At 64.7% G+C, this 54,481-nt stretch carries 57 protein-coding genes (2 of these 57 cut by a window edge); 32 read left to right on the forward strand and 25 right to left on the reverse strand.

Features of this window, described 5'->3' with window-relative positions; genetic code table 11:
* The 10 genes from I6F20_RS07010 to aat form a co-directional block, all read left to right on the forward strand.
* Positions 1-1,061, forward strand: partial view of a M48 family metalloprotease gene (locus I6F20_RS07010; RefSeq protein WP_036022887.1) — the 3' portion only. It extends 340 nt beyond the left edge of the window; 1,061 of the gene's 1,401 nt are visible here — the last part of the coding sequence; its start codon lies beyond the left edge, outside the window; its stop codon occupies positions 1,059-1,061.
* 97 nt (positions 1,062-1,158) lie between these two features.
* Positions 1,159-1,926, forward strand: a complete 768-nt coding sequence (locus tag I6F20_RS07015; protein ID WP_036022886.1) for a DsbA family protein — start codon at positions 1,159-1,161, stop codon at positions 1,924-1,926.
* Positions 1,927-2,135: 209 nt separating this feature from the next.
* On the forward strand, positions 2,136-3,011 hold the full coding sequence (locus tag I6F20_RS07020) for a DUF1236 domain-containing protein (protein WP_225125570.1): 876 nt from the start codon (positions 2,136-2,138) through the stop codon (positions 3,009-3,011).
* Positions 3,012-3,237: 226 nt separating this feature from the next.
* Entirely contained in the window at positions 3,238-3,705 is a 468-nt protein-coding gene (aroQ, locus tag I6F20_RS07025) for a type II 3-dehydroquinate dehydratase (protein ID WP_036022884.1), read from the forward strand.
* A 35-nt stretch (positions 3,706-3,740) separates the two neighbouring features.
* Positions 3,741-4,229 carry an acetyl-CoA carboxylase biotin carboxyl carrier protein gene (gene accB / locus I6F20_RS07030; RefSeq protein ID WP_225125571.1) on the forward strand — a complete coding sequence of 163 codons (489 nt, stop codon included), beginning with the start codon at positions 3,741-3,743 and terminating at the stop codon, positions 4,227-4,229.
* An 82-nt stretch (positions 4,230-4,311) separates the two neighbouring features.
* Positions 4,312-5,670: an acetyl-CoA carboxylase biotin carboxylase subunit gene (accC, locus tag I6F20_RS07035; protein ID WP_225125572.1), complete on the forward strand. Its 1,359-nt coding sequence runs from the start codon at positions 4,312-4,314 to the stop codon at positions 5,668-5,670.
* Positions 5,671-5,776: 106 nt separating this feature from the next.
* The gene (locus tag I6F20_RS07040) at positions 5,777-7,303 is read left to right on the forward strand and encodes a sensor histidine kinase (RefSeq protein WP_225125573.1); all 1,527 of its coding nucleotides are present in this window, start codon (positions 5,777-5,779) and stop codon (positions 7,301-7,303) included.
* Positions 7,300-7,740, forward strand: coding sequence for a response regulator (locus I6F20_RS07045; RefSeq protein ID WP_036000093.1), 441 nt, complete (start codon positions 7,300-7,302; stop codon positions 7,738-7,740). Before I6F20_RS07040 ends, I6F20_RS07045 begins: the two co-directional genes overlap by 4 nt.
* Positions 7,737-8,852 carry a sensor histidine kinase gene (locus I6F20_RS07050; RefSeq protein WP_225125574.1) on the forward strand — a complete coding sequence of 372 codons (1,116 nt, stop codon included), beginning with the start codon at positions 7,737-7,739 and terminating at the stop codon, positions 8,850-8,852. The genes I6F20_RS07045 and I6F20_RS07050 overlap by 4 nt, the downstream gene beginning before the upstream one ends.
* A 55-nt stretch (positions 8,853-8,907) precedes the next feature.
* Positions 8,908-9,588 (forward strand): leucyl/phenylalanyl-tRNA--protein transferase, encoded by a 681-nt coding sequence (aat, locus tag I6F20_RS07055; protein WP_225125575.1) that lies wholly within the window; start codon positions 8,908-8,910, stop codon positions 9,586-9,588.
* A 12-nt stretch (positions 9,589-9,600) separates the two neighbouring features.
* On the opposite strand, the gene I6F20_RS07060 is transcribed toward aat, so the two are convergent.
* Positions 9,601-10,629: a DUF2155 domain-containing protein gene (locus tag I6F20_RS07060; protein WP_192893224.1), complete on the reverse strand. Its 1,029-nt coding sequence runs from the start codon at positions 10,627-10,629 to the stop codon at positions 9,601-9,603.
* Between the two features lie 204 nt (positions 10,630-10,833).
* Here I6F20_RS07060 and I6F20_RS07065 point away from each other — a divergent pair, with 204 nt between their 5' ends.
* Complete coding sequence (locus I6F20_RS07065; RefSeq protein WP_225125576.1) at positions 10,834-11,880, forward strand: bile acid:sodium symporter family protein; 1,047 nt, start codon at positions 10,834-10,836, stop codon at positions 11,878-11,880.
* A 38-nt stretch (positions 11,881-11,918) separates the two neighbouring features.
* Positions 11,919-12,173, forward strand: coding sequence for a PepSY domain-containing protein (locus I6F20_RS07070; RefSeq protein ID WP_036000102.1), 255 nt, complete (start codon positions 11,919-11,921; stop codon positions 12,171-12,173).
* A 42-nt stretch (positions 12,174-12,215) separates the two neighbouring features.
* Here I6F20_RS07070 and I6F20_RS07075 read toward each other — a convergent pair whose 3' ends face one another.
* A complete protein-coding gene (locus I6F20_RS07075) occupies positions 12,216-13,112 on the reverse strand; it encodes a LysR family transcriptional regulator (RefSeq protein WP_346275590.1) in 897 nt (298 codons plus the stop codon).
* A 98-nt stretch (positions 13,113-13,210) separates the two neighbouring features.
* On the opposite strand from I6F20_RS07075, the gene bla reads away from it, so the two are divergent.
* On the forward strand, positions 13,211-14,095 hold the full coding sequence (gene bla, locus I6F20_RS07080; RefSeq protein WP_225125577.1) for a class A beta-lactamase: 885 nt from the start codon (positions 13,211-13,213) through the stop codon (positions 14,093-14,095).
* Between the two features lie 67 nt (positions 14,096-14,162).
* Here bla and I6F20_RS07085 read toward each other — a convergent pair whose 3' ends face one another.
* Positions 14,163-15,101 (reverse strand): GlxA family transcriptional regulator, encoded by a 939-nt coding sequence (locus tag I6F20_RS07085; protein ID WP_225125578.1) that lies wholly within the window; start codon positions 15,099-15,101, stop codon positions 14,163-14,165.
* Positions 15,102-15,205: 104 nt separating this feature from the next.
* Here I6F20_RS07085 and I6F20_RS07090 point away from each other — a divergent pair, with 104 nt between their 5' ends.
* Positions 15,206-15,892 (forward strand): DJ-1/PfpI family protein, encoded by a 687-nt coding sequence (locus I6F20_RS07090; protein ID WP_225125580.1) that lies wholly within the window; start codon positions 15,206-15,208, stop codon positions 15,890-15,892.
* A 422-nt stretch (positions 15,893-16,314) separates the two neighbouring features.
* Here the strand turns inward: I6F20_RS07090 and I6F20_RS07095 are convergent, their stop codons facing one another.
* On the reverse strand, positions 16,315-16,722 hold the full coding sequence (locus tag I6F20_RS07095; RefSeq protein WP_036022873.1) for an NADH:ubiquinone oxidoreductase subunit NDUFA12: 408 nt from the start codon (positions 16,720-16,722) through the stop codon (positions 16,315-16,317).
* Between the two features lie 240 nt (positions 16,723-16,962).
* Here I6F20_RS07095 and I6F20_RS07100 point away from each other — a divergent pair, with 240 nt between their 5' ends.
* The 3 genes from I6F20_RS07100 to I6F20_RS07110 all read left to right on the forward strand — a co-directional run bounded on the left by I6F20_RS07100 (position 16,963) and on the right by I6F20_RS07110 (position 20,592).
* Entirely contained in the window at positions 16,963-17,676 is a 714-nt protein-coding gene (locus I6F20_RS07100; protein WP_225113967.1) for a BA14K family protein, read from the forward strand.
* A 238-nt stretch (positions 17,677-17,914) separates the two neighbouring features.
* Positions 17,915-18,337: a response regulator gene (locus I6F20_RS07105; RefSeq protein ID WP_036022871.1), complete on the forward strand. Its 423-nt coding sequence runs from the start codon at positions 17,915-17,917 to the stop codon at positions 18,335-18,337.
* Positions 18,334-20,592 carry a CHASE3 domain-containing protein gene (locus tag I6F20_RS07110; protein ID WP_225125582.1) on the forward strand — a complete coding sequence of 753 codons (2,259 nt, stop codon included), beginning with the start codon at positions 18,334-18,336 and terminating at the stop codon, positions 20,590-20,592. The genes I6F20_RS07105 and I6F20_RS07110 overlap by 4 nt, the downstream gene beginning before the upstream one ends.
* Before the next feature lie 21 nt (positions 20,593-20,613).
* On the opposite strand, the gene I6F20_RS07115 is transcribed toward I6F20_RS07110, so the two are convergent.
* Both I6F20_RS07115 and mdcA read right to left on the reverse strand, forming a co-directional pair.
* Positions 20,614-21,894 carry a malonyl-CoA decarboxylase domain-containing protein gene (locus I6F20_RS07115; protein WP_225125584.1) on the reverse strand — a complete coding sequence of 427 codons (1,281 nt, stop codon included), beginning with the start codon at positions 21,892-21,894 and terminating at the stop codon, positions 20,614-20,616.
* 12 nt (positions 21,895-21,906) lie between these two features.
* On the reverse strand, positions 21,907-23,553 hold the full coding sequence (gene mdcA, locus I6F20_RS07120; RefSeq protein ID WP_225125586.1) for a malonate decarboxylase subunit alpha: 1,647 nt from the start codon (positions 23,551-23,553) through the stop codon (positions 21,907-21,909).
* 81 nt (positions 23,554-23,634) lie between these two features.
* Between mdcA and I6F20_RS07125 the strand changes: the two genes are divergently transcribed.
* From I6F20_RS07125 to I6F20_RS07135, 3 genes are all read left to right on the forward strand, one after another.
* Positions 23,635-24,525: a LysR substrate-binding domain-containing protein gene (locus I6F20_RS07125; protein ID WP_225125588.1), complete on the forward strand. Its 891-nt coding sequence runs from the start codon at positions 23,635-23,637 to the stop codon at positions 24,523-24,525.
* Between the two features lie 582 nt (positions 24,526-25,107).
* Positions 25,108-26,079, forward strand: a complete 972-nt coding sequence (locus I6F20_RS07130) for an ABC transporter substrate-binding protein (RefSeq protein ID WP_036022868.1) — start codon at positions 25,108-25,110, stop codon at positions 26,077-26,079.
* An 8-nt stretch (positions 26,080-26,087) separates the two neighbouring features.
* The gene (locus tag I6F20_RS07135; protein ID WP_225125590.1) at positions 26,088-27,887 is read left to right on the forward strand and encodes a cache domain-containing protein; all 1,800 of its coding nucleotides are present in this window, start codon (positions 26,088-26,090) and stop codon (positions 27,885-27,887) included.
* A 19-nt stretch (positions 27,888-27,906) separates the two neighbouring features.
* Here the strand turns inward: I6F20_RS07135 and I6F20_RS07140 are convergent, their stop codons facing one another.
* Entirely contained in the window at positions 27,907-28,806 is a 900-nt protein-coding gene (locus I6F20_RS07140) for a DMT family transporter (RefSeq protein WP_225125592.1), read from the reverse strand.
* 767 nt (positions 28,807-29,573) lie between these two features.
* Here I6F20_RS07140 and I6F20_RS07145 point away from each other — a divergent pair.
* The 3 genes from I6F20_RS07145 to I6F20_RS07155 all read left to right on the forward strand — a co-directional run bounded on the left by I6F20_RS07145 (position 29,574) and on the right by I6F20_RS07155 (position 34,772).
* The gene (locus I6F20_RS07145; RefSeq protein WP_225125594.1) at positions 29,574-33,344 is read left to right on the forward strand and encodes a vitamin B12-dependent ribonucleotide reductase; all 3,771 of its coding nucleotides are present in this window, start codon (positions 29,574-29,576) and stop codon (positions 33,342-33,344) included.
* Between the two features lie 259 nt (positions 33,345-33,603).
* The gene (locus tag I6F20_RS38355) at positions 33,604-33,861 is read left to right on the forward strand and encodes a nucleotidyltransferase domain-containing protein (RefSeq protein ID WP_225125595.1); all 258 of its coding nucleotides are present in this window, start codon (positions 33,604-33,606) and stop codon (positions 33,859-33,861) included.
* 395 nt (positions 33,862-34,256) lie between these two features.
* Entirely contained in the window at positions 34,257-34,772 is a 516-nt protein-coding gene (locus tag I6F20_RS07155; RefSeq protein ID WP_225125596.1) for a ParB N-terminal domain-containing protein, read from the forward strand.
* Between the two features lie 207 nt (positions 34,773-34,979).
* Here the strand turns inward: I6F20_RS07155 and I6F20_RS07160 are convergent, their stop codons facing one another.
* Complete coding sequence (locus I6F20_RS07160) at positions 34,980-35,246, reverse strand: DUF2312 domain-containing protein (RefSeq protein ID WP_225125597.1); 267 nt, start codon at positions 35,244-35,246, stop codon at positions 34,980-34,982.
* Positions 35,247-35,290: 44 nt separating this feature from the next.
* Between I6F20_RS07160 and I6F20_RS07165 the strand changes: the two genes are divergently transcribed.
* Positions 35,291-36,076: a phasin family protein gene (locus I6F20_RS07165; protein WP_225125598.1), complete on the forward strand. Its 786-nt coding sequence runs from the start codon at positions 35,291-35,293 to the stop codon at positions 36,074-36,076.
* A 184-nt stretch (positions 36,077-36,260) separates the two neighbouring features.
* Here the strand turns inward: I6F20_RS07165 and I6F20_RS07170 are convergent, their stop codons facing one another.
* Positions 36,261-36,560: a hypothetical protein gene (locus tag I6F20_RS07170; protein ID WP_225125599.1), complete on the reverse strand. Its 300-nt coding sequence runs from the start codon at positions 36,558-36,560 to the stop codon at positions 36,261-36,263.
* Positions 36,561-36,874: 314 nt separating this feature from the next.
* On the opposite strand from I6F20_RS07170, the gene I6F20_RS07175 reads away from it, so the two are divergent.
* Positions 36,875-37,888 carry a hypothetical protein gene (locus I6F20_RS07175; RefSeq protein ID WP_225125600.1) on the forward strand — a complete coding sequence of 338 codons (1,014 nt, stop codon included), beginning with the start codon at positions 36,875-36,877 and terminating at the stop codon, positions 37,886-37,888.
* A 187-nt stretch (positions 37,889-38,075) separates the two neighbouring features.
* On the opposite strand, the gene I6F20_RS07180 is transcribed toward I6F20_RS07175, so the two are convergent.
* From I6F20_RS07180 to I6F20_RS07210, 7 genes are all read right to left on the reverse strand, one after another.
* Positions 38,076-38,579: a hypothetical protein gene (locus tag I6F20_RS07180; protein ID WP_036033716.1), complete on the reverse strand. Its 504-nt coding sequence runs from the start codon at positions 38,577-38,579 to the stop codon at positions 38,076-38,078.
* 225 nt (positions 38,580-38,804) lie between these two features.
* The gene (locus tag I6F20_RS07185; RefSeq protein WP_225125601.1) at positions 38,805-39,845 is read right to left on the reverse strand and encodes an acyl-CoA desaturase; all 1,041 of its coding nucleotides are present in this window, start codon (positions 39,843-39,845) and stop codon (positions 38,805-38,807) included.
* Positions 39,846-40,067: 222 nt separating this feature from the next.
* Positions 40,068-40,349, reverse strand: a complete 282-nt coding sequence (locus I6F20_RS07190; RefSeq protein ID WP_109143935.1) for a hypothetical protein — start codon at positions 40,347-40,349, stop codon at positions 40,068-40,070.
* A 261-nt stretch (positions 40,350-40,610) separates the two neighbouring features.
* Positions 40,611-41,258, reverse strand: a complete 648-nt coding sequence (locus tag I6F20_RS07195; protein WP_225125603.1) for a cell envelope biogenesis protein TolA — start codon at positions 41,256-41,258, stop codon at positions 40,611-40,613.
* Positions 41,259-41,373: 115 nt separating this feature from the next.
* Positions 41,374-41,778, reverse strand: coding sequence for a VOC family protein (locus I6F20_RS07200; RefSeq protein ID WP_225125604.1), 405 nt, complete (start codon positions 41,776-41,778; stop codon positions 41,374-41,376).
* A 236-nt stretch (positions 41,779-42,014) separates the two neighbouring features.
* On the reverse strand, positions 42,015-42,374 hold the full coding sequence (locus I6F20_RS07205) for a c-type cytochrome (protein ID WP_225125606.1): 360 nt from the start codon (positions 42,372-42,374) through the stop codon (positions 42,015-42,017).
* Positions 42,375-42,467: 93 nt separating this feature from the next.
* Positions 42,468-42,920 (reverse strand): pyridoxamine 5'-phosphate oxidase family protein, encoded by a 453-nt coding sequence (locus I6F20_RS07210; protein ID WP_225125607.1) that lies wholly within the window; start codon positions 42,918-42,920, stop codon positions 42,468-42,470.
* Between the two features lie 232 nt (positions 42,921-43,152).
* Between I6F20_RS07210 and I6F20_RS07215 the strand changes: the two genes are divergently transcribed.
* Entirely contained in the window at positions 43,153-43,503 is a 351-nt protein-coding gene (locus I6F20_RS07215; protein WP_036000193.1) for a zinc ribbon domain-containing protein YjdM, read from the forward strand.
* Positions 43,504-43,509: 6 nt separating this feature from the next.
* On the opposite strand, the gene I6F20_RS07220 is transcribed toward I6F20_RS07215, so the two are convergent.
* Both I6F20_RS07220 and I6F20_RS07225 read right to left on the reverse strand, forming a co-directional pair.
* Positions 43,510-44,424: a DMT family transporter gene (locus I6F20_RS07220; RefSeq protein ID WP_225125608.1), complete on the reverse strand. Its 915-nt coding sequence runs from the start codon at positions 44,422-44,424 to the stop codon at positions 43,510-43,512.
* Positions 44,425-44,510: 86 nt separating this feature from the next.
* The gene (locus I6F20_RS07225; RefSeq protein ID WP_036022851.1) at positions 44,511-44,927 is read right to left on the reverse strand and encodes a nuclear transport factor 2 family protein; all 417 of its coding nucleotides are present in this window, start codon (positions 44,925-44,927) and stop codon (positions 44,511-44,513) included.
* A 129-nt stretch (positions 44,928-45,056) separates the two neighbouring features.
* Here I6F20_RS07225 and I6F20_RS07230 point away from each other — a divergent pair, with 129 nt between their 5' ends.
* Positions 45,057-45,617, forward strand: a complete 561-nt coding sequence (locus tag I6F20_RS07230; protein ID WP_074447944.1) for a bifunctional transcriptional activator/DNA repair enzyme AdaA — start codon at positions 45,057-45,059, stop codon at positions 45,615-45,617.
* Here the strand turns inward: I6F20_RS07230 and I6F20_RS07235 are convergent.
* Positions 45,614-45,865 carry a hypothetical protein gene (locus tag I6F20_RS07235; RefSeq protein ID WP_109143942.1) on the reverse strand — a complete coding sequence of 84 codons (252 nt, stop codon included), beginning with the start codon at positions 45,863-45,865 and terminating at the stop codon, positions 45,614-45,616. The genes I6F20_RS07230 and I6F20_RS07235 overlap by 4 nt on opposite strands.
* Before the next feature lie 171 nt (positions 45,866-46,036).
* A complete protein-coding gene (locus tag I6F20_RS07240; protein WP_025035973.1) occupies positions 46,037-46,240 on the reverse strand; it encodes a hypothetical protein in 204 nt (67 codons plus the stop codon).
* Positions 46,241-46,481: 241 nt separating this feature from the next.
* Between I6F20_RS07240 and I6F20_RS07245 the strand changes: the two genes are divergently transcribed.
* Positions 46,482-47,825, forward strand: a complete 1,344-nt coding sequence (locus tag I6F20_RS07245; protein ID WP_225125609.1) for a M15 family metallopeptidase domain-containing protein — start codon at positions 46,482-46,484, stop codon at positions 47,823-47,825.
* Positions 47,826-47,829: 4 nt separating this feature from the next.
* Here the strand turns inward: I6F20_RS07245 and pdxY are convergent, their stop codons facing one another.
* Entirely contained in the window at positions 47,830-48,645 is an 816-nt protein-coding gene (gene pdxY, locus I6F20_RS07250; RefSeq protein WP_225125610.1) for a pyridoxal kinase, read from the reverse strand.
* A 124-nt stretch (positions 48,646-48,769) separates the two neighbouring features.
* On the opposite strand from pdxY, the gene I6F20_RS07255 reads away from it, so the two are divergent.
* Positions 48,770-49,114 carry a DMT family transporter gene (locus tag I6F20_RS07255; RefSeq protein ID WP_036000232.1) on the forward strand — a complete coding sequence of 115 codons (345 nt, stop codon included), beginning with the start codon at positions 48,770-48,772 and terminating at the stop codon, positions 49,112-49,114.
* 42 nt (positions 49,115-49,156) lie between these two features.
* Here the strand turns inward: I6F20_RS07255 and I6F20_RS07260 are convergent, their stop codons facing one another.
* From I6F20_RS07260 to I6F20_RS07270, 3 genes are all read right to left on the reverse strand, one after another.
* Entirely contained in the window at positions 49,157-49,363 is a 207-nt protein-coding gene (locus tag I6F20_RS07260) for a hypothetical protein (RefSeq protein ID WP_036000235.1), read from the reverse strand.
* A gap of 129 nt (positions 49,364-49,492) precedes the next feature.
* Positions 49,493-49,774, reverse strand: coding sequence for a hypothetical protein (locus I6F20_RS07265; RefSeq protein WP_036000293.1), 282 nt, complete (start codon positions 49,772-49,774; stop codon positions 49,493-49,495).
* Positions 49,775-50,009: 235 nt separating this feature from the next.
* Positions 50,010-51,932: an FAD-binding monooxygenase gene (locus tag I6F20_RS07270; protein WP_225125611.1), complete on the reverse strand. Its 1,923-nt coding sequence runs from the start codon at positions 51,930-51,932 to the stop codon at positions 50,010-50,012.
* Positions 51,933-52,033: 101 nt separating this feature from the next.
* Between I6F20_RS07270 and I6F20_RS07275 the strand changes: the two genes are divergently transcribed.
* Together I6F20_RS07275 and I6F20_RS07280 are read left to right on the forward strand one after the other, a co-directional pair.
* Positions 52,034-52,498 (forward strand): MarR family winged helix-turn-helix transcriptional regulator, encoded by a 465-nt coding sequence (locus tag I6F20_RS07275; RefSeq protein ID WP_225125612.1) that lies wholly within the window; start codon positions 52,034-52,036, stop codon positions 52,496-52,498.
* A 118-nt stretch (positions 52,499-52,616) separates the two neighbouring features.
* The gene (locus tag I6F20_RS07280; RefSeq protein ID WP_036000243.1) at positions 52,617-53,048 is read left to right on the forward strand and encodes a COG4315 family predicted lipoprotein; all 432 of its coding nucleotides are present in this window, start codon (positions 52,617-52,619) and stop codon (positions 53,046-53,048) included.
* A gap of 42 nt (positions 53,049-53,090) precedes the next feature.
* Here I6F20_RS07280 and I6F20_RS07285 read toward each other — a convergent pair whose 3' ends face one another.
* Positions 53,091-53,687 (reverse strand): L,D-transpeptidase, encoded by a 597-nt coding sequence (locus I6F20_RS07285; RefSeq protein WP_167361659.1) that lies wholly within the window; start codon positions 53,685-53,687, stop codon positions 53,091-53,093.
* Between the two features lie 343 nt (positions 53,688-54,030).
* On the opposite strand from I6F20_RS07285, the gene I6F20_RS07290 reads away from it, so the two are divergent.
* Positions 54,031-54,481: the 5' portion of a hypothetical protein gene (locus I6F20_RS07290; protein WP_225125613.1), read on the forward strand. It continues 623 nt past the right edge of the window; 451 of the gene's 1,074 nt are visible here — the first part of the coding sequence; its start codon is at positions 54,031-54,033; the stop codon falls past the right edge of the window.

The raw sequence follows: 54,481 nt of genomic DNA on the forward strand, positions 1-54,481 counted from the left end.
ACCTGGCGGGCGGCCATCTGTCCAAGCTGCGCGAGCAGCTCGCCGCCGCCCAGACCCAGATGATCATCGCGATGCTGCTCGGCGCCGGCGCGATTGCGGCCGGCAGCACGCAGCGCAGCAGCGTAGGCAACAACGGGCTCGCCAATGCTGGCGCGGCCGCCATCGCCGCTCCGCAGGAGGTGATCCGCCGCACGCTGCTGTCCTACCAGCGCCAGCAGGAGGAGAATGCTGACCGCGCCGGCGTGAAATTCCTGGCTGCGACCCAGCAATCGCCCAAGGGCATGTACGAGACGTTCAAGCGCTTCACCAGCGAGAGCCTGTTCGCCGCGCGCGGTGCCGATCCCTACCTGCAGTCGCATCCGATGCCGGCCGAGCGCGTCGCCGCGCTACAGGAGTTCGCAAGCTCCAGCCCCTACTGGAACAAGAAGGACGATCCCGCGCTCCAGCTTCGGCACGACATGGTCCGCGCCAAGATCTCCGCCTTCATGGAACGGCCGGAGACGGTCTACCGCCGCTATCCCCAGACCAACGACAGCCTGCCGGCGCGCTATGCCCGCGCCATCAGCACCTATTTGCACGGTGATCTGCGCAGCGCGCTCGCCCAGATCGACGCGCTGATCCAGGTGCAGCCGAACAACCCGTATTTCTACGAGGTGCGCGGCCAGGCGCTCCTGGAAAGCGGCAAGGCGGCCGAAGCGATCGCTCCCTTGCGTAAGGCCGTCGCCCTCTCGAACAACGCCCCCCTCATCGAGATGTTACTTGGGCAGGCTCTGGTCGGAACCGATAATAAGGCCTACACCGACGATGCCGTTCGGATTCTCCGCGCCGCGGTGGCCCGGGAGCCCGAGGCGGCGCTCGGTTATACCCAGCTCGCGATGGCCTATGGCCGGAAGGGAGATTATGCGGAGGCAGATCTCGCCTCGGCCCAGGCCGCATATTTGCGCGGCGACAACAAAACCGCCCGCGAGCTTGCCACGCGCGCGAAAACACGTTTCGCCGTCGGCACCCCCGGATGGGTCAAGGCCGACGACATCGTGGCGGCGAAGCCGCCGCGCAACTGACGCAAACTCGAACGACGCCCGACCACGACGTCACGACACCGGGCTTGAATCCGCCGGGACGTTTCTCGAAACCCGCTTTGGATAAGAGGATTTGACTATGCCTTCGCTGCGCCTGCTCGCTCCTGCCCTGTTCGCGCTCGCCATGTTCGGCGCAGCCGTGCCCGCCTCGGCCGACAGTTTCTCCGACAGCCAGCGCACCGAGATCGAGAAGATCATCAAGAACTATCTCGTCAGCCATCCCGAGGTGCTCGAGGAGGCCATGGCCGAGCTCAGCAAGCGCCAGGCCGCGGCCGAAACGCAGAAGCACCAAGCCAGCATCGCGCAGAACGCCGAGGCGATCTTCAACTCGCCGCGCCAGGTCGTGCTCGGCAACAGGGACGGCGACGTCACCTTCGTCGAGTTCTTCGACTACAATTGCGGCTATTGCAAGCGCGCGATGGACGACATGCTGACCATCATGAAGGGCGATCCGAAGCTGAAGGTGGTGCTGAAGGAATTTCCGGTGCTGAGCCAGGGCTCGGTGGAAGCGGCGCAGGTCGGGGTCGCCGTGCGCATGCAGGATCCCTCCGGCAAGAAATATCTCGACTTCCATCAGAAGCTGCTCAGCGGCCGCGGCGCCGCCGACAAGGCCCGCGCGATGCAAGCCGCCAAGGAAGCCGGTCTCGACACGGCTCGCATCGAGAAGGACATCGCCAGCCCCGAGGTGCGCGCCACCCTCGAGGAGAATTTCAAGCTCGCCGAAGCGATGGGCATGAACGGTACGCCGAGCTACGTGATCGGCAAGCAGATCGTGATCGGCGCCGTCGGTGTTGAAAGCCTGAAGGAGAAGATCGGCATTGCCCGTTGCGGCAAGGCGACTTGCTGATCACACGTTTCGCGACAGCGAGAACAGAAAAGGCCGGCAGACATGCCGGCCTTTTTTCTTGCGCTGAACGTTGGCGCCTTCGTGCAAAGTCATTCATCTGGCGTTCAACAAACAAAAGCCGCGGAACAGTCGAAGTTCCGGAACAACTCAAATCCCCTTTCGTTGTCGGCGCGGGCAATGACGCGAATGAACACGTGAGGAGAATTTCGATGTTGAACCGCTTTATGATTTCGGTTGCCGCAGTCGCGCTCGTCGCGGGCACTGGCCTCGCGAACGCGCAGGGCAATATGGGCCGCGACAGCGGCGGCGGCGCCGGTGGCGCGCAGACGCAGCATTCGCAGCCTTCCGGCGGCGCTGCTGAGCGCGGTGGCTCGATGAGCCAGGACAAGGGGACCGTTGGCCAGGCCGGCGGCTCCGGGACGATGAAGTCCGAAGACAAGTCCGGCGCGATGAAGGACGAGCGCCCCTCGGGCGGCGCGATGAACAAGAACGCGGCCGAGGACAAGTCTGGTACCACCAAGGGCCAGCGCACCGATGATCGCGCGCAGGGCCAGATGGACAAGTCCCAGCAGGACAAGTCCAAGAGCATGAGCCAGGACACCAGCAAGTCCGGTGCTAAGGACCAGAAGGACATGAAGGCTGAGGGCAGCAAGGGCGGCACCTCGACCACCGAGACCCGACAGGGCACCGGCACGAGCACCAACCAGAATGCTCAGGGCCAGACCGGCACCAGCACCAACCAGAACGTGCAGGGTCAGACTGGCACCAGCTCGACCCAGAACGCGCAGGGCCAGAGCTCGACCACGGTCGGCCAGGCCGGCGCCGCTGCCAAGCTTTCGACTGAGCAGCGCACGCAGATCACGTCCGTGATCCGCGAGCAGCGCGTGGCTCCGGTGACCAACGTGAACTTCTCGATCTCGGTCGGCACCCGCATTCCGCGGGAGGGCATCACCCTTCACGCCCTGCCGTCTCGGGTCGTGTCGATCTATCCGGAATGGCGGAGCTACAAGTACGTCCTGGTCCGGGAAGAGATCGTCATCATCGATCCGGACACCTACGAGATCGTGGCCGTCCTGAACGTCTAAGGCGGACACGGGCAATCTCAGGGGCGGGCAGCGATGCCCGCCCCTTTGCATGCGCCGGGCAGCCATGCTTCGGACTGGTTAACAAGCAATTTCCGTGGTTTCCGCACAGGTTTTTGCGCACTGGATGAGGCGGTTGAACCCGCCGCTGAGGCCCTTCAAGGCTTCCCCTCACGCGCTTTGTTACCTATAACCCCCGCCACGCCGAAACACCTCTTCCGGGATTGGAATGGCCGAACCTGCAACCGACACGATCCTCGTCCTGAACGGGCCGAACCTCAACATGCTGGGGACCCGCGAGCCCGACAAGTATGGCCATGCGACGCTGGCCGACGTCGAGGCGCTGTGCCGGGACACGGCCGCGACGTTCGGCCTGAAGGCGGACTGCCGGCAATCCAACCGCGAAGGCGAGTTGATCGATTTCATCCACGAGGCGCATGCGCGCAAGATGAAGGGCATCATCATCAATGCCGGCGGCTATTCCCACACCTCGATCGCACTGCACGATGCGCTGCTCGCGGTGCAGATTCCGACGGTCGAGGTGCACGTGACCAACATCCACGCCCGTGAGAGTTTTCGTCACCATTCCTACACCGCGCGCGCGGCTTTCGCCTCGCTCTGCGGTTTCGGCATCGAGGGCTACCGCCTCGCCATCCAGGGCCTTGCCGCCAAGCTCGGCATCAAGCCCAACGCCTGACGCTCCCTTCCAACAGAACATTCGGATCAAACAACATGGCGCGCCAGCCAGACGACAAAGCAGCCGCAAAGTTTTCCAGCGAGGATTCCGCGCTCGTCCGCGAGCTGGCACTTCTGCTCGATGAGACCAGCCTCACCGAGATCGAGATCGAGCGGGCGGGTCTGCGCCTGCGCGTCGCCCGCAACATCAGCGTTGCCGCGACCATGCCGATGCAGGTGACGGCTCCTCCGGCCGTCCTGCCGCTGGCAGCAAGCCCCGCGGCCCCTGCCGCGGCCGATCTGTCGAAGCATCCCGGCGCCGTGACCTCGCCGATGGTCGGCACGGCCTATTGGGCGCCGGAGCCGGGCGCAAAGCCGTTCATCGACGTCGGCACCAAGGTCTCGGTCGGCCAGACCCTGCTGATCATCGAAGCCATGAAGACGATGAACCAGATCCCCTCGCCGCGCGCCGGCACGGTGACGCAGATCCTGGTCGAGGACGGCCAGCCGGTCGAGTACGGCGAGCCGCTGGTGATCATTGAGTGACGCGAATGGGGAATAGCGAATAGCGAATGGCGTCAGCCTTCCCTACTCGCCATTCGCCACTCGCCATTCGCTGCAGGACAACATGTTCGACAAGATCCTCATAGCCAACCGCGGCGAGATCGCCCTTCGCATCCTCAGGGCCTGCAAGGAGCTCGGGATCGCCACCGTCGCCGTGCACTCCACCGCCGATGCCGATGCCATGCATGTGCGGCTGTCGGACGAGAGCGTCTGCATCGGGCCGCCGGCGTCCAAGGACAGCTATCTCAACGTGCCCGCCCTGCTCGCGGCGTGCGAGATCACCGGCGCCGATGCCGTGCATCCCGGTTACGGCTTCCTCTCCGAGAACGCGCGCTTTGCGGAAATCCTCGCCGAGCACAATCTGCACTTCATCGGCCCCAAGGCCGAGCACATCCGCCTGATGGGCGACAAGATCGAGGCCAAGAAGACCGCCAAGCGCCTCGGCATCCCCGTGGTGCCCGGCTCGGACGGCGCCGTCGGTCCCGACGACGATGCGACGGCGATCGCCAGGAAGATCGGCTTCCCCGTGCTGGTGAAGGCGGCGGCGGGCGGCGGCGGCCGCGGCATGAAGGTCGCGCACAGCGAGGCCGACCTGCAGCTGGCGCTGTCGACGGCGGCCAACGAGGCCAAATCCGCCTTTGGCGATGCTTCCGTCTATCTGGAAAAATACCTGCAGAAGCCGCGCCACATCGAGATCCAGATCCTCGGCGACGGCCGCGGCGGCGCGATCCATCTCGGCGAGCGCGACTGCTCGCTGCAGCGCCGCCACCAGAAGGTCTGGGAGGAAGGCCCCTCGCCCGTGCTTGCTGCCGCCGCGCGCGCCAAGATCGGCGAGACCTGCGCGAAAGCGATGCGCGAGATGAAATATCTCGGTGTCGGCACCATCGAATTCCTGTTCGAGGACGGCGAGTTCTACTTCATCGAGATGAACACCCGCATCCAGGTGGAGCATCCCGTCACCGAGAGCATCACCGACATCGACCTCGTGCTGGAGCAGATCCGCATCGCCGCCGGCGGCGACCTGCCGGCCAGGCAGGACGAGGTCCAGGTCATCGGCCATGCGATCGAGTGCCGCATCAACGCTGAGAATCCGCAGACCTTCCGCCCCTCGCCCGGCCGGATCCTGCAATATCATCCGCCCGGCGGCCTCGGGGTGCGGATCGATTCCGCCGTCTACCAGGGCTACACGATCCCGCCCTATTACGACTCCCTCGTTGGCAAGCTGATCGTGCACGGCAAGACCCGCGCCGAATGCCTGATGCGGCTGCGCCGCGCCTTGGACGAGATGGTGGTCGAGGGCATCGAGACCACGCTGCCGCTGTTCCGCGCGCTGGTGCGCGAAGCCGACATCATCAACGGCGACTACCACATCCACTGGCTGGAGCAGTACCTGGCCGGCAAGGTGGAACCAGCGCCGCGATAATCACGTCCTCTCATGGAACCCCTTGCCTCCAATCGCGTTCTGGAAGGTTGGGGCCAGTTCCAAGGGGGCGTTTTGAACTCCATTGCCTGCAGACAGGTGAACCGTCGTGACGGCTGAAGGCCAGCGACGGCGCGCATTCTGGCAGATCCTGCTGTTCGCGGCGGGCCTTTTGGTGCTGACCGTGATCAGCGCCGGTTCCGTCTACCTCGTCAACAAGGCGCGGGAGGACAGCAAGTGGGTGGTTCACACCATCGAGGCTGAAAACCAGATCAACGCCCTCCTCTTGGAAATCCGGCGTGCGGAAAGCACCGCCCGCGGCTACCTGCTGACCCAAAGATCGGATTTCAAGGCAGACCACGACAAGGCCATCGCTGCAATCGTGCCAGCGCTCGACAGGCTTACACGCCTGATCGGCGACAATCCGCAACAGCGCAAGAGCATCGAAAAGCTGAGTTCGGTGATCGAGACGCGGCTCGGCCAATTCGCGCAGGAGATGGATTTCATCCGTCAGGGTCAGCCGGAGAAGGCCGCAGGGTTGGTGCGCGAGCTAGCCTCCGCCGATACCACGGCGGCGATTGCCGAAGTCGCGACGGGAATGCTTCAGGAGGAGGAACGGTTATTCCGCCTCCGCACGGCCAACTCCGACCGCAGCCAGACCCTGGCCGCTTCGATGACCGGTATCGGATCCGGCCTGGTTGTGGTGCTGGCGCTGATCTCGATCTGGCTGGTGCGGCGTTCGACACGCGAACGCGATGCGGCCGAAGCGCGCCTGCGCGATGCCAACCTCAATCTCGAGGCCGTCGTCGACGAGCGCACGGCGGATCTGCGCGAAGCCAACGACGAGATCCAGCGCTTTGCCTATATCGTCAGCCACGATCTGCGCTCGCCGCTCGTCAACATCATGGGCTTCACGAGCGAGCTCGAAGAGCTCGGCGGCGACATCTTCCGCCGCATCGGCAGCCTCGCGCACGCCCCCGCGGATGGAGCGCCGCTCGCGCCCGCCGCTCCGGGCGAGATCGCCCTCGAGGGCGCCGACAAGCAGCTCCATGAGGATTTCTCCGAAGCGCTCGGCTTCATCAAATCGTCGATCGCCAAGATGGACCGGCTGATCTCGGCCATCCTCAACCTCACCCGCGAGGGCCGGCGCGAATTCCAGCCGGTGAAGGTCGACACGCGCGAGCTGATCGAGGCCATCGTGACGACGCTGGCGCACCAGGCCGCCGAGGCGCAGGCCGAGATTCACGTCGAGCCCCTGCCGGACCTCGTGAGCGACCGTCTCGCCCTCGAGCAAATTTTCTCCAACCTGATCGACAATGCCATCAAATATCTCAAGCCCGGCCTGCCCGGCGAGATCAGAATCCGCGGGCGGACCAAGCTCGGCTACGCTATCTTCGAGGTCAGCGACAACGGCCGCGGCATCGATCCCAAGGACCACCAGCGGATATTCGACCTGTTCCGCCGCGCGGGAACCCAGGACAAGCCCGGCCAGGGCATTGGTCTTGCCCATGTGCGTGCACTTGTGCGTCGCCTCGGCGGCACCATGTCGGTATCATCGGAACTCAACACGGGCAGCACCTTCACGATCACGCTGCCGATCGCCTGGAACGTGAGCAACCGGAACAGAGATCGATGACCCAGCCTGTCACCATCATCATGGTCGAGGACGACGAGGGCCATGCCCGTCTGATCGAGCGCAATATCCGCCGCTCGGGCGTCAACAACGAGATCGTCTCCTTCACCACCGGGACCGACGCCATGCGGCACCTGTTCGGCGCCGACGGCTCCGGGCTGGTGCAGAAGGGCAACGCGCTCCTGATCCTGCTCGACCTCAACCTCCCCGACATGACCGGGATCGACATCCTGAAGCAGATCAAGGAGAACAAGTACCTGAAGGCCTCGCCCGTGGTGGTGCTGACCACCACCGACGATTCCCAGGAGATCAAGCGCTGCTACGAGCTCGGCTGCAACGTCTACATCACCAAGCCCGTCAACTACGAGAATTTCGCCAACGCCATCCGGCAGCTCGGTCTGTTCTTCTCGGTCATCCAGGTCCCGCCCGCCGCCACATGAACCAGCGCACGCCGACACTGCTCTACATCGACGACGACGGGGCGCTGGCGCGCCTGGTCGATCGCGGCCTGACGCGGCGCGGCTTCCGGGTCGTCCATGCCGCGAGCGGCGAGGAAGGTCTCGAGCACATCCGCCGCGCCGCCGCCCAGAACAGCACCGTAGGCGGCATCGACGTCGTCGCGCTCGACCAGTACATGCCAGGCCTCGACGGGCTCGAGACGCTCGAGCAGATCATGGCGATCCCGGACGCGCCGCCCGTCGTGTTCGTGACCGCCTCGCAGGATTCCAGCATCGCGGTGACGGCGCTCAAGGCGGGAGCGGCCGACTATCTGGTCAAGGACGTCCAGGGCGACTTCATCCCGCTCCTCCACGTCGCGGCCGAAGGCGCGCTGCGCCAGGCCGAGCTGCAACGGGCGCGCGAGGAAGCCGAGGCCGAGATCCACGCCTCGCGCGACCGCTACGCGGCGCTCGCCGCCGAACGCGAGCTCCTGCTGCGCGAGGTCAACCACCGCGTCGGCAACTCGCTCCAGATCATCGCCTCGCTGCTGCACCTGCAGGCAAGCTCCGCCGCGCAGGACGAGGTCAAGGCGGCGCTGACCAACGCGATGGGCCGCGTCGCCGCGGTGGCGCAGGTGCACCGCCGCCTCTACACCTCGCAGGACCTCAAGAGCGTGGTCCTCAATCAATATCTGGACTCGCTGCTCGAGGATCTCAGGCGGTCGGCCGAAGGCAACCGCATGTCGCGCCTGACGCTGAAGGCCGAGCCGATCGAGATCGATCCGGACCGTGCGGTCGCCGTCGGCATCATCGTCAACGAGCTGGTGATGAATGCGGTGAAATACGCCTACCCCGACGGCGCCGGCCCGATCCATGTCGAGCTGATCTCGCAAGGCGATGACCTCCTGCTCTCGATCACCGACGACGGCGTCGGCGACAACGCCAAGGCCGATCCGCGCTCCACCGGCATGGGCCAGCGCATCGTCGCGGCCATGGCCACCAAGCTCGACGCCGCGGTCGAGCGCGATCCCGCGCATTCCGGAACCCGGGTCGTGCTGAAGTTCGGCCGCATGCCCGCAAGCGTCGGCAAGACCAGCACCGCTGCCGCCAGCTGAGCGGTCCGGCCGCACCCATCGCAACTGCATTGCGATCCTGCTATGATGGCAAGCCATGACTTCGCGCGACTCCGCCCCGTCTGAAATCACGCCGGCCGTGCTGCTGCGCGCTTATGCCTGCGGCATCTTTCCGATGGCGGAAAGCGCCGACGATCCGACCCTGTTCTGGGTCGAGCCGGAGCTGCGCGGCGTCATCCCGCTCGACGGCTTCCGCGTCGCCTCGCGCCTCGCGCGCACCGTGCGCTCGGATCAGTTTCGCGTCACCGTCAACACCGCGTTCAAGGCGACCATCGCCGGCTGCGCGGCGCCGCAAGTGGGCCGCGAGGATACCTGGATCAACAAGCGCATCCGCGACCTCTATGGCGGGCTGTTCGAGCTCGGCCATTGCCACAGCGTCGAAGCCTGGCAGGGCGACGAGCTGGTCGGCGGTCTCTACGGCGTCAGCCTGGGGCGGGCCTTCTTCGGCGAGAGCATGTTCCACAATGTGCGCGATGCCTCGAAGGTCGCGCTGGTGCATCTGGTCGCGCGGCTCATTCACGGCGGCTTCGAGCTGCTCGACACCCAATATGTCACCGAGCACCTGAAGAGCTTCGGCGCCGTCGAGATCTCGCGGCGACGCTATACCGCGCTGCTCGACAAGGCGCTGGCGGGCGAGCCCGGCGATTTCCTGAAGCTCTCCGCCGGCGAAGCGATCCCGGGCGCACGAGCCCTCGAGATCATCGCTGCGCGGCAATAACGAACAGCTCGGTTAGCGGCCAAATCCGGGAATGCCGAACAGGCCCGGGCGCTGCTCCGGTGGTGGCGGCGGTGGCGGCGCCGGTTGCTGCTGCTGGATCGGCGGCAGCGGCTGCGGCGGGCGCTGCTGCACCTGCTTGGGCGCGGCCTTCTTCTGCGCGGGCGGCGGTGGCGGCGGCTTGGCCGCGGCCGGATCCGGTGCCGCCGTCGCCACGGTCTGCTGCGGCTCTTTGCAGTCGGTCAGCCAGATGTCGTAGATCGGATGCTCGACGCCGTGCAGGCCGGGGCTCGCCGCGTACATCCAGCCCGAGAAGATCCGCTTCACCTCGCCCTGCAAGGTGATCTCGTCGACCTCGACGAAGGCGTCGGTGTTGGCCGCTTCAGTCGCCGGACGCGTGTAGCAGGCGTTGGTCTTGACGCGGAGCGCACCGAACTGGACGGTCTCGCCGATCTCCTCGTCGAAATTGATGATGCGCCCGGTGATCTTGTCGAGGCCGGAGAACGTCGCCTTCTTGTTCACGATCTTCTGGGCCGGCGGCTCCGTCACGACCTCGTCGCCCGGCTGGAGGCTGGCCGGCGTCTGCGGCACGCCGCCCTTCTGCTGGGGCTGCCGCTGACCGGGCGCTCCGGGAGCGCCTTGCGGACCCGGCGGAGTGATCGCGGCCGAGGGCGGCTGGTTCGGCGGTGCGAGGGTCGAGCCCGGCGGCGGTGCTAGGGGCTGGGTCTCGACCGGCCCGGGCATCACGTTGCCCTGCCGGCCCGGAGGCGGCGGCATCGGGCGCGACGGCAGCACCCGGCCCTGCGGCGGCAGCTCCGGCACCTCTTCGTCGTCCTCCGGCATCTGCTGCGGCTGGGGCTGGCCGCGCGGAATGCTGCCGGGCGGCCGCAGCGGCGGCGGATCGGAGAAGATCGTGCCGATCTGCGCACTTGCCGGCGTCGCAGCCGTCAGTGCGGTGGCGGCCAAAAGCGCCGCAAGACCGGTCAGGGAAAAGGTTTTGAACATTTCGCGCGGCTTCAACAGCGAATCGGGCTCGTTGGACATTCTACAGGGGATACCGCCGCTCGCAGGCCTTCCGGTTAACACGCCGAATACGGCGGGGGAAGGGCGGCATCCCTGCCCTTCCCGGCCCTGTCTGGCCAGGCCGGCTCCCGGATGGGATAGTCCTGAGCCCCTCGCCGGGGCACCCCCATGGCCGAAGGCGAGCATGCCCTCGAAAGCGCTACGCAGCCGATAATACCGACAGAAATGCCCTCCCTCCTCCGAGCCGTCCTCGCCCTTCCCCTGCGTGCCCTCGGCTGGCTTGGTGGCCAGGGCACGCGCGCGGTGGCGGCGATTGCCTTCATCGCGGTCGCGGTGCCGCCGCTCGGCGCGCTGCTGCGCCCCTACGTCACCGAGGCGATCTTTCTTCTGCTCTGCATCTCCTTCATGCGCGTCGATCTCGTCGCGCTGTACGGACATCTGCGCCGGCCGGCGCTGGTCGCGGCCGCCACCGCCTGGACCACGATCGGTGTGCCGCTGATCTTCGCCCTCGCTGCCCACGCGACGGGGCTCTCCACGAGCTCTCCAGGCCTTGCTCTCGCGCTGATGCTCCAGGGCATGGCCTCGCCGATGATGGCGGCGCCAGCGCTTGCCGCGCTGATGGGCCTCGATGCCGCGCTGGTGCTGGTCACGCTGGTGACCTCGACCGCGCTCGTGCCATTCACCGCCTCGCTGTACGCGAGCCTGTTTCTCGGCGGCATGCTCAGCATCTCTCCGATGACGCTCGGCTTGAAGCTGCTCGGCATCCTCGCCGCATCACTGGTGACCGCCACGATCATCCGCCGTCTGGTGGGCAGTGATGCAATCCAGCGCCACAAGCGGCCGATCGACGGCCTCAACATCATCATACTCTTGGTGTTCGCCTCCGCAGTGATGGGCGACGTCGCAACCGAGTTTCTCGCCGATCCGCTGTTCACGATCGCCGTCGCGCTGCTCGCTTTTGCGGTCTACTTCACCCTCCTCGCCGCAACCACGCTGATCTTCCGACGTGCCGGCACCGAGCGCGCGTTCGCGCTCGGCCTGATGGTGTCACAGCGCAATCTGGGCCTGATGCTGGCGGCCACCGCCGGCGCGCTGCCGGCGACGACCTGGCTCTATTTCGCGCTGACGCAGTTTCCGATTCACTTTGCGCCGTACATGCTGATGCCGATCGCAAGGCGCCTGACGGCACGCACGAATGGGTCCAGCGAGGCAAAAAAGGCCGAAGTTCACTCGTTTGTGTCACAGGAGCGCCGTGAAGGAACAACAATCTAAGGTGGCCGTTCAAGGTCTGTTACCCAAAGGAGGTCGCGATGAGGTTTGCCGTGATTTTGGTTCTCGGCTCGCTCGCGCTGGGCTCGGCCGCGAGAGCCGATCGACCCGGCCCCGACTGGATGCCGATGCAACAAGTGATAGCCAAGATCCTGGAGGCGGGCTATTCCGAGGTCACCAAGCTTGAAGCCGATGATGGCCGGTGGGAGGGCGAAGGCATCAAGAACGGCCAGAAGATGGAATTCCGTGCCGATCCCAAAACCGGCGCCATCGTGAGCGAGAAGCCGGACAAGTGAGCATCGCCGAAGTCCGCTTGAGCAAGGCGGACTGCGCCAAGCTCATTTGAACTCCATCCTCTTGCGTTCGGCCAATATCCACTGCCGGAATGCCTGCATCGCGTGCGTGTGCCGCTTTGATTTGAGGGACGTGAGCCAGTACGATCCGAGATTGACGCGAGTGTTGTAGGGACAAGCAAGGCGCTTCCGGGCGACCTCCTCCCGGAACAAGATGACCGGCAAAAGTGCGACCCCGCCTCCTCGAGCTGCAGCATGCGCCAACGAAATCGATGAATCGAACATCGGGCCCGTCATGCGGGGCTGACTGCATTTCGCTGCCTCGAACCACTGCGTCCACTCGCCGGATCGGTAGGAACGCAGCAGCACCTCTTGATGGAGATCAATCGGGTCTTTGAGACGCTTCGCTATCGTTGGCGTGCACATCGGAGTGAAGAGAGCATCGACCAAACGCTCTGCGTTGGTACCGTGCCAGGCGCCGTCGCCGAATCGAATGGCGAAGTCCAGGCCCTCGGCGCCGAGGTCGACACGATTGTTGTTCGCAAGGATCCTGATATCGACCTGCGGGTGGCTCGAGGTGAAAGCCTGGAGGCGAGGAACGAGCCAGCCTGCTGCGAAGGTTCCGACGACGCCGATCATCAGCGTCTCCCGCATGCGGCCATTTTCGAAACGGTCCAGCACCTGGTTGATGCGGCCGAAAGCATCGGAAATGGCAGGCAACAGAGTCTCGCCTTCCTCTGTCAGGACAAGCCCGCGCGTGAGCCGCCTGAACAGCTCCACACGCAGGCTTCGCTCCAGAGTTCGCACCTGCTGGCTCACAGCGGCTTGCGATACGCGAAGTTCCAAACCGGCTTTGGTGAAGCTGAGGTGACGCGCTGCCGCCTCGAAGGCACGCAGCGCGTTCAGCGGAAGATTGGAAATCCTGGGAGGTCGGCGGGCCACGTCTGATCCAAGTTTTACTTATGGTTGGCCTTACGAAGCATCGTTTGTCAATCGCGGCAGCACGCAGCAAAAAAGCGCACGTTTAATGGGAGTTCACGATGCTAACGCGACGTCAGTTCGGATCATCCACACTTGTGCTCGCAGGACATTTCTTCCTCTCGAAAATCTCGAGCGCTTCGACACTCGAAACAACACGACTGTTGGAGGCCTTCAGACAACTTGAAAAGAAAAGCGGCGGTCGGCTCGGCGTCGCCGTGCTCGACACGCAAACCGGAGCATCGATGCATCACAGGGGAGACGAACGATTTCCGATGTGCAGCACCTTCAAGGTGCTTGCGTCCGCAGCGATATTGAAGAGGCTGGGAGACAAGCTGGACGGCCTCGATCGACGCGTTCGCATCGAACAATCCGACATCGTCGAAAATTCGCCGATCACCCGTGAGCATGTCGGACCGGAAGGCATGTCGCTGCGCGAGCTCTGCGAGGCCGCCATTACGAGGAGCGACAACACGGCGGGGAATCTGCTTCTCAGGAACATAGGAGGCACCGCCGGCTTGACCGCCTTCGCGCGCAGCCTCGGTGATGACGTGACCCGATTGGACCGCATCGAAACCGAGTTGAACGAAGCTGCGCCCGGCGATGTTCGCGACACGACGAGCCCAAACGCGATGGCTGAGAATTACAGGCGTCTGGTGCTGGGCAACGTGCTCCCGCCGGCGGCTCGGGAGCAGCTGTCCAAATGGATGATCGCGAACAAGACCGGAGACAGCCGATTGCGCGCCGGTTTGCCGCAGGGCTGGCGCGTGGGCGACAAGACTGGAACGGGCGGCCACGCCACCAACAACGACGTCGCGATCGCATGGCCGCCTCAGCGCTCGGCGCTCATCGTTGCAGTTTATCTCACGGGCGCCTCTGTCGATTTCGGCGCCCAGAATGAGGTGATCGCTTCCGTTGGACGAGAGGTCGGCAAGGAATTCGGTTGACCGCGCAAGCTGACGTTCGCACCGAAGCCCGGCAGGGCCCTTCGAGTGGAGGCTGGTGCCGGGCGCCCTACCCCGCCCGCGCCGCGCGCCGCAGCGCCTGCGGCGGCTGGCCATAGGCGCGGATGAAGGCACGCCGCATGCGCTCGGGGTCGCGGAAACCGGTCACCTCCGCGACGCGCTCGATCGCCTCGCGCGAAGACTGCACGCGCTCGCGCGCGACTTCGAGCCTGAGCCGCTCGATCGCCTTGGACGGTGTCGTGCCGGTCTCGGCGGCAAAGGCACGGGCAAAATGCCGCGCGCTCATGCCGGCGCGATCGGCGAGATCCTCCACCGTCAGCGGCGCGTCGAGATTTTCGCGTGCCCAGGACAAGAGCGTGCCGAAGCGTCCGTTTGGCGCCTTCAATTCCAGCAGCGACGAGAACTGCGACTGGCCGCCGCTGCGGCGATGGTACAGAACGAGCTGCCGCGCAGTTGCCTGCGCGATCTCCTCGCCATGGTCCTCGGTGATCATCGCGAGCGCGAGGTCGATACCGGCGGAAATCCCGGCCGAAGTCCAGATATCGCCGTCGCGGGTGAAAATCTGGTCGGGCTCGAACTTGATCTTGGGAAAGCGCGCGACGAACTCGCGCGTCCGCGCCCAATGCGTGGTGGCGCGGCGGCCGTCGAGAAGCCCCGCCTCGGCCAGCACGAAGGCGCCCGAGCAGACGCTCGCGACCCGCACGCCGCGCCTTGCCAGCCGCTGCACGAAGGCCCGCGTGATCTCGCAGCGCGCGGCCTCCGCAACGCCGCTGCCGCCGGCCACGGCCAGCGTCGTGATCGCGTTCGCCGTCTTGAAGTCACGCGCCATCATCTCGACGCCCGACGAGCTGCGCACCAGCCCCGGCTTGGCAGCGAGAACGCGGATGGCTGGCGCCTTGCCGACGTAGCGCGCTGCGATCTCGAACGCCGAGATCGGACCTGCCGCATCGAGCAGCTGGAAGTCCGGGAAGATCAGGATGCCGATCATGGGCCAAGCCGTAACGTATGTCCGAAAGCGAGGGAATTATGCCATTTCTGACTTGAGGGCACCATGCCATTCTGCCGGCGTCAAGCGCATTATCGGAGGCTCCCATGTCGTCACCGCTCCAGATCGGAATCCTGGTATTTCCGCGCGTCACCCAGCTCGATTTCACCGGCCCCTTGCAGGTGTTCGCCATGGTCCCGGACGCAAAGCTGCACCTGATCTGGAAGCGGATCGAGCCGGTGCCGAGCGATTCCGTGCTGACGCTGACGCCGACTACGACCTTTGCGGATTGCCCCCAGCTCGATGTCATCTGCGTGCCGGGCGGCCAGGGCACCAACGACCTTCTCAACGACGAGGACGTGCTCGCATTCCTGCGCAGGCAAGCGGCAGGCGCCAAGTACGTCACCTCGGTCTGCACGGGATCGCTGGCCCTCGGCGCCGCCGGCCTTCTGAAGGGCTACCGCGCCGCCACCCATTGGAGCGCAATGGAGATGCTCGCGCAGTTCGGCGCGACACCGACGAAGACCCGCGTCTGCGTCGATCGCAACCGCATCACCGGCGGCGGCGTCACCGCTGGCATCGATTTCGCGCTGACGCTGGTCTCGATCTTGGTCGATCGCACCATGGCCGAAGCGATCCAGCTGCAGATGGAATACAATCCAGCCCCGCCGTTCAATGCGGGCTCACCCGACACCGCGCCGGCCGAAGTGCTGGCGCTGCTGAGGGAGCGCGGCGCGCAGAACCATGCACGGCGGCTCGAGGCGGTGCAGCGCGCGGCCGAGCGGGTGGCGTAAAGGATCGGGCTTGCTCTTGTACCCCGGACGCAGCGCAGCGTTTCACGCTGCAGCGCGCCCGGGACACGCGAGGCGAACAACGACAGAAAAAGGCCGCTCGGTTTCCCAAGCGGCCTTTCCTGTCTCACGGTGGCTGCACATTCACATCGGGCGATGTCGGAGCTTCCAGACCGGGGGCCTATCTCCCGATCGAGTCCTTCCTCGGCGGCCGCTGCATCTCGGGACAGTCGCGAACTGTTGCCCGAACCGAACGCGATGGTCTCCCATCTCCGTAAGATGGGATCATTGAGCCGCATCGCCCGCCTCGCGGCAACACCTGCGCAGGCGGCATCCCCGCTGTTCCCGTTGTCCACAGCGGCGCGGCGCGGATGCATGTGCATCCGCTTTGGACGATGGTGATTCGTGGGTCGGCCGAAAGGGGCTTAGCCGGGCGTCCAGGGCTGATAGTCGCCGGTCGCCTTGGGACGCCTGCCGCTGGCGAGCGTCGAGCCGGAGGGCCGATAGGCCTTCGCTGTGCCGGTGAGGTTCGGCTGGTGCGGCTTCTCCCACTCGCGCGGCTGATAATCGATCTCGGTCGGCGGCTTGTCGACGACGTGGTGAATCCAGCCATGCCAGGACGGTGGAATCCGGCTCGCTTCCGCGTAGCCGTTATAGATCACCCAGCGCCGCTCGAAGCCGAGCGCCGGATCGATCGCCCCGCCCCGCGTGCGGTAGTAACGGTTGCCCTGCTCGTCCTCGCCGACCAGCTCGCCATACCGCTTGGTCCAGAGCTGGGTGCCAAAGGTCTGGCCATTCCACCAGGTGAAGAACTTGAGGAAGAATTGTTTCATGCGGCAAGGGCCCTGCTTCGTGGGGTCCTGATGCCATCCGGGGGGCGAAATGTCCAGTTCGGCAGGCGCGTCGGCGCCCCCGCAAATCCGCCTGCCGCGCACGCCCCTGCCGCAAAGCCGACGCGATTCATTCATGCCCGGTACAGCGGCGGGACCTGAGGCTCCATGCGCGCGCAAACCGGCGTGATCCCAGGAACCCCCGCGCTTTCTCAGGGTTGCTTTCCGGGAAAGGAGTTTACCATGAACAGTCTGAAATTGTTGAGTGCCGCTGCGACGGTGGCGTTGGTTCTTCCCTTGGCGAGCCCGAGCTTTGCGCAGCAGAGTCGTGCCGCCGCGGTCGGAGCGGGCGGTGGTGCGGCGATCGGTGGCGGAGGTGCCGCGGTCGGTGGCGGAGGCGGCGGCTTCGGTGGCGGCGCCCGCATGGGCGGCGGCGGCGCCGCGTTCCAGGGCGGTGGCGGCGGTTTCGGGGGCGGAGCCGCGATGCGCCCGAGCGGTGGCAATTTCGCAGGCGGTGGCGCGGTCCGTCCGGGCGGTGGCAGTTTCGTCGGGGGCGCGGCAGACCGTGCCGCTATCTCGCCGAGCTTCAGTGGGACCCGTAGCGCTGCAGTTGCGGGCAACTGGCAGGGCGGCAGCGGCAATTGGCAGGGCGGCAGCGGCAACTGGAGCGGTCGTCACTGGCACGGTCGCCACCACCATCATCATCGCCACGGCGGCTTCTGGCCGGGCTTTGCGGCTGGCGCCGCGATCGGCGGCCTCGGCTCCTACGCCTATTACGGCAGCGGCTACGGCTATTACGATGATCCCTACTACTACGGCTACTATGACGAGCCGTCGGTTGCCGTAGTGCAGGATGGCGGCGGCGACGCCGCTTATTGCGCGCGGCGCTTCAAATCTTACGACCCGGCCTCGGGCACCTATCTCGGCTACGACGGCCGGCGGCATCCTTGCCCGTAAGCAGATCGCGAAGACTAGAGGCGAAAGGCGTCGCAGCAATGCGGCGCCTTTTTTGCAATCGGCGCCTTCCTCGCTCCTTTCGGCTCCATCACCCTCGCAGATAAATACAAATCGATGCAAATGGACCTTTATGCACCAAACCGTGCATATCCTGCGCGATCCAATCGCAAATTGACCGCACCCACGATTCGCGGATATCACAAACCACAGTGGGGACTTCGATCTTCTGGGAAGTGTCATGCCGCGTATTCTCGTGGTTGATGACGATCCGATGGTCGGCGCGACCATCGAGGTCCTCCTCCAACGTCAGGGCTTCGACGTCACGCTGACCGACGGCGGCGAAACAGGACTGGCTGCGCTGGAATCGCAAGCCTTCGACGTCATGCTGGTCGACATCTTCATGCCGCATATGCGCGGCTTCGAATCCATCCGCATCTTTCACGAGCGCGCCCCTGCCACGCCGCTGATCGCGATGTCAGGCTATGCCTTCGCCTCGTCCGCCTCGCCCTCTCCCGATTTTCTCCGCATGGCGCTTGAGCTCGGCGCAACGCGCTGCCTGCGCAAGCCGTTCACGCCGGAAGCGCTGCTGACCACGATCCGGGAATGCCTTGCCGGCGCGGGCGAGAGCGCGCCGCCGAAGGACCAGAAAGAAGCCCCTTGATTCCAACGCAGCGCGTCATTCTCGGTGTTGGACTTGCCATCCTCCTGATCATCACCGCGGCCTCGATCGCCCTCGACGTCAAGTCGCGGTCCGACGCGGCGTCGGTGAACCACACCGTCCAGGTGCAAAAGAAGATCTCCGATCTGCGCGTGCTGCTGCGCCGGGCCGAGAGCGCCGCGCGCGGCTACGAGCTCTATCGCAGCCAGGGCTTCAGCGACGAGTTCCAGGCGGTGCACGCCAAGCTCGCGCCGGCCCTCGCCGAGCTCAAGCGCGACGTGCGCGACACCCCCGATCAGGTCGCCCTGCTTGAGGGCACCGAGCCGCTGGCGCTGCGCCGGATCGAGATCGCCGCCACCGCGATGCGCCTGCGGGCCGCCAACGACCAGGCCGGCATTGCCGCGCTCAACAGCAAGGCCGAGGGCCGCGGCCTCATGGACACGGTGATGCGCAATCTCGACCGCCTGAGCGCGGAGGAAGAACGCCTGCTCGCCGCCCGCTCCCAGGATTCGCGCCGCACCGGCATCGTGCTGCTCGGCATCGACGTCGCCGGCGCCGTGCTGATCCTGCTCCTGGTCGCATTGGTGATGCGCGAAAGCCGCCGCACGACGGGTGAGCTCCAGAGCTCGCTCGAGCAGACCCAAGCCGCCAAGGCGGCGCTCGAGGCGGCGGTGGCCGAACGCACCGAGCACCTCGTCGCCGCGCATGACGAATTGCGCCTGTCGGTCAACGTGCTCCAGAGCACGTTTCGCAGCATGGCGGAGGCGGTGCTGGTCATCGACGCCGAGGGCACCGTGCTGCTGTCCAATCCGGCCGCCGAGCGCATGCTGCTGCATCGCACCGGCATGAACGTCGGCAATCTGCGCGCGCTGTCCGACGTGTTTCACGGCGACGGCGTCACGCCGCTTCCGGCCGACGAGCTGCCATCGACGCGCGTGCTGCGCGGCGAGCAGTTCGAAGAGCTGGAGATGATCGTCCGCCCGCACAGCGGCAACCCGCCGCGCCATCTCATGGTCAGCGGCCGGCCGATGCGGGACGGGCAAGGCAACATTTCCGGCGCGGTGCTGGTCTATCACGATGCGACGACCTCGCGCGAGACCGAGCGGCAGTTGCACCAGTCGCAGAAGCTGGATGCGATCGGCAAGCTGACCGGCGGCGTCGCGCATGACTTCAACAACATGCTCACGGTCATCTCCGGCAACACCGAGACGCTGGTGGAGCGCCTGAAGGATCAGCCCGAGCTGCAGCGCACGGCCCGGCTGATCGACGATGCCGCCGAACGCTGCGCCGAGCTGATCCAGCACCTCTTGGCATTCGCGCGCCGGCAGCCGCTCGAGCCGCGCAACGTCGACATCAACGCCGCGATCTCGGACATCGCAAAGCTTCTGCGCCCCACCCTCGGCGAGCAGATCCAGATCGAGACCGTCCTGGAACAGGGGCCGATGACGACGCATATCGATCCGTCCAGGCTCACGAACGCCGTGCTCAACATGGCGATCAACGCCCGCGACGCCATGCCGGGCGGCGGCAAGCTGCTGCTGGAGACCCACCGCGTCGTGCTCGACGAAGCCTATGCGCAGGCCAATGCCGACGTGGCAGCGGGCCCCTACATCATGCTCGCGGTCAGCGACACCGGCACCGGCATGCCCCCTGACGTGCAGCAGAAGGCGTTCGAGCCCTTCTTCACCACCAAGGAGGTCGGCAAGGGATCCGGCCTCGGCCTCTCCATGGTCTACGGCTTCGTCAAGCAATCCGGCGGCCACATCAAGATCTACAGCGAGGAAGGCCACGGCACCACGATCAAGCTCTATCTGCCGCCGGGCGAAGGCGCCGCGGACATCGCAACCGGCGTCACGCCGACGGCCCAAGGCGGCGCCGAGACCATTTTCGTGGTCGAGGACGATCCGCTGGTCCGCAACTTCGTCACCGCGCAGCTGCAGAGCCTCGGCTACAAGACGGTCGCCTCCCCCGACGGCAAGGCGGCGCTGGACCTGATCGAGGCCGGCCAGAGCTTCGACCTGCTGTTCACCGACGTCGTCATCCCCGGCGGCATGAGCGGCCGCGAGCTCGCCGACGAGGTGGCGAGGCGCCGGCCGGGCGTGAAGGTGCTCTACACCTCCGGCTACACCGACAACGCCATCGTCCATCACGGCAAGCTCGACGACGGCGTGCTGCTGCTGACCAAGCCCTATCGGCGCAACCAGCTCGCCGAGATGATCCGCAAGGCGCTGAACGGCGGCGGGATGGCGCCGAGCTAGCGCAACGAACTTGATCGCGGCTCAGTCGGTGATGTGCAGTAGAGCATCGACATCAGGCGAACGGACGATAGTGCCGTCGCGTACAAATGCTTCGTGATTGGTCTCAATGCTGTTGTGGTCATAAAGATAGTTGACCATGATCCCGAAGGATTCTTGAATCGCACGCAGAGCGGTATTGCCGAGCCAATTGATGCGCTCGAGCCGTGCGCCGTTGCCGAGGTGAAAACGCGCCACGGGGTCGATGCGTATCGAGGGCTTCCGTGTCAGATAGCTAGCGCAGAGCCGCAGCAAGGGCACGCGCAGCTTCTCGCTCTGCGCCGGGTCATTCCACCAGCTATCGCTCTCCAGTTGCGATAACAGCGCCGCATCGGGATCACTTGCATTTGCAAGCCGATTAGCGAGCCATTGCCGAAATCCCGGTACCGGAGATAGGGTGGAAAAACGCTTCAGCTGCGGAAACTCCGACTGCAGCTCTTCAACGACCTGCTTGATCAGGAAATTGCCGAACGCCACGCCGCGCAGGCCGTCCTGACAATTGGAGATCGAGTAGAAGATCGCGGTGTCGGCGCGCGCGGCGCGTTGCTGCGCGATGGCTTCACCGTCGTCCTGCGACAACAACGGCTGCACGGCCGTGGCCAGTCCTTCCATCAAAGCAACCTCGACGAAAATCAGTGGCTCGCCTGGAAGTGCGGGATGAAAGAAGCCAAAGCAGCGCCGATCGGGTGCAAGGCGCCGGCGCAGGTCGTCCCAGCCCTTGATTTCGTGCACGGCTTCGTAGGCGATCAGCTTTTCCAGCACCGCGGCCGGTGTCTGCCAGTCGATGCGCCGCAACTCGATGAAGCCGCGGTTGAACCATGAGGCGAACAAATGCTTGAGATCCGCGTCGAGCAACTTCAGTTCGGGGTCAGTGCGCATGTATGAAGCAATTTCGCTGCGAATCGCGATCAGCGCGCTGATCCCGCCGGGTGCCATGTTGATTCGCCGCAGCAGTTCCTGGCGCGGCGGCTCGGCAGCACGCGCGAGTGCGGCCGCGGCTTCTGCGGTGCCTTCGGCGAGGTAGCGCTGCGCCGCCGCGCGCAAAGCCGGACCGTGAGGATGGAATTCCGTGGCGAGATAGCGCTGAAAGCAGCGGCGATCGTTGTCGTCGAGTGCACCAAGCATCTCGCGCAATTGCCGCGCGACCAGCGCTCCTGACGCCTGGCTGCGCTCGGAGAGCAGCGATGCTGCGAGCTGCTTCGCGCGATCGAGGAGCGGCATTGTCGTGCTGGATGGATCGTTGAAAGTTTGGCGGATTGCGGACATGACTATTCCTCCTCAAGCTTGGGCGGTGACGGCGCGGCGGAACTTGGCCGGTGGCGCGTAGAGTCCGCTCGAGGCGGCCACGAGGTCATCGATCGTCTTGGCGGCGAGCAGATCGCGCGTCGCCGTGCCGACGTCGATGCCAAGGTCTGCCGGAAACATCACGATGCCGCGACGGCGGAGGCTCTCGGTTGTGTCAGGCGATTGGCGCTTGCCAAATTCGGTGTCGCCGGCGATCGCGCGCAATGCCGCCTCGCGATCTTGCGGTGATCGGCAGCGCAACAGGTTCGCCACGGCCTTCTCGGTGATGACATGGCTCACGTCGTCGCCATAGATCATCACCGGCGGCAATGCGAAGCCGGCGGAGGCGGCCAGATCGAACGCGTCCAGACGCTCGACAAAACTGGGCGTGCCGTTTGGCTGATGGGTCTGCACCATCTGCACCACAAGCTTGCGCCCGCGTAAGGGATCGCCTGCTTCCTGACCGGCGCGAAGCCAGGTGGGGCTGTCGTGGCGACGACCGCGTGCATCCGCGCCCATGTTCGGCGCACCGCCGAAGCCTGCGATCCGGTCTTTTGTGGCCGTCGAACTGTTGCCTCGCGCGTCGATCTGCAGCGTGGCGCCAACAAACATGTCGCAGGCATATTGTCCGGCGACCTGCGCCAGTGCCCGGTTCGACCGCAGGCTGCCGTCGGCGCCGATCGGGAATATATCGGCGTGCTTTGCGACGTAGCGCTCCATACCGAGCTCGGAGCCGAAGCAATAGACGCCGTCGACGAAGCCGGCTTCGATCGCCGGGATCAGGGTCGGGTGCGGGTTGAGCACGAATTGGCTCGCGATCTTGCCCTTCAGGCCACGCCGGGCGGCAAATGTCGGGAGGATCAGCTCGATCGCCGCGGTGGCGTAACCGATGCCGTGGTTGAGCCGCCGGACCTCAAATGGCTCATAGACCGCAGCAATCGCCATCATCGCCATCAGCACGTTCTCGTCCCTTACCTTGGCGGGGTCGCGCGTGAACAGAGGCTCGATCGCGTAAGGCTTTGGGCTCGGTATGACGAAATCGACCCAGTCGCCGGGGACGTCTACTCGCGGCAACCGGTCAACGATCTCGTTGACTTGCGCCACGACAATGCCGCCGCGAAAGGCCGCGGATTCGGCGATGGTCGGCGTGTCTTCGGTGTTGGGACCGGTGTAGAGATTGCCGTTGCGGTCGGCCTTGTCGGCGACGATCAGCGCCACGTGCGGCGTCAGGTCCACCAACATCCGAGCATAGAGCTCGAGATAGGTATGGATTGCGCCGATCTTCACCGTGCCGCTGCCGACCAGTTCGGCGAGCTTGCGGCTCTGCGGACCTGCGAAGGCAAAATCGAGCCGATTGGCGACACCGCGCTCGAACACGGCGAGATGATCGGGCAGCGCCAGCACCGACTGCACCATGTGCAGATCGTGAATCTGCGCCGGATCCACGCTCGTCAGGGCGGCGGCAAGAAAATCGGCCTGCTTCTGATTGTCGCCCTCGATGGCAACGCGGTCGCCCGGCTCGATGATCGCTTCGAGCAACTCGGTCGCGCGCTCGGCAGGGCAGAGCTTTTCAGAGCAGATCGTGGCGGCCCGAGCTAGCCTCGCGGAGCGATCCGCGCCCCGTCGTGATGTGGCGTGCATGATGAACCTCCTTCGCTCGACGCTGTCTTCGATGCAGAAGTTAGGTGACCAGTATTGATTATAGAAACGATATTTTGTAATATGATTGATCATGAATTTGGATCAATCGGCATGCTGGAATTCGAGCTTTTGCGTTCCTTTGTTGCCGTCGCGGATTGCGGCGGCTTCCACCGCGCCGCCGAACGGCTCAATCTGACGCAGTCGACCATCAGCCAGCAGGTCAAGCGATTGGAGCTTGAAACCAAACGTCCGCTGTTCCGGCGCACGACCCGCAGCGTCGCGCTGACCGACGATGGAGAGATGCTGCTGGGTGACGCCCGTCGTCTGTTGCAACTCGAGGAGGCGGCCCGCCATCGCCTGTCAGCGCCGCGCCTGTCAGGAGCCGTGCGTCTTGGAGTGGTCGAGGAAGTCGCCGGCGGCTCGCTGCCATCGGCGCTGGGACGCTTCGCCATGTTGCACGCGAGCGTGAAGCTCGAGGTGCAGATCGGCGTTAGTGCGGAATTGATCGAGCAGTTGAACAAGGGACGACTCGACGTCGTATTCGCTAAGCGTCCGCTCGGTACGTCGCGTGGGCGCCTGGTCTGGCGCGAACCCATGGTCTGGGCCGCCGCCGACGCGTTTGATCTGGTTCCGGGCGCGGTGCTGCCGCTGGCGCTCTATCGCGAGCGGTCAGTATCGCGTGAGGCAGCGCTCGCCGCGCTAAATGACAGCGAACTGACGTGGGAGATCATCTATACCAGCCCCAGCCTGACAGGTGTGCGCGCGGCGGCGCTCGCTGGTCTCGCCATCACGCCGCTTCCCGCGAGCGCGGTCATTGCAGGTTTGCGCATTCTGGGATCGCAAGAGGGGCTGCCGCGCCTTCCTGACCTTGAGTTCGCAATCTATGAGAAAGCCCGGCCCGAAAAGGCCGCGGCGGCGCTGGCCGCAGCGCTTCTGGCACTTGGGCAATCGCCAGCGCGCCCGACGATTTAGCGCCATATGTTCCGTTGCGGGTCCAAACCCCAGGGTACAGATTGGTTCATCTCGCAATGATGAGGATCCGTCAGGCGGTATTGAGCGCATCGGTCTCATGACGGCTCTGGGTCACAAGCAGTGATGCTCTGGCAGATCAGAATATCTCCGCTCGTCCCTCAGGAGCGAACATTGCCTTTATGAGCCCCTAGCCCGTATGAGTACACGCGCTAGCCCGTGAGTTGCCGAAGGCGCTGAAGTCACCCAATCTATGAGGTCGTGGGCACTGGCTCAGGATGTGAGTTCCAACTGTCCTTTTTGAGGCGCCATAGCTAGCCCGGATCCGCGCTGGAGGTGTTCAGACACCGCGCGATGCAACGCGCAAGGCCGTTTTGGTCTTAACCGGGCCGGTCTCAAGTAAAAATCAAGCGCATCTCAAGGACAAATCGTCTCGCCAGCCCAGTCTCTGAGCATGCTCACGAGGACAAATGTCGGAGCCGGTGGCGCGACAGTCCGCTTGCGGAGCGCAGCAGTCATCAGACGCACAGCTAGGATCTTGGTCTGCGGCCGGAACTGCAAGGCCCAGCTTCGACAGGTGCTCGCATGAAAAGACGAGAGTTCATCTTTTTGATTGGTGGGGGGTTGGCCTGGCCTGCGATCGCACGGGCGCAGGGCGGAGCCAAGCTGCATCGAATCTTCTGGGTCTCGACTGAGTCCGAACCGGATCCCTTCCTGGACGGCTTTCGCGATGGAATGCGCGCCCTGGGATATGTCGAAGGCAAGACCGTAACCTTCGAGACGCATTATGCCCCTGGAAATCCGCAGGCACTGCGGAAGATCGTCTCCGAGTTGCAGCGAGGGGATGTCGACCTTGTGGTCTCGAGCGGTCCGGCGACACGCGGCATGACTGCAATCACCGACATCCCAGTGCTGTTTGCATTGAGCGGCGACCCCGTCGCTTTGGGTGTGGTGAAGAGCCTTGCTCACCCCGGCACCAATTTCACCGGCAGCACATTCCTGTCGCTCGAGCTGGCAGGAAAGCGCGTTGAGCTGCTCAAGGACATTTATCCAAAGCTGCGAAAGCTGGCGGTCTTCTCGAATACGGATCATCCGGGAGAGCCGCTGGAATGGCGTGCGACGTTGGAGTCGTGCCGAAACCTTGGGATAGAGGCAGCCTACGTTCCGTTCTGCGGCGCGCGCGAAATCGAGAATGGGTTGATGGCTGCCGGCAAGGTGGACGCGGATGCTCTCCTCGTGTTTCCCGATGCTGTGACGCTGGTGCATCGTGCGAAGATTGCGGAGCTTGCAATCGCGCACCGGCTGCCTTCGATGTTTGGCTGGTCTGAATATTGTGACGCTGGAGGTCTCTTGAGTTACGGCGCAAACCAGCGCACGACCTATTTTCGGCTTGCCACTTATGCCGATCGCATCCTGCGCGGTGAATATCCGTCAGATCTTCCGGTAATGCGTCCCGAGAAGTTTGAACTGGCAATCAATATGAAGACAGCCAGGCTTCTGGGTATCAAGCTGGATGTGTCGTCGATCCTGTTTCGCGCCAGCAAGGTGATCTCCTGAGAGTAGCTATGAAGGACGGTGCTGCGCAGCCCTCTTCGTGTACGATGCCTCCGCGTCGCTCGCTGTTCTGCAAGTACTTCGCGACGTTGTTTGTCGCTGCGGTCGTGCCTCTGATACTCGGCGCGGCCGTCGAGGCTTCTTTCGGTTACCGAGACCAGCGTCGCCAGATCAGCGCGGTGCTGCAGGCCGATGCTCGCGCGGCGTCCGACAGGATCGAGGCGTTCACCGATGGCATGCGAGATCAGCTGGGTTGGATGGTGCAGCTTCCCTGGTCTGCCGGAGACGATGCGCAACATAAGATCGATGCCTTGCGTCTCCTCCAGCAGGTGCCTGCAATCGCTTCGGTTTCGCTTCTGGATGAGACCGGCACCGAACGGGTCTTTGTTTCCAGGCTGCTTCTGAACAGGACCGGGCGCGGCATCGATATGTCTGCGGATCCCGCTGTTCTGGGCGCACGCGGCAACAAAGTCTGGTACGGACCGGTTCAGTACCAGCAAGATTCAGAGCCCTATATGAGGATCGCGGTTGCCGGGAGCCTGCCGGCCGCAGGGGTTGCGATCGCCGAGGTCAATCTGAAGCTGATCTGGGATGTCATCGCAGCCATTAGAATCGGCGAGACCGGCTACGCCATTGTCGTCGATGATTCCGGTCATCTGATCGCACATCCCGATATCAGCCGGGTTCTGCGCGGCCGCGCCAGCTCCGGCAGTTTTGGCCGGATCAAGCATCTCGTTGGCGCGGCGAGCGGAGCGGCGGTGATAACCGGGGAGCGAGGCAACCCGGTGGTGGCGCTATCCGTTCAGGCCGCCGATGTGGGATGGACGGTGATCGCGATGCAGCCAACCGCGGAAGCCTTTGCATCAATTCGGGCGGCCTTGTGGCGCTCGTCAATTCTCATTGCCTTTGGTGTTCTTGTCGCGCTGGCGCTCGCCTATTGGCGCGCGCACAGAATGTCCGGTCCGATCAAGCAACTGGAAGAGGGCGTGGAGCGGATTAGAACCGGACAATTCGAGCATCGCATCAAAATCTTCAGCGGTGACGAGTTGCAGCAGCTGGCGTTGCGTTTCAATGAAATGGCTTCTGAACTGGCGATCTCGCAGCAGAAATCTGCGCGGATCGAACGGCTGAAGCAGTTCCTGCCATCACAGGTCGCCGAATTGGTCGAACATTCTCACGAACTGCTCGAAGGGCAGCGCCGTGAAGTGGCTGTCATTTTTGGCGACTTGCGCGGCTTCACGGCGTTCTCCACTCGCAATGAACCCGATGTCATCATGGCCGTCATGCGAGAGTACTACGAGGCCGTCGGCGCCGTGACGACTCGTCACGAGGCAACGCTCATCGGCTTTGATGGCGACGGAGTCATGCTGCTGGTCAATGCCCCGATCGCATGCGAACAGCCGGCAACTCAAGCGGTCCGCCTCGCGATCGACCTGCAAATGACGGTTCAGTCCCTTGCCGGCAAATGGTGTGACGCCGGCCACGCGATCGGCTTTGGTGTGGGCGTTGCCATGGGACCGGCAACGGTAGGAACGGTCGGTTACAACGGCCGGCTGGATTACACGGCGATGGGAGCCGTGGTGAATTTGGCGTCGCGGCTCTGTAATCTCGCAAAGGACGCGCAGATCCTGGCTGATCCCACGATCGCTGGAAGGGTAAGGGATAGCGTCCCGATGGCATCGCTCGGACAGCGGACCATCAAAGGCTACGACCAGGCTCTCGAGGTCTTTGCCGTCGCACCTGCTGACCTGCCGTTGAAACCGCCGGGCCCGGCACAACGCCGGCGAGAGAAAGAACCTCAGGACCACTGATACCCCGACCTCCGGACGGCTACCCCCGTGTCGCCAGCACCACCGCGGCTAGCGTAAACACCAGCCCCGCGATCTGCCCTGCCCCGAGCGGCTCGCCAAGCGCGACCGCCGAGGCCACGACGCCGATCACCGGCACCGCCATGGTGCCGATCGCGGCGACCGAGGCCGGCAGGCGCGCCAGTGCTGCGAACCAGCTGACATAGGCGATGCAGAACTGCCCGACGACCGAATAGACCAGCAGCCACCAGCCGAGCGGCGTCACATGCGACAAATGCGTGGTCTCGATCAGGAGGCCGACGATCGAGATCGGCAGGCAGCCGATCCCGATCTGCCAGGCTGCCGCCGCGAGCGGCGGCAGGTGAATCGGGTACTTCTTTGAGAGCACGGTGCCGAGGGCAAAGCCGAACGCGCCGACCAGCACCATGATGATGCCCGGCAGCTTTTCCGTGCTGGCGGCAAGGCCGTTGCCCCCCATGATCGAGGCAAGCCCTGCGAAAGCCAGCACCAGCCCAAGCGCGCGCAAGACCGTCGGCCGCTCGCCCAGGACCGGCCAGGCGAGGATCGAGGCCCAGACCGGCATCGTATAGGCGATCAGCGCCGCCTCGCTCGCCGGCAGCCAGAGCAGCGCCAGGCCCATCAGCACCATCCAGCAGGTGACGTTGAGCGCGGCTGCGGTGAGCAGGCGCGGCCAGATCACACCCTCCACGTGCAGGCTTTGCCGCCGGATCACCGCAAGCAGCGCCAGCAGCAGCGCGCCGAGCACACCGGTGACCCCGCGCAGTGTCAGAGGCGGCAGCTCGGCAAGAAGGAATTTCGTCACCGGCCAGTTGAAGCCCCAGCCGATCGAGGTGATCGCAAGGAACATCAGGCCGGCCGGGGCGATGCGCGGCCGCACGCCCGGCGTCGTCGAATCAAGCATGTCGGCTAGTCCGGCAAATCGGGCGGTCACCTTGGCCCGGATTCGCGGGTCCCACCACCGCTTTGGCGGGCATGCCTGCCCTCACCGTCCGTAGGGCTACGTGAGTCCTGCTGACGCAATCCCATTGCTCAAAAATATACCTGCCCTGTGAACAGCGGGATGAAGGCCCCGCGTCATCACGGCATGCAAATTTTTTCAGTTGGGAATCCCTGAGGACTCACTGATACTTGGGTCCACGACAGGCGCGGCGAAGACCCCTGTTATCCCCCGCAATCCACCATATTTAGTATTTGATTCAGGAACTCGCACTAGTTCTTGACGGGCGCAGCGGAGAGTCCTAGCTTTCGGTCCGTTCGGCGCGAGTGAGTTTGCGTCCCGCCGGCACTCCCCCAAAGGGTCTCGCAAATTTCAGCTCCGCCAGCCGGCCAAAGGCTGCGGATGAGGGCTTGTCTGCCCTCGGAATGCAGGCTCTTCGGGGCGCCAGAACGGGCCGGCAACAGGCTCGGATGGCATCGATGACGAAGTGACGTTGTGGGGCGTTGAACGCATGTCGCGCACATCCCCTTGGGGGCGGATGGGTGTGGACATGCCGGCGGGATGATTGATGCGACGCATCGAGCTCGCGCCGGGAAAAAACAGGGCCGGATCCACCGGCTGAACTGCGGTGCTCCAAGGCCGAACGGCCGAAGGCGCCGCGAATGCAATGACGACCCGGCACGCCCTCAACGAGGGGCGGGACCGGTCAAAGAAAAGGACGGGGCAAGACCATGCGGATTGAGCGGCGCCACACCACTTCGGGACAGTCACCTTATGCGGGTATCGAATTCCGCCTGACCACGTCGGAGATTCGCAATCCCGACGGCTCGGTCGTGTTCAAGCTTGATAACGTCGAGGTGCCGAGCGAGTGGTCGCAGGTCGCCTCCGACGTGCTGGCCCAGAAATATTTCCGCAAAGCCGGCGTTGCCGCGCGCCTGAAGAGGATAGAGGAGGAATCCGTCCCCTCCTTCCTGTGGCGCTCCGTGCCCGACACCGACGCGCTCAATGCGCTGCCCGAGAAGGAGCGCTATGTCAGCGAGCTCTCGGCCAAGCAGGTGTTCGACCGCCTCGCCGGTTGCTGGACCTATTGGGGCTGGAAGGGCGGCTATTTTACCAGCGACGACGACGCCCAGGCCTTCTATGACGAGCTTCGCTACATGCTCGCCATGCAGATGGTCGCGCCGAACTCGCCGCAATGGTTCAACACCGGCCTGCACTGGGCCTATGGCATCGACGGCCCCGGCCAGGGCCATTATTACGTCGACCCCTTCACGGGCAAGCTGACCAAGTCCAAGTCGGCCTACGAGCATCCGCAGCCGCATGCCTGCTTCATCCAGGGCGTCGGCGACGACCTCGTCAACGAGGGCGGCATCATGGACCTCTGGGTCCGCGAAGCCCGCCTGTTCAAATACGGCTCCGGCACCGGCTCCAACTTCTCGCGCCTGCGCGGCGAAGGCGAGAAACTCTCCGGCGGCGGCCGCTCCTCGGGCCTGATGAGCTTCCTCAAGATCGGCGACCGCGCTGCCGGCGCGATCAAGTCGGGCGGCACCACGCGCCGCGCCGCCAAGATGGTCGTCGTCGATGTCGATCACCCCGACATCGAGACCTATATCGACTGGAAGGTGAAGGAGGAGCAGAAGGTCGCCGCCCTCGTCACGGGCTCCAAGATCAACCAGAAGCACCTCAAGGCGGTGCTGAAGGCCTGCGTCAACTGCGAAGGTTCGGGCGACGATTGCTTCGACCCCGAGAAGAACCCTGCCCTCCGCCGGGAAATCAAGCTCGCGCGCCGCAGCCTCGTGCCCGACAATTACATCAAGCGCGTCATCCAGTTCGCCAAGCAAGGCTACAAGGACATCCAGTTCGACACCTACGACACTGACTGGGATAGCGAAGCCTATCTCACCGTTTCGGGCCAGAACTCCAACAACTCGGTCTCGCTGAAGGACGACTTCCTGCGCGCGGTCGAGACCGACGGCGACTGGAATCTGAACGCCCGCACCTCGAAGAAGGTGACGAAGACGCTGAAGGCGCGCGACCTCTGGGAGAAGATCGGCTACGCCGCCTGGGCCTCGGCCGATCCGGGCCTGCACTTCAACACCACGATGAACGACTGGCACACCTGCAAGGCGTCCGGCGACATCCGCGCCTCCAATCCGTGCTCGGAATACATGTTCCTGGACGACACGGCGTGCAACCTCGCCTCGGCGAACCTGCTGACGTTCTACAACACCGACACCAAGCGCTTCGACGTCGAGGGCTATGAGCACCTCTGCCGGCTCTGGACCATCGTGCTCGAAATCTCGGTGATGATGGCGCAATTCCCGTCGAAGGCGATCGCCGAGCTCTCCTACGAGTTCCGCACGCTCGGCCTCGGCTACGCCAATATCGGCGGCCTGCTGATGACCATGGGCCTGCCCTATGACAGCAAGGAAGGCCGCGCGCTCTGCGGCGCCCTCACTGCAGTCATGACCGGCATCACCTACAAGACCTCCGCCGAGATCGCGGCCGAGCTCGGCACCTTCCCCGGCTACAAAAAGAACGCCGCGCACATGCTGCGCGTGATCCGCAACCACCGCCGCGCCGCGCACGGCCAGTCCAATGGCTACGAGGCGCTCAGCGTCAACCCGGTGCCGCTCGACCTCGTCTCCTGCCCGCAAGCCGACCTCGTCAGCCATGCCCAGGCGGCCTGGGACGCGGCGCTCGAGCTCGGCGAGAAGCACGGCTATCGCAACGCCCAGACCACTGTCATCGCGCCGACCGGCACGATCGGCCTCGTCATGGATTGCGACACCACCGGCATCGAGCCCGACTTCGCGCTGGTCAAGTTCAAGAAGCTCGCCGGCGGCGGCTACTTCAAGATCATCAACCGCGCCGTGCCGGCAGCGCTGCGCGCGCTCGGCTATCGCGAGAGCGAGATCGCGGAGATCGAGGCCTACGCCGTCGGCCACGGCTCGCTGGCGAACGCCCCCGGCATCAACGTCACCACGCTGAAGGCCAAGGGTTTTACGGATGAAGCCATCGCCAAGGTCGAGAAGGCCCTGCCGACCGCGTTCGACATCAAGTTCGCGTTCAACAAGTGGACCTTTGGCGAAGACTTCATCCGCGACCAGCTCGGCATCGGCGCGGAAGCCATTGCGGCTCCGGGCTTCGACCTGCTCCAGGCCGTCGGCTTCACCAAGCGCGAGATCGAGGCGGCAAACGTTCACATCTGCGGCGCGATGACGGTGGAAGGTGCCCCGCACCTCAAGGCCGAGCACTATCCGGTGTTCGACTGCGCCAACCCCTGCGGCAAGATCGGCAAGCGTTATCTCTCGGTCGAGAGCCACATCCGCATGATGGCGGCGGCGCAGCCTTTCATCTCGGGCGCGATCTCCAAGACAATCAACATGCCGAACGACGCCACGGTGGAGGACTGCAAGTCCGCCTACATGCTGTCGTGGAAGCTCGCCTTGAAGGCCAACGCGCTCTATCGCGACGGCTCCAAACTCTCACAGCCGCTCAACTCGCAGCTCATCAGCGACGATGAGGACGAGGACGATGCGGTCGAGCTGCTGCACGAAAAACCCATGGCGGCGCGCGCCACGCATGTGGCCGAAAAGGTCGTCGAGAAGCTGGTCGAGCGCATCGTCGTGATGCGCGAGCGCGAGAAGATGCCCGATCGCCGCAAGGGCTACACCCAGAAGGCGGTCGTCGGCGGCCATAAAGTGTATCTGCGCACCGGCGAGTACGATGACGGTCGTCTCGGTGAGATCTTCATCGACATGCACAAGGAAGGCGCGGCGCTCCGCTCCTTCATCAACAACTTCGCCATCGCGGTGTCGCTCGGCCTGCAATACGGCGTGCCGCTCGACGAATATGTCGACGCCTTCACCTTCACCCGCTTCGAGCCGGCGGGCCCCGTGCAGGGCAACGACAGCATCAAGTACGCGACCTCGATCCTCGACTACGTCTTCCGCGAGCTCGCGGTGAGCTATCTCTCGCGCTTCGACCTCGCCCATGTCGATCCCAACGAGACGGGCTTTGACGCGCTCGGCAAGGGCGTCGAGGAAGGCAAGGAGCCGGACGAGGACGGCGGCCAGCACGCGACCAAGCTGGTCTCGCGCGGCCTCACCCGCTCGCGCACGGACAACCTCGTCGTGATGCGCGGCGGCTCGGCCGCGGTCAGCCAAGGCAACGACAGCGCGCCCTCAGGCGGCAGCCGGGTCACGGCGCTGGCCGCCCACGGCGCTAGCGCCCGCGTCGGCGACGCCATCGAAGGCGCCGTCGCCCTGAAGCAGGAAGCCCAGCACGATCTGTCTCCGACGGAGAAGCTGGAAGCGCTGCAATGGAGCAAGGCCGGCAGCGGCGCGACCGCGGCTCCGACCAGGGCCGAGCGTCGCGCGGAGGCGAAGGCCAAGGGCTACGAGGGCGAGATGTGCTCGGAGTGCGGCAACTTCACGCTGGTGCGGAATGGGACGTGCATGAAGTGCGATACTTGCGGAAGCACGACGGGGTGTTCGTAAGACGATAGCTAACGCCGATCGACAGTAGAACCCGCACGTGCTCAGGTATCTGCAAGGGGCGGCCGCGAGGCCGCCCTTCTTTCATTCACATATTGCAACTTATGGTTTTTTGAACATAACTAGGTAGTATTAGATTAAAAAAGGGCGGCGAATGCAGTCCGACTATTTCAATCACGTTCATCTTCTGATTCGGGGGAGTGATGACCAGATTTGACGGGATCGAGTTCCTAACATCGTCCAGCGTCGCTTCGACGTGCGGATGACGGAATCTAAAACAAAACTAGACGTGCTGACCACACGGCTAGCAAAGGCTCGTCACCTGAAAGCCTTCGAACACCTAACGATCTACGCGGCGGGTTCTTACGGTCGATTAGAAGCTAGCAAATACTCAGATATCGATTTGTTTTTTGTGCTTGCGAATACGCTTAGTGCACAAGGAGCGAGATCTCGTCCTTGCGTTGTGCGGGCGCTGGGGACGACTGCAGTACGAGTTGAACGGCTATATCAGCGTGCTTGATCCGAAAGAGCGGCCGCGTGCTCGCGAGATGATCGAACGCTTCTCCTCCTATGTGAAGGAGCTTCAGTCCATACTTGTCGGAACTGCTACAACGCAATCCATCCAACAGGCATTTGGCTCTAGCTCTCAAACCAGCTCGTAGTAGCAATCGTGGCCCGTCGAGTTACGGCGACGGTGCACGAAATTGGTTTGTCATCGCCAAATCAGCCAATTCCGCTCACTTTTGGATGCGCTCCGTATCGAGTGCACTACCCTCCGTGATCGCAGCTTGGTTCCGGCTTCCCTGCTCATCAATCCCAACCGCCGAAATTGCCTTTGCGGTCGAGCCCTTCCCTCCTAAACTCGACCGTCACCGTCATCGGTTCCGACGAGCCCGGTAGAAGCGGAGTAAAGTCATGCCCAAACCGGAAAGCTTCCCGATCGAGAAGATCTTCGTTCCGACCAAGCAGAAGAAGGCCGTCAAGCCCGAGACCGTCGGGGAGATCGCGGAAAGCATGCTGGAGATCGGACAACAGGTCCCGATTTCCGTCCGGCGCGACGGAGACCGCCTGGTTCTGGTCGAGGGACTGCATCGGCTCGAGGCCTGCAAGGCGCTCGGCGAGACGACCATTCTCGGTGTTCTGGTCCCGGCTGAGCTTGCCCAGCACAAGCCGCAGCTCGCCGAACGACCCGAGGTCGAGGCAGAACGCATCAAGATGGCGCGATTGAAACAGCTGCGCCTGGAGAAGGAAGCCGCTGAGGCATCGGCGGCTGCCTTGAAGGGCGTCAGGCAGTCGGAAGCGCCGCGCACCCGTCCGGCGAAAGGCGTCCGCGACAAGCCGCAGGCATCACCGGGCCGGATTGTGAAATCGAAACCGAAATCATTGTCGGACTGGATCACGCAGCAAAAGGGCAGCGGCGGCCGCTATTGATGGCCACCCCGTCATTCCGGGGCGCGCCCGCTTGGGCGCGAGCCCGGAATCCATCGGGCGGCACGACGAGTGGCGCAATGGATTCCGGGCTCGCGCTTCGCGCCCCCGGAACGACCGTTCTGCTGCGCTCCACCTTGCATGGCTTCTACCGCATGACGGCCGCAATCCTTTCGATCGCGGCCCTCCTCACCGATCAACCCGCCCGTCTCACGCCGCTTTCGCCTGCTCCGGCGAGGCCGTCTCCATCGCGCGCATGTAGAGGTCGAGCAGGCTTTCGCGCTCGTCGCGCTCGTTCTTGTCTTCCTTGCGCAGCTTGATGATCTCCTTGAGGATCTTCACGTCAAAACCCTCGCTCTTGGCTTCCGCGAAGACTTCCTTCTTCTGTTCGCTCAACTCCTGCATCTCGCTGTCGAGGTTCTCGATCCGCTCGACGAAGGAACGGATCTTGCCGCCGGGAATGGTGATATCGGACATGGTGCCTCTTTGCTGACTGAGGTCGTGAAAATGCCCGCAAAGAAATGACCAATGTGTTAACCGAGTTGCCGCACCCGATGCCATCGCGCCGCAGCGATACTCAGGACAGGCGACCACCCCGCAGCTATCTCGACCAGCGACTTCCTGCCCGATGCGTCGACGATGCAGCGGCAAAATCTCACCACATGGCCGCCACGCAAGCGACAGCCCACAATCGCGATTTCAGCGCAAACGCGACGGAGGCTCGCGGCTTCATCGATATTCAGGAGCCATTTGCAATGTTGAGTGCGGTGGACAACAAGCCACGGGGCAAATCCGGCCGGCGCGGCGGCAAGAAGAAGGCGGGACAACGCGCCGGGGCCGGCGAGCAACGCGCAAGTGCAGGGCATCAATTGCCGGATGCCCCGGCGGAGACCAGGCACGAGACCGGGCAAGAGCCGAGCCGACCGATCAGTGCGGAGATACCTTCGGCTGCAGCCTTGCCGGACGAGGCTTCCGGGATGGAGCTCGCTGCAAGCCCACCCGTCGCACCGGTCGAACCCTTGGAGGCCAGCACGCAGGCGATTGCCGACGCCTATAGCGACTACATCAGGACCTCGCTTGAGCAAGCCTGGAGCTTCCTGGGAAAGCTCGCTATGGCGCGTTCACCCGTCGAGGCCTTTGAGCTTCAGATGGCGTACGCGAAACAGGCCTGCGACTCGTTTGTCGCCGAATCCCAGAAGATCACCGAGCTGCATGAACAATTGACCAGAGAAAGGGTCATGCATCTTGAGGGGTTCGTGGCCAGGCTCACCCAGACCACGCTCGAAATCCGCACGATACGTCACTGACGACGGGTGCACATTGCGGCGCCGCGGGACGTAAGGTGGGTTAGCTGGCGGTTGCGCGAAGCGCGGTCCGCCGGCGTAACCCACCACCTCTCCGCCGCCGAGATTAAAGAGGTGGGTTGCGCTACCCGACCTGCGCTTTGTCGCGGAGCTAACTCACTCTACGCGCCTGAGGACCGCCTGGAGTTCAGTACCCTGACTTCGTGCCGGTGGTCGACCCGGTGCCCGCGCCTGTGGTTTGACCTGTGGTTTGCCCTGTAGTCCGTCCTGGAGCGTAGCTCGACGCGCCGGGGCTGGTTCTCTTCGAGGACTTCGCGTGCTGCTTCTTCTTGTGTCCCGGAGCGTAGCTGGAAGCGCCCGGCTCGCCCTTCTTGCCCATTTGCTGCATCTCATGACCTGGCGTCTTGCTCGATACGCCCTGAGCAAATACGGCTGGTGCGGTAGCCATGACAACGGCAGCCGAAAGCGCGATGATCGTTGCTTTCATGTTGTCCTCCTCGAACAAGCCCCCTCAAAGGAAACGGAATGGACTAGCGCCCGTTCCCCTCAGCGAACGTTCATGGCGCCGCGGGGCTGGACGCCCCTGGGATCGTCATTCGTTGATGAGCTTCGATCCGCTCGACTACCCTACGAAATGCGCTTTGCGCAGTCGCGGCGACAACCCATCCTACGCCCTCACGCCGCCCGCTCCCTCGCCCGTCATAATTTCTCCTTTGCACACGCGTTGTGTCTGACAGCGGCGAGACCTATCCTTGATCGGACTGCCTCCCATTGACGCCCGACCGGATGGAGAGCGCATCGATGCCTGACACGAACGACCCCAAGCCTGATACCGGCAAGACCGATAACGCCAAGCCTGATATCGCCAAGCCTGATGCGTCCAAGCCGGACGAGGCGCGCGCCGACGGTGGGCTGGCGCGGGCCTACGACCGGATCAAAAGCGCAGAGGAAGACCTCGCGCGGCTGGACCGGCTGGTTTCCGGAATGGAACGCAACAGCGAAGCCCCGCGGACCTCGCACGCAAGCGCCGCCTCGACGGCAGCCGCCACGTCAGGAAAGAAGACGCCGACGCCGGAAGCCAAGGTTCTAAACACCAAGGTACGCGATCAGGGCCTGAGGGGAGACAAGGCCATGATGCGCGCACTGGCTATTCTCGTGATGGCGATCGGCCTCCTCGGTGCCGCCGTCGCATCGCAATATGGCGACGAGGCGACATCGATCGGCAAGTCCATCATGGCGCGATGGGCTCCACCCGCGAGCGCACCCCCGCAAGCGACCGCCGCGGAAAGTCCGGAGCAGCCGGCGACGGTGCTGCTGGCGGCCGCGGATGAGCCGAGCCCGGTGCCGGCGCCGCCGGGGCCCAAGGACACCGAAAGCGCCCCGAAGCCTGCCGCCACGGCGGCCGAGCCGTCATCGTCCGAGCTCGCGCAATCGCTCAAGGCCATCACGAGCGAGCTTGCGAATATCAACGACAAGCTCGAGCAGCTGAAGAGCCGCAGCGAGCAGACCCTGCGCGACCAGGCCGCCACCATCGAGCAGCTCAAGGCCGCGCAGGAGAAGGACGCGGCGGACAATGCCCGCCTCGCCGCGCAGGTCCAGGCGTTGCAAACGCAATTGAGCGCGTCATCGGCGCCATCCGCCTCTGCACCCGCCAAGCCCGTCGTGCGCAGCGTGGTGAGCAACGACACGGCTGCGCGTGCCCGGGCGCACCTACCGGACGCCGCGCCACGGCGGCCGAGGCCGCCGCCGCGAGGCCCCTGGATGCCGCCGCGCTATATGGCCGACCCTTACTATTACGGCGATCCGGATTGGTGAGCCCGTTTCGAAGGCGCGATTGGATTTGAAGTGCGTAGGGTGGGTTAGCCTGCGGCGGCGCGAAGCGCAGTCCGCTGGCGTAACCCGCCTCTTTGATTTCCGCGGAGGCAGAGGTGGTGGGTTACGCTGCGCGAACTGCGCCTCGCGCAGTCGCGCAGCTAACCCACCCTACGCACCCACGCTCCCCTCAGCGTATCTCGCTCATCGTCACCTTGGCCGCGATCCCCGTCAGCTCGGGCTCTTGCGGCGCAAGCTCCTCATCGGAAGGGCCGACCGAGACTTCAGCCATTCTGCGTTTGACCTGTTCGCAGGTCTTGCGAACGTCTTCGGTGAACAGCGCGCATTCTTCGATACGCTTGAAGATCTTGCGTCCCTCTTCACGATAGCCTGCCGCCGTTTCTCGCATGAAGGCGATCGCATCATGAACCTGGGCCGTCAGCGCCTCGCATTTTTGCGCGGCGTCGATCAACTCGGTGCCCATGGCCTCGATCTCTTTTGCAGCGGACTCATAGTCGCGAATGACCGCTTCTGCACTGAGCGCACCGACCCGGGACACCCCCGCGGTGTGCTCGACGTAATCAGGCAGATTAACTGAAGTAATGGAGCTCCCCGACCGGATCGAAGTGATGTCGGCTTCGAGTTGGACCAAGTTCACTCCGTCCCGTCTGTGCAATTGTTCGACACTTGCCATGACTGTCCTCCCAATACGCGCAAAGAAACCCCAAGCAGTATTGGGTTTATTACGGGGATAAATGCCGTTCTACCTCTATGTATTCTTGACAGTCTTCACTTTGCCACTTTTACCCAATCGCCAACTCTGCACGCAGAGACGGCGAGCCATCAAACTTCAATTTATCCGCGCACCTGTTCGAAGTGCACTCCCCGCCGCATCGGCGCCGGGCCATGGCGGGCACGATTACGTTCCGGGGGAGCGACGGTCGTCGGCGTCGAAGGCATTTCCGACGGCGGCTGGCGCAGGCTCGCCCCGCCCTGCATCCGCAGCACGATGGCGGCCGGCATCGCCCGCCGCAAAAATATCGTGCACCAGCCCGAGCTTCCCCAGCCCCAGGATGATCAGCCCGTTGATGTCCACCTCGTACCAGGCGTGCGAGATGTAGGCGTCGCGCGGAAAGCGGTGATGGTTGTTGTGCAGCCCCTCGCCGAAGGTGAGCAGCGTGGTCACCAGCTCGTTGGTGGTGCCGTCATGGGTCTCGAAGCGGCGGTAGCCCCAGCGGCCGTCGCTGTGACAGACCGAGTTGACCAGCGAGGTCGCCATGGTCATGAGGTAGCTGCGGAACAGGCCGGCGAACAGGATGCAGCCGATCATCGTGCGCACGCCGCCAAACGCGTAGCCGATGGCGCCCGGAATGATCAGCGCCGACAGCGCGTACCAGTACCAGCGCGTCCTGGTGAAGAACATCGCGATCGGGTCGGCCAGGATGTCCTTGGCGTAGTAGCTGGCATCGGTGGTCTCGCGGTCCCACACCCAGCCGCCTTGCGCATGCGTCATGCCCTTGGCGAAACTGGTATAGGGATGGCCGCCGCCGTCGTAATAGGGGCTGTGCACGTCGCCGGGCCGGTCGGAGTGCAGATGGTGCCGCCGATGGTTGCTCACCCATTTCAGGATCGAGCCCTGCACCGCCATGGTCGCGAGCGCGGCGAAGATCGTCCGCATCACCGGACCGCAGCGGAAGCTGCGGTGCACGAAGTAGCGATGCATGAAGCCGATGCCGATCGTGGACATGATGAACGTGCCCGCGAACACCGAGACTTCGACCCAGCCGATGCCTTGCCAGAAGGCCCAGACCAGCGCCGCGATCGAGCCGCCGACCATGATGGCGAACGAGATGTAGGAATCGCGAAACTTGGCGTCGACCACCGGACCTTCGGTCAGCACGCCCGGCGGCATTTTCGGCTCCGCAAGCTGCTCGGACGCCACGCTCTCAACCACGCTCATTTCAGCCGATCCATTTACACTGCACTTTTCTGCAGTGCAGCGTACAACCCCTGGTTATCAGAGGCAAGGACCGGGGCGGCCGTAGGAGCACGGGCGGCGCAGCCCCGCCGCTTTCGCTTCTCTGCGATAGAGAGTGGCGATCATGACGAGCAGATGCACGTCGTGCCTCTGCTCAGCTCACCGAGCGCATGCGCCGATCAGTTTTGGCGTCGGTCGGTGCCTTCACCACCAATACGGCCAGCGCCATCCCTCATAGCGCACATAGGACGGCACCAAGGGCGGGCCGTAGGGATCGACCCGGTCGTGCTCGGGGCGGTAACGATAGCGTGGCACGATGTTGTAATCCCAAGGCGTCGGCCTCAGCACCGGCGCCGTGATGACGAGCCGCTCTTGCGGCGCGCGAACGACGACGGCTCTCCGCGTCCGGGCTTCGGCGTCCGAGGTTGCAAGGCCGCTCAGCACCAGGGCGGTTCCGAGCGCGCAGGCGGCAGTCATCTTGGTCATGCGTTGGTCTCCTTCGCGCGGAGAGTGCAAAAGGATGCCAGGCGAGGCAAGCAAATTTCGCGCGAGGTGCGGACATAAGCGCTGTGCGCTTTGGCGCTCCGACCTCTCCCCGTCATTGCGAGGAGCACTTGCGACGAAGCAATCCAGAGTCCTTCCGCGGAGGGAGCCTGGATTGCTTCGCTCCGCTAGCAATGACGGCCGAGTATGACGCAAGAGTGGTCTGGATGAGCAGCAGAAGTCCCGGACGTCGGCACCTGCCGCTCACTCACGCGCGCGGCGCAGGGCCTGATCCAGCTTGTGCCTCTGCTTGTCCCAGCGCTCCTGCTCGGCTTCGGCGCGCGCCTCGAGCGCGGCCCGCTCGGCTTCGATCGCCTCGGCCTTCGCTTCGTGCTCGCGTGTTGCTTTGTCGAGCGCTGCTTCCGCCGCGGCAACCGCCTTGTCGCGCCGTGCACGCTCCTTGGCGCGGGCGGCCTCCTCCTTGGCACGCGCTGCCTCGCGCCGTCGCTCCTCCTTCTCGAAAGCTGCTGCGGCCTTGCGGGCGGCCGCATCATCGATCTCGCGGGATGCATTCCGGGCCGTCCTGGCGGGACGCTTCTTTGACGTCGGTTTGCTCTCGGCCTTGCTCTTGGACTTGCGCTTGGGCTCGGCCTCACCTGCGCCGAGATCAGTCGGCAGCTCCGCGCTCTCGGTGAACGGGCCGTCCGAGCCGACCGGGCGCCTCAGCACCACGCCCGGCTTCGCCATGGTCGCGGCGACGACATCGGGATCGTCGGTCTCCCTGGCGACGCCCTGATGGAACAGATTGGAGCTGGCGCCCCAGGCGGCAAGCGCCGCCTTCATCGAGGGCGCGGCGATCGCCTGATCGTAGAAGCCGAGCGAGGTCTGGTAGGTCTTCAGCTTCTTTGGCATGTCGCTCCGATGTCGGCGCAGCTTTCCGCGCGCGAGCGTAGCCCGGATCGAGCAAAGCGCAATCCGGGGTCGCGCGGCACGCTCGGCGCTGGACTACGCTTGCGCTCCATCCAGGCTACGCACCTTCCAGCAACGCGTCATACCCTTGCGCGCTGAACGCCAACAGACAAAAACCGTGCCCGAACGGATCGGCCAGCATCGCGATCCGCCCATAGGGCGCATCGCTCGCCGGCACCTCCAGAATCGCACCCGCAGCGAGGGCACGCGCGACGGCCGCGTCGACATCGTCGACGACGACGTCGATATGCACCGGCGTCCAGTGCCGCTCATAGCGGCGGGGGTCGCCGCCGGCGCCGATGGTGCCGGCCTGCTTGGTCAAGAGATACACCGGTGCGGGCCAGCCGTTGAGCTCGACGAAGTCGGCGCCGAAGCGGCGGCCGACCGAGAGGCCAAAGGCTTCGGTGTAGAACGTCGTGGCTTTCGCCACGTCGGGAACATCGATGTTGAGGAGGAAGCTCATGAGCGGCTCGTCGCAAGTTGAGGCGCGAGCGTAGCCCGGATGGAGCGCAAGCGTAATCCGGGATGGTGCCGCACCCGACGCCCCCGACCGCGTTCCACGATGGCATCATGCCATTGTTTTGCCCGACGGGTCAAATCCTGTTCGATTTTACCGAAGTGAGGAAAAACCCCGAGCAATTCCATGGGGATGGCTACTGTGCATGGGGTTGTTTTCGCAACACTTGCTTGAGCCGGCCCTCAATTGCGCTTCAGGCTCAGGATATAGGCCGATAGCACCTCGGCCTGCTCCGGCGAGATCACGAGATTCGGCATGGTCTGGTGACTGGTCCGCCAGAACACCTTGAGCGAGAGCGCGGTGGTGCCGTTGCGGTCGGCGATGGATTGGAAGCTCGGTGCCTCCTCGAAGAAGCCGGCCATGTGCGGCTCGATCGCGTGACACGACTGGCACCACGCCTGCGCCAGGCGATGACCTGCGGCGACCGCGCGCGAGCCGGGCCTCGGCGCCCCGGCGGCGGTGTGAACGACGCTGAAGAGAAACAGCACCGACAGCGCGATCAGGACGGCGATGCCGATGGAGATTCGAACATTGTGCGACATCGCCCGACCTCACGGCATTGAATCGTGGAGCAGCTTAGATGTGCACCACGACGCCAGCTTGATCTGCGTCAAGCCAGCTCGCAGCTCGCGTCCTCAGCACGTCACGAGGTCGGTGTGGCCGAATCCCTTGGAATAATCGAGCAGCGAGATCACCGTCGGCGTGAGACGGATCAGCCGCACCTCGGACGGCTTCGGCATGGGCAGGCCGATCGCCTTCTGCTCGGGATAGCGCGCCATCACCAGTGTGATCGCCTTCTCGGCCTCAGCTGGATCGGTCACGGCCACCGCCCGCGCCGCCATGGACAGGCCGGTGATCTCCATCACTTGCGCCGGATCGTCGTCGATCGCCAGCGACACGCGCTCGTCCCGCGAGATGTTCTGCGCCTTCTGGCTGTCGGGGCCGCAGAGAAAGTAGATGGTGAAACCGTCGTTGGCATAGCCGACGGTCGTTACTTGCGGCCAGCCATCGGCGCGAAGCGTCGCGATCCGCATCGTGCGGTGCTGGTCCAGCAAGGTCTGGATTTTTCGTCTGAGTGTGTCGTCCATCGCTGCCTCCGGCGGTCATTCCTGAAGACACGATACGATCCCCGCGCGCAGTGCCGTTGATGCAGCTCAACGCGCGCCGGCGATGTCGCCTGTTGAAAGCGTCGGCAGGCATCGCCCGGTGATATCGCACCGGCAGGCGCGGCCAGCCCGCGCCGTGCGCAGCTTTTGCTTGCTTTCCCGGTTCCCGCCTCTACGGTCGCGCCGCGAACGAACGCGCGAGACAAGACCCGTCATGACCGACACGATGAAATGCCCGACCTGCAATTCCGAGCACGCCTATCAGGACCGCGATCTCTGGGTCTGCCCGGAATGCGGCCATGAATGGAGCGGCGCGGCGGACGCGGTCGCGGACACGGCGCAGGATGCGGGCGTGCGCGATGCCAACGGCAATGTGCTCGCCGACGGCGACAGCGTCATCGTGATCAAGGATCTCAAGATCAAGGGCTCGTCCTCGGTCGTCAAGGGCGGCACCAAGGTGCGCAATATCCGCCTGCAGGACGCCAGCGACGGCCACAACATCGCCTGCAAGATCGACGGCATCGGCGCGATGAATCTGAAGTCGGAGTTCGTGAAGAAGGCGTGAGGTCCGCTAGCTTTGCCGCTGCGCCAGGTAGAACCCGCTCAGCACCGTCACGAGGCCTGCCATCTGCAGCATCGTGGGCGGCTCGCCGAGCAGCAACCAGCCCGTGAGCAGCGTCAGCGCGGGCACGCAGGCCGGAAACACCGCGGCGCGGGCAACGCCGAGACGCTGGACCGAGACGGCGTAGAGATAGAGCGCGGCGGGGCCGGCAAGCACGCCCTGCGCCAGCGCCTGGATGGCGTTCTCGGTCATGCCGATCGACGCAATGTGGGCGAGACCCACCGTGGCGACGTAGACCGGCACCAGCAGCAGCGACAGCACGTTGATGACCAGCGCAGCCGGCACGGCCGAGACGCGCCAGCGGCGCAGCATCGCGCCGAACCCGGCGAACATGAATCCGGCAAGCACGAAGATGAGATCGCCCTGAATGCCGTCGGCACCGATGTGGCCGATTGATTCCGCACCGATCACGCCGAGGCCTCCGACGATGACGAGCGCGCCAGTCAGGCGCGATGCGGAGATCCGCTCCTTCAGCACGACCGCCGCGAGCAGGAGGCCGCCGAGCGTGGCGCAAGAGGGCTGGATCACGCTGCCATGGCCGAGCGGGACGAACAGGAAGCCGATGTACGAGATCAGCGACATCACGGGACCACCGAGCACCATCAGCACGAGCCCCCTGCCCCAGCCGATGCCGCAGAGATCGGAGAGTCCGGCGCGCAACACCAGGGGCAGGAATGCGATCCCCGACCAGACATAGCGATGCACCAGCAGATCGACCGGCGTGAAGCCGGCCTTGAGGCCGTGCCGCGTGGCGGCAAAGCCGAGCGCCCAGAACAGCGCTGCGGCAAGGCCGCAGACCACGCCGAGCAGTGCCGGCGCGGTATCCTTCTTCTGAGCGCCGGCGCCGCTCGTCCGCTGATCCATGGGATCACTCGATATGTCGGCTCGCTGAGCCGCTCAACCCACGCGGCTGCAGGGCTGTCACGCGAGGGCGATGCCGACTACGCGTGTTACAGCCCCTCATCGAAGACCATCCGCCATCCCTTGCGAGTATCCATGTATTCTCGCACTTGCCTGATCCGGTCGCCCACCACCTCGAACACGAAGCAATACTCGTTCTCGTACGGCTTGCCGCCGGGCAGCGTGGCGCGCATCCGCTCCTCCACGATCACGACATCGCCGTCGACATACACGCCGCGGAACGTGATATCGATGCTCGAAAACAGCCTGTGCATTTCCTTGGCGATGAAGCGGGCGATCTGGTGCGCTCCCACCATGTGATCGGTATGATCGAGCGCGACGGCGGTGGCATTTCCCTTCGGCGCGATCCATTCGGCGTCGTCGGTGAAGAGTGCTGCGATGCGCTCGGGATCGCGTGACGAAAAGGTCTTCCAGGCGTTCAGTACGACGTCTCTCGGGCTGGTCACGATGGGGTCTCCGGCCGTGTTGCGATGAGAACCGCCTTCTAGGCCGCGGTGCGAGCCGCGGCTCGCCGCAATCGGACTCGGTCATCCGGCAGCCCTTCCGCCGCCGCCCCCATGCGCTACCATGCGATCATGTTGAGCTTTGATGTCTGCAACGCCGCGCGCCTGCGCCGCGATCCCCGCTATGACGGCCGCTTCTTCACGGCGGTGAAGACCACGGGCATCTATTGCCGGCCGGTCTGTCCGGCCAAGCAGCCGCTGGCGCGCAATGTGGTCTATTATCCGACGGCTGCGGCTGCCGAGGCCGCCGGCTTCCGGCCCTGCCTGCGCTGCCGTCCCGAGACCGCTCCTTTCTGCCCGGCCTGGAACGGCACGCGCTCCACGGTGGCCCGGGCCATGAGGCTCATCGATGACGGCGCGCTGGATGAAGGCTCGGTGGTCGATCTCGCGACGCGGCTCGGCATCTCGTCGCGTCACCTGGCGCGCCTGTTCGAGCGCCATGTCGGCGCTACGCCGCAGCAGCTCGCCAAGACACTGCGTGTCCAGCGCGCCAAGCGCCTGCTCGATGCCGGCGATGACAGCATGACCGCTATCGCATTCCAGGCCGGGTTCGGCAGCCTGCGCAGGTTCAACGCCGCCTTCGCCGAACTCTACGGCCGCTCGCCGTCAAGCCTGCGCGCGCGGCGAGCTTAGCGGCCCGCGCCAGTGATCACGTCCGCGGTCTTCACCTTGCGCGGGCTGAGCACCTTCGCCTGGTGGACCGAGGCGATTGCGCTTGGCGCTGCGACCTGCTGCTCGACATGTGCGGCACCGAGCACGTGCACCTGCAGCGGGGAAACCGGAAATCCGTTGGCCTCATAGGTCGGCAGCTCGGCGGCGAAAGCCGCGGTACCGCCCGCGATCGTCAGGAAGGCGGCGATCGACAAGGTCTTCTTGTTCATTGGTGATGCTCCGAGGTTTAAGAGTCGGAGCCTATTTAGGCGCATTTTGCTGCAGTGCGACATACACCGCCGCATTGCAACATCGCATGCAATGCATGACGTTATGCCTAATGCGTCCAGGGATTTGGGCGAATCACGCCGGCTGCGACGCGGCGCCTCCAGAGGAGCCGCTCAGCCACCAAGCACGTTGCCCCAGCCGTCGAAGAGATAGGTCTTCCAGGCCACGGTTCCATCCGCGCCGGGCCGGCTGGCGCGGCGGTAGTCCTCGGCCTGGTCGGCGGTCCAGGTGATGATCGTGTCGGAGAGACGATCGTGCAGGATGGCGGGCTCGGTGGGGTCGAAGGCGTCCATGGGACGAAGCGAGGGATGCGTCATGGCGCCTCCAACGCACCAGCCGCAACAAAGTTGCGGCAACGTCAAATGGAACCGGGCGTTGCACCTCGGCCACAGTTGCCCCGAAAAGCCCGCACTCCCCGATTTGCGCCATTGCGCCGCCACACCGTGGCCCGAACAATCGACGTGCTGCGTGCCTTTCCGTGCGACTGTTTCGTCAGACTGTTTGCATCATCACTGTTCGGGCAAGATTGTTCGAGCAGACCGTTTGGAGGCAGGGATCATGAACGATCGGCGGTCTCTTCTGGTGGCGGTGTCGTGTCCCTCGGCCGTTCTCGCCGGCTGGCTGGCATTGTCTCTCTCCGCTTATGCGCCTGCGCTCATCGAAAACAGCGCCGCCAATGCGGCCGCCATCTCGCGCGCCAAGGATCGTGCCAAGGATCGTGCCAAGGATCATGCTAAGGATCTCGGCCGCATCGACCTCGCCGACGTGCCGCGCGCTGCGACCCTTGAGGACCGCTTCGCCTTGACCGCCGACATCGCAGCCACCGTCACTGCGCTGCCCGACCCTCCCGCGCCGGCAGAGGCAACGCCGGAAGAGCCCGCCTCCACCATCAAGCTTGCCTCGGCCGACCCGGCGCTGATCCTGCCGGTGGAAGCCGTGCCCGCGCCGCCGATCTTGCCTGAACCGGAGCCCGTCGTCAGCGAGGTTGCCCCCGCCCCTGTGGCGGAGCCCGTCAAGCTCGCATCCACCGATCCCACCGAGATCGTGACGACGGACACATTGTCGGCCGCGGCGATCGCGAGCGACCCCGTTGCGCCTGCGCGCAAGGCGTCACCGCCTGCCGACAACATCGCCGTGCTCGACGAATGCTTCGTCATGGAGGCCTGCATCGACCGCTACCTCTGGGCGCTCTATCAGCGCACCGCCAAGGAAGACACGATGAAGGTGCAGGAGCGGCGCGCAGTCACCATCAAGCGCAAGGGCAAGACCGTCACGGTGATGCGCAGCTTCACCAAGCTGGTCGATCAGGACTTCACCTGGAAGGATCCGCATGCGGCCGAGCGCGCCGGCATGTCGATGATGGACTACGTCATCGGCGGCATGGACAAGAGCTTCAAGCAGAAGCTGTTCCGCATGATGCTCGCGGCCGAAGCCGCCGGCCTGTCGCCGGGCATCACCAGCGCGTTCCGCGACGACTATCGCCAGTCGATCGCGAGCGGCCTGAAGGCCGCCTCCAACCGCTCCTATCACGGCGGCAGCACGCGCGGCGGCTACGGTCACGGCATGGCGGCAGACATCGTCAGCACGCAAGGCAGCAACAGGGCGCAGCGCTGGGTCTCGACCGAAATCCTGTGGAAGTGGGTCGATGCCAACGGCAAGGCGTACGGCATCGGCCGACCCTATCTCGGCCGCGATCCGCCCCATGTCGGCCCGATCGACGGCCAGGAATATATCTCGAAGCGCGGCACCTCCGACCGCAAGGACGTTGCCGGCGTTAAGCCGAAGAAGACACAGGGCCTTGCGAGCGCCAAGCCGCCGAAGGCCGACGTCGCGCGCGAGCAGAAGGGCCCGGCGGCCAAGCCGCAGAAGTCGGCGCAATCGGCCGGCAAGCGCGCGACCTGACGGTTTACGGCTTGCGCTCTGCCGTCGGCAGCGGCACCAGCCGCATCTCGGCCGAGCCGGCGTCCTGCGTGCGCACCAGCACGGCAAAGACCGTGTCGACCGCGCGACGTACCGCCAACTCCATCGCTTCGCCCTTGGCCAGATGCGCCGCGATCAGCCCGGTGAGGAGATCGCCGGTGCCGTAGGGACGGATCGGCAGGCGCGGCGTCGCAAAGCGCGACAATCGGCCATCAGTGCACAGGATCGTCTCCACCTGCCCCGCCGCCGTGTCAGCGAGGGTGCAGCCGGTGGCGACGACGTCGGTGCCTGCCCCAGCCAGCACCGCGCAGGCCGCGCTGAGGCTCTCGGCGTCGGCAATTGCGACCCCAGAGAGCAGCTCGAGCTCGAACTGGTTCGGCGTCGTCAGGTTCGCCGTCGGCAGCAGCCGGTGGCGGAGCACGTCCAGGATGCCGTCCGCGACATAGACGCGGCCGTCGTCACCGATCACGGGATCGCAGAGATAGACGAGCTTCCCATTGCGCGTGCGCGCCCGCTCGACGAAATCGGCGATCACGGCGGCATTGCCGGGCGAGCCGAGATAGCCGGTGACGAGCACGGCGGCCTCCTCGACCAGGCCGCGCTCCTCGACTCCCCTCAGGAGATCGGCGACGAGCTCGGTCTCCAGCACCCGTCCGCGCAGGCTCGGATAGCGCGGATGGTTGGACAGCAGCGTCGTCGGCACCGCAGCGACGTTCACGCCCTCCGCCTGCATGGCATAGGCGGCCGCGCTGTTGCCGACATGGCCGTGGACCACCTGGCTCTGGATGGAGATGACGAGCATAAAAGAGGTCCGTAGAGTCAAACGTCGGGCGACGCAAGCGCTGCATCCTGTCGCGGACTCGTCATTCCCGCGTGATATTTGCGGTCGCACGTCAGCCATCCGTCGGCCCGGACACAGCCTCCGCATGACCTCCGTCTTCAACGCCTATACGGCTCTCGCCCTCGCCATCGTGTTCGAGGTCACCGCGTCGGCGTTCCTGCAGCAGTCCGCGCAGTTCACCCGTCCCTGGCCGACGCTGGCGATGGTGCTGTTCTACGTCGCCTCGTTCTACGCGCTCTCGGTGGCGATCCGGGTGATCCCGTTGAGCATCGCCTATGCGATCTGGGGCGGGGTCGGCATCATCCTGACCGCCACCGTCTCATTCGTGCTGTTCCGTCAGATCCTGGACGCCGCAGCCTTCGTCGGCATCGCGCTGATCGTATCAGGGGTGGTGATCATCAACCTGTTCTCGGAGACCACCGTGCGGTGATGCGCGCGGTGCCGACTCTGAGCAAGAGGTCGCGCCCCACCATCACGCTGCGGACAGCTGATCGAGCTCGGACGGCGCGTAGGCCTTGCCATCCTGGTCGGTGACGACCACCCGCCACCCCTCGCTTGCCCACACTTTCGCCTTCGCTACGATGAGCAACCGGCTCTCGCGGGCGAAACTGTACTTCTCGTTGTCGCGTTCTGCGACCATCTTGTAGGCCAATTCGCATCCCCTTGCGTCGCCCTGCACCCGGCCTTGTCGTGGCAGCGGGCTTTGGCGGCAATTCGCCGGGAGCGTGGCAATTTGGTGCCATCCACGAGGCCTGTGGCCGGCCCCGTGCCGTCGCAACAGAGCCGATCTCGTTGCCTCGGATCGGCGCTAATGCACGCGGATAATATGCGGGCGGCCGAGATTGATCAGGCCCTGCACCGCCGAAAGGCGGTCATTGAGGGCTGCGATGGTGAGCAGCAGATTGTTGCGACGCTCATCGAGTAGTCCCATTTCTGCGCCCGACAGCTTGGTGCCCGCCCGCTCCTTGTGGATCTCCTCGAGGGATTCGCGCAGTCCGGCAATCAGGCCGGCCAGCTGCTTGGCCTCCTTGGTCATCGACCGCTTCGCGACATTTTGCTGACGGCGCGTCTCCGCTTGGTTCTGTCTCATCGTCATCCTCCGGTGCCCCGCTGCCCCGAGTGGATGCTTACAGCTTTGGATAGACATATTACGATCGATGAAATCTGCCCGCGAAGAACTTTCTTAAATTGTACGCGCACGGAACCGGAGGGCGCGCGCAAGCGGTAAGCCCGGCACGAGGGCCGGGCTTCGTTGCAGCCAGTGCTAGCTCGGCTGCGCCGCATGGGGCATCGCCGGCAGCACGGCGCGCGCGGCGCTTTCGGCGTCACCTCGCCGGCAGCATGAATGCGTCGAAGAACGAGGCGAGCCCGGCAAAATCGTCGATCGGCAGCACGGTCGCGACATACTGGTCGGGCCGCACCACGACCATGCAGCCGGCCGCCCGATCGATGCCGCGCATCGTGAAAACGTCGTGGCCGCTCTTGAGATCCGGGCAGAACATCTTCTCGTAGTCGTACAAGCCGTAACGGCCTTTGCTCGGGAGCAACATCGGCGGCATTGCCTCGATGGCGAGCTCGCGATGGTCCTGCTGAAACACCGCGCGCAGATCGATCACGCTGTCGATGTCAGCTCCAACAGGCGTATATCGACGGATAGGTGACTTCCGGGATTCCGCGAGGAAATTGCACAAGGCACGAATGGCCGAGCCCGACGCTGCCGGGTTCTCATCGGGCGAGAACGCGTAGATGCGGAAGCGGCCATCGGCCCGTGCGGCATGGCCGAGATGCACCGGCTTGGCGTCCGCCAGCCGGATCACCGGCGCGGAATGGAAGCGCGTGCCGATAATGAGGCCCTGCGCGAGGTGCTGATGCGTGGCCGCGCCGGTGAGCATCGACGGCTTGTAATGCGTTGCCGTGCCCGCGGTAAAACGTCCGTGCCGGACGAAATAGTCCTGCGTTTTGGCGGCATCGGCGCCGCCGGCCTTGGCGGCGGAGGCGAGGATATCAGCCCATTCGCGATCGAAATCGATCAGCTCCTTCGCGACTGCCCGGCGCTCGGCCGAGTAGGAATGCAACAGGCTTGGCGCGCACTGCCTCCGCAGCACGGCGGCGAGCTTCCAGCCGAGATTGAAGGCATCCTGCATCGACACGTTCATGCCCTGCCCGGCCTTCGGACTGTGGGTGTGGCAGGCATCGCCGGCGATGAAGATGCGCGGCTGGCGCGTCTCGATCTCGCCCTCCAGCACGTCGTCGAACTTGTCGGTGAGGCGCTGGCCGATCTCGTAGACCGACCACCAGGCGATCTCCTTCACCTCGAGCCGATGCGGCTTCAGGACCCGCTGCGCTTTCGCAATCACGTCATCGGCGGTGATGTTGCGATTGGCAACGCGTTCGCCGACATCGAGCTTGGCGAGCTCGACATAGATGCGGACCATGTAGCCGCCTTCGCGCGGAATGATCAGCAGGCTGCCGTCCTTGGCCGACTGGATCAGCGACTTGAAGCGGATGTCCGGAAAATCGGTCACGGCCAGCACGTCCATCACGCCCCAGGCGTGGTTGGCGGAATCACCGTGCAGCTCGCGCCCGATCGATTTGCGCACCGTGCTGCGGGCGCCGTCGCAGCCGACGACGTAGCGGGCCTTGATCGTCTCGACCTTGCCCTCGTTCGCGGCATCGACGCGTTCGAGGCGCACGGTCACGGCATGATGGTCGGCGCCGGCGGCCGGATCAACATTCACATCAAGCACGCGCCGGCCGTAATACGGCGCGAGCTTCGCCGGCGATTTGCGCATGACGTCGAGAAAGCAATCATGGACGCGCGCCTGGTTCAGGATGAGGTGCGGGAATTCCGACAACCCGTCCTCGACGTCCTGCACCCGGCCGCTGCGGACGATCTTCTCCGGCGCCGCTTCATCCGGCTTCCAGAACGTGGTCTCGTTGACCCAACAGGCTTCCTTCAGCACACGCTCGCTGAAGCCATAGGCGTGGAACATCTCCATGGTGCGGCAGGCGATGCCGTCGGCCTGACCGACCAGCAGGCGGTCCGGCTTCTGCTCGACGATGCAGGTTCTGATGTCGGGGAATTGCGCGAGCTGGGCGGCGAGCGTCAGGCCGGCCGGCCCGCAGCCGACGATGAGGACATCGACCTCGCCAGGCACGGCGCCCGCCGCTCCCGATGCCTGAACGCGCGCGGCAGGATCGGCGATTTCAGGGTCGCCCGGCTGAAATCCATTGAGATGGAACTGCATGAGCACCTCTCCCGCCAAATTCTGTTTGGTTATTGATCAGTATGCTGACTATCAGTATACTTGTCAATGATCCGCACCGCTCTGCCCCGGAGGAGATTTCGGTGAAAGACAACAACGACATGCCCGGACATCTGGCACGCCGCTTCCAGCAGATCTCGGTCGCGGTGTTCCTGGCCGAGGTCGAGGACGCCGGCTTCGATCTCACTCCGGTGCAATACGCCGCGCTTGCAACCATCAAGGCCAATCCGGGGCTCGATCAGGTGACGCTCGCCGGATTGATCGCCTACGATCGCACCACCATCACCGGCGTGATCGATCGCCTCGTCCAGAAGGGCCTCGCGGAGCGGCGCCCCTCCAGCCGCGACCGCCGCGCGCGTGAGCTCGAGATCACCGACGAGGGCCGCCGCACGCTGCGCAAGATCACCCCGGCCGTCGAATCCGCGCAGCGCATCATGCTGCGCGGCCTCAGCGCGAAAGAGAGTGAGGAGCTGATGCGGCTGCTGCGCAAGGCGATCGCCGCCGGCAACGAGCTCAGCCGCGCGCCGCTGCGCGATGCGCAGCTCTGATCTCGGACCATGTCCGTAATTGTCGCAGCGCACGAAACCAGGAACTAACCTTCGGCTGCTAACCTCGGCCGCATTGGGGCGCTTAACGCGCGATTAACTTTGCGGGGCGGAGTTTCGGATGTTCAGGTTCCTCGTTGTGGCCGCGGCCGTCGCGCTCTCGACCGTTCAGGCGGTCGCAGGGGGCCATGGCGGCGGCGATCCTCCTCCGCCGAAGGTCGAGGCGCCAACGGCTCCCGCGAAGGTCATCCTGACCAAGCAGGGGCCCAAGCTCGTCGATCTCAACGGCATGACGCTCTACTATTATGAGCGCGACACCACGGGAAAGACGTCGAACTGCAACGGCAAGTGCATCGAGAGCTGGGTGCCGCTCGCCGCAACGGCCGACGCCAGGGCCGTCGGCGACTTCACCGTGATCAACCGCAACGACGGCAGCAAGATGTGGGCCTACCGTTATCGCCCGCTCTACACCTCGCCCGCCGACAAGGCGCCGGGCGACGCCAACGGCAACGCCACGACGCTGCAATGGCGGGTCGCCCGGCCTGAGAACTAGAGCGTGACAACGCACCTAAATTCGAACTGACCGGCGCAGACCTCAGCCGCGCCAGCGCCCGCCCGCCGCGGCCTGCGCGCTCTGCCCCGGCGGCAGCACCACGACCATCGAATTGAGCTTGACCCGGTCGTAGAGATCGATGACGTCCTCGTTGCGCATCCGGATGCAGCCGGACGAGATCGCCTGCCCGATATATTCGGGCTGGTTGGTGCCGTGGATGCGATAGAGCGTGTCCTTGTTGCCGACATAGAGATAGATGCCCCGCGCGCCCAGCGGATTGGCGGGACCGCCGGGAACGCGCGCGGGATAGGGACCGAGGCGCGCCTGGATATCCGCGGTCGGGACCCAGTCCGGCCATTCCGCCAAGCGACCGACCCGCGCGACGCCGGAGAACGCCATGGCTTCCTCGCCGACGGCAACGCCGTAGCGGATCGCCTTGCCCTCGGGCAGCACGTAATAGAGGTAGCGCGCGTCGGTATCGACCAGGATCGTGCCCGGCTGCTCCTTGCGGTGGTAATCGACGATGTGACGCAGATATTGCTGGGGCACGTTCGCCTTGGCGTAAGGCGCGTGCGCGAGCAACTGACGGTCGCGCGGCGTCATGCTCGCATCCGTCGATGGCGAAAGTGTCGTCTGCATGCAGCCGCCCAGCGGCAGCAGGGCTGCGACGAACAAAACGAGTAGAGATCTTGGCACCGCCGGCCCCCCGATAGCGGAATAACGACGCCCCCGCCGTCACCAGATATTGCCAAAATCGTGCTGAAAACAAGGCGGTGCAGGAACACATGCGCGTGTTCGGCAAATTGGGTTCCATCACCACAAAGGGCGGAAGAGTGTCGCATCATCTCCATCCCCTCGCCTTGCTTTGGTCAAACCCGGCTGGACTCGTGCGACATGGGGACCGGGTATGGCCTCACCTCGGATCAGCCCCGCGCCAATGCGGATGCCTTAACCCCGAACACTGGGCTTCAAAGGAGCTGCGATGCTCGCGACGCTGAACGCCAAGCAAATCGTCGATGAGATCGTGAAAGACACGGTCAAGGACAACGGTCCTCACGACGCGCTCCAGATCTCGCCCGAGATCGTGCGGGCCTCGCGCCCCGCCAGCGTGTCGCCTGCGCTGGCGCCGGAGATCGCGCCGCGTCCGGAGCCCAGGTTTGCCCCGGAACCCAAGTTTGCCCCGCAGCCCAAGGTCACGCCGAAGTTCACTCTGGAGCCGGCGCGCGCGCCCGAGCCAAGCATCAACGTCGTCTACGGAAAATCCACTGCGGCACCGTCGATCGACACCGCTGTCCGCGTCACGTCCAGCGATGGTCCCGTGATGAAGAAGCGGTCCTCGGTCGGCAAGTGGCTGCGCGGGGCGTTCGTCACGTTCCTGCTTGCCGGCGCCAGCGTGGCCGCCAGCATCGCCTGGGAGAAGCACGGCGACACAG

The organism is Bradyrhizobium sp. IC3123, assembly GCF_020193625.1.
GTDB lineage: Bacteria > Pseudomonadota > Alphaproteobacteria > Rhizobiales > Xanthobacteraceae > Bradyrhizobium > Bradyrhizobium yuanmingense.

What these genes read in the sequence shown, in the direction of transcription:
- I6F20_RS07190 (WP_109143935.1), bottom strand. Translation starts at nt 40,349, where the DNA reads ATGACCAAGATGACTGCCGCCTGCGCGCTCGGAACCGCCCTGGTGCTG.
- I6F20_RS07050 (WP_225125574.1), top strand. Translation starts at nt 7,737, where the DNA reads ATGAACCAGCGCACGCCGACACTGCTCTACATCGACGACGACGGGGCG.
- pdxY (WP_225125610.1), bottom strand. Translation starts at nt 48,645, where the DNA reads ATGCTCGTCATCTCCATCCAGAGCCAGGTGGTCCACGGCCATGTCGGC.
- I6F20_RS07140 (WP_225125592.1), bottom strand. Translation starts at nt 28,806, where the DNA reads ATGCTTGATTCGACGACGCCGGGCGTGCGGCCGCGCATCGCCCCGGCC.
- I6F20_RS07285 (WP_167361659.1), bottom strand. Translation starts at nt 53,687, where the DNA reads ATGCAGACGACACTTTCGCCATCGACGGATGCGAGCATGACGCCGCGC.
- I6F20_RS07060 (WP_192893224.1), bottom strand. Translation starts at nt 10,629, where the DNA reads ATGTCCAACGAGCCCGATTCGCTGTTGAAGCCGCGCGAAATGTTCAAA.
- bla (WP_225125577.1), top strand. Translation starts at nt 13,211, where the DNA reads ATGCTAACGCGACGTCAGTTCGGATCATCCACACTTGTGCTCGCAGGA.
- I6F20_RS07085 (WP_225125578.1), bottom strand. Translation starts at nt 15,101, where the DNA reads ATGATCGGCATCCTGATCTTCCCGGACTTCCAGCTGCTCGATGCGGCA.
- I6F20_RS07205 (WP_225125606.1), bottom strand. Translation starts at nt 42,374, where the DNA reads ATGTCGCACAATGTTCGAATCTCCATCGGCATCGCCGTCCTGATCGCG.
- I6F20_RS07065 (WP_225125576.1), top strand. Translation starts at nt 10,834, where the DNA reads ATGCCCTCCCTCCTCCGAGCCGTCCTCGCCCTTCCCCTGCGTGCCCTC.
- I6F20_RS07125 (WP_225125588.1), top strand. Translation starts at nt 23,635, where the DNA reads ATGATTGATCATGAATTTGGATCAATCGGCATGCTGGAATTCGAGCTT.
- I6F20_RS07270 (WP_225125611.1), bottom strand. Translation starts at nt 51,932, where the DNA reads ATGCAGTTCCATCTCAATGGATTTCAGCCGGGCGACCCTGAAATCGCC.
- I6F20_RS07240 (WP_025035973.1), bottom strand. Translation starts at nt 46,240, where the DNA reads ATGACGCATCCCTCGCTTCGTCCCATGGACGCCTTCGACCCCACCGAG.
- I6F20_RS07020 (WP_225125570.1), top strand. Translation starts at nt 2,136, where the DNA reads ATGTTGAACCGCTTTATGATTTCGGTTGCCGCAGTCGCGCTCGTCGCG.
- I6F20_RS07230 (WP_074447944.1), top strand. Translation starts at nt 45,057, where the DNA reads ATGTTGAGCTTTGATGTCTGCAACGCCGCGCGCCTGCGCCGCGATCCC.
- I6F20_RS07195 (WP_225125603.1), bottom strand. Translation starts at nt 41,258, where the DNA reads ATGCCAAAGAAGCTGAAGACCTACCAGACCTCGCTCGGCTTCTACGAT.
- I6F20_RS07175 (WP_225125600.1), top strand. Translation starts at nt 36,875, where the DNA reads ATGCCTGACACGAACGACCCCAAGCCTGATACCGGCAAGACCGATAAC.
- I6F20_RS07095 (WP_036022873.1), bottom strand. Translation starts at nt 16,722, where the DNA reads ATGAAACAATTCTTCCTCAAGTTCTTCACCTGGTGGAATGGCCAGACC.
- I6F20_RS07180 (WP_036033716.1), bottom strand. Translation starts at nt 38,579, where the DNA reads ATGGCAAGTGTCGAACAATTGCACAGACGGGACGGAGTGAACTTGGTC.
- I6F20_RS07105 (WP_036022871.1), top strand. Translation starts at nt 17,915, where the DNA reads ATGCCGCGTATTCTCGTGGTTGATGACGATCCGATGGTCGGCGCGACC.
- I6F20_RS07185 (WP_225125601.1), bottom strand. Translation starts at nt 39,845, where the DNA reads ATGAGCGTGGTTGAGAGCGTGGCGTCCGAGCAGCTTGCGGAGCCGAAA.
- I6F20_RS07200 (WP_225125604.1), bottom strand. Translation starts at nt 41,778, where the DNA reads ATGAGCTTCCTCCTCAACATCGATGTTCCCGACGTGGCGAAAGCCACG.
- I6F20_RS07090 (WP_225125580.1), top strand. Translation starts at nt 15,206, where the DNA reads ATGTCGTCACCGCTCCAGATCGGAATCCTGGTATTTCCGCGCGTCACC.
- mdcA (WP_225125586.1), bottom strand. Translation starts at nt 23,553, where the DNA reads ATGCACGCCACATCACGACGGGGCGCGGATCGCTCCGCGAGGCTAGCT.
- I6F20_RS07255 (WP_036000232.1), top strand. Translation starts at nt 48,770, where the DNA reads ATGACCTCCGTCTTCAACGCCTATACGGCTCTCGCCCTCGCCATCGTG.
- accB (WP_225125571.1), top strand. Translation starts at nt 3,741, where the DNA reads ATGGCGCGCCAGCCAGACGACAAAGCAGCCGCAAAGTTTTCCAGCGAG.
- I6F20_RS38355 (WP_225125595.1), top strand. Translation starts at nt 33,604, where the DNA reads ATGACGGAATCTAAAACAAAACTAGACGTGCTGACCACACGGCTAGCA.
- I6F20_RS07155 (WP_225125596.1), top strand. Translation starts at nt 34,257, where the DNA reads ATGCCCAAACCGGAAAGCTTCCCGATCGAGAAGATCTTCGTTCCGACC.
- aat (WP_225125575.1), top strand. Translation starts at nt 8,908, where the DNA reads ATGACTTCGCGCGACTCCGCCCCGTCTGAAATCACGCCGGCCGTGCTG.
- I6F20_RS07170 (WP_225125599.1), bottom strand. Translation starts at nt 36,560, where the DNA reads ATGAAAGCAACGATCATCGCGCTTTCGGCTGCCGTTGTCATGGCTACC.
- I6F20_RS07165 (WP_225125598.1), top strand. Translation starts at nt 35,291, where the DNA reads ATGACCAATGTGTTAACCGAGTTGCCGCACCCGATGCCATCGCGCCGC.
- I6F20_RS07100 (WP_225113967.1), top strand. Translation starts at nt 16,963, where the DNA reads ATGAACAGTCTGAAATTGTTGAGTGCCGCTGCGACGGTGGCGTTGGTT.
- I6F20_RS07265 (WP_036000293.1), bottom strand. Translation starts at nt 49,774, where the DNA reads ATGAGACAGAACCAAGCGGAGACGCGCCGTCAGCAAAATGTCGCGAAG.
- I6F20_RS07130 (WP_036022868.1), top strand. Translation starts at nt 25,108, where the DNA reads ATGAAAAGACGAGAGTTCATCTTTTTGATTGGTGGGGGGTTGGCCTGG.
- I6F20_RS07280 (WP_036000243.1), top strand. Translation starts at nt 52,617, where the DNA reads ATGTTCAGGTTCCTCGTTGTGGCCGCGGCCGTCGCGCTCTCGACCGTT.
- accC (WP_225125572.1), top strand. Translation starts at nt 4,312, where the DNA reads ATGTTCGACAAGATCCTCATAGCCAACCGCGGCGAGATCGCCCTTCGC.
- I6F20_RS07210 (WP_225125607.1), bottom strand. Translation starts at nt 42,920, where the DNA reads ATGGACGACACACTCAGACGAAAAATCCAGACCTTGCTGGACCAGCAC.
- I6F20_RS07015 (WP_036022886.1), top strand. Translation starts at nt 1,159, where the DNA reads ATGCCTTCGCTGCGCCTGCTCGCTCCTGCCCTGTTCGCGCTCGCCATG.
- I6F20_RS07160 (WP_225125597.1), bottom strand. Translation starts at nt 35,246, where the DNA reads ATGTCCGATATCACCATTCCCGGCGGCAAGATCCGTTCCTTCGTCGAG.
- I6F20_RS07215 (WP_036000193.1), top strand. Translation starts at nt 43,153, where the DNA reads ATGACCGACACGATGAAATGCCCGACCTGCAATTCCGAGCACGCCTAT.
- I6F20_RS07045 (WP_036000093.1), top strand. Translation starts at nt 7,300, where the DNA reads ATGACCCAGCCTGTCACCATCATCATGGTCGAGGACGACGAGGGCCAT.
- I6F20_RS07070 (WP_036000102.1), top strand. Translation starts at nt 11,919, where the DNA reads ATGAGGTTTGCCGTGATTTTGGTTCTCGGCTCGCTCGCGCTGGGCTCG.
- I6F20_RS07135 (WP_225125590.1), top strand. Translation starts at nt 26,088, where the DNA reads ATGAAGGACGGTGCTGCGCAGCCCTCTTCGTGTACGATGCCTCCGCGT.
- aroQ (WP_036022884.1), top strand. Translation starts at nt 3,238, where the DNA reads ATGGCCGAACCTGCAACCGACACGATCCTCGTCCTGAACGGGCCGAAC.
- I6F20_RS07115 (WP_225125584.1), bottom strand. Translation starts at nt 21,894, where the DNA reads ATGTCCGCAATCCGCCAAACTTTCAACGATCCATCCAGCACGACAATG.
- I6F20_RS07245 (WP_225125609.1), top strand. Translation starts at nt 46,482, where the DNA reads ATGAACGATCGGCGGTCTCTTCTGGTGGCGGTGTCGTGTCCCTCGGCC.
- I6F20_RS07145 (WP_225125594.1), top strand. Translation starts at nt 29,574, where the DNA reads ATGCGGATTGAGCGGCGCCACACCACTTCGGGACAGTCACCTTATGCG.
- I6F20_RS07235 (WP_109143942.1), bottom strand. Translation starts at nt 45,865, where the DNA reads ATGAACAAGAAGACCTTGTCGATCGCCGCCTTCCTGACGATCGCGGGC.
- I6F20_RS07220 (WP_225125608.1), bottom strand. Translation starts at nt 44,424, where the DNA reads ATGGATCAGCGGACGAGCGGCGCCGGCGCTCAGAAGAAGGATACCGCG.